Origin of the sequence: Litoribacillus peritrichatus, from assembly GCF_039537985.1 — a bacterium.
Classification (GTDB): Bacteria; Pseudomonadota; Gammaproteobacteria; order Pseudomonadales; family Litoribrevibacteraceae; genus Litoribacillus; species Litoribacillus peritrichatus.
Genome location: NZ_BAABBN010000004.1, coordinates 460,650 through 518,320 on the forward strand (window position 1 = coordinate 460,650; position 57,671 = coordinate 518,320).

General features: G+C 45.4%; 54 protein-coding genes (1 of these 54 only partly in view). 44 read left to right on the forward strand and 10 right to left on the reverse strand.

What is annotated here, in order from left to right; all coding sequences use genetic code 11:
* The 16 genes from flhA to ABD744_RS03325 all read left to right on the forward strand — a co-directional run.
* Window positions 1-832: the final stretch of a flagellar biosynthesis protein FlhA gene (flhA, locus tag ABD744_RS03250; protein ID WP_344795404.1), read on the forward strand. The gene continues 1,304 nt to the left of window position 1, outside the view; only the last 832 of its 2,136 coding nucleotides appear in the window; the start codon falls outside the window, past its left edge; its stop codon occupies window positions 830-832.
* A gap of 98 nt (window positions 833-930) precedes the next feature.
* Window positions 931-2,304 (forward strand): flagellar biosynthesis GTPase FlhF, encoded by a 1,374-nt coding sequence (flhF, locus tag ABD744_RS03255; protein WP_344795406.1) that lies wholly within the window; start codon window positions 931-933, stop codon window positions 2,302-2,304.
* A 61-nt stretch (window positions 2,305-2,365) separates the two neighbouring features.
* The gene (locus tag ABD744_RS03260; RefSeq protein ID WP_344795408.1) at window positions 2,366-3,184 is read left to right on the forward strand and encodes a MinD/ParA family protein; all 819 of its coding nucleotides are present in this window, start codon (window positions 2,366-2,368) and stop codon (window positions 3,182-3,184) included.
* A 54-nt stretch (window positions 3,185-3,238) separates the two neighbouring features.
* Window positions 3,239-3,982 (forward strand): RNA polymerase sigma factor FliA, encoded by a 744-nt coding sequence (locus ABD744_RS03265; RefSeq protein ID WP_425562114.1) that lies wholly within the window; start codon window positions 3,239-3,241, stop codon window positions 3,980-3,982.
* A 115-nt stretch (window positions 3,983-4,097) separates the two neighbouring features.
* Window positions 4,098-4,475: a chemotaxis response regulator CheY gene (locus tag ABD744_RS03270; RefSeq protein ID WP_425562115.1), complete on the forward strand. Its 378-nt coding sequence runs from the start codon at window positions 4,098-4,100 to the stop codon at window positions 4,473-4,475.
* Between the two features lie 32 nt (window positions 4,476-4,507).
* On the forward strand, window positions 4,508-5,290 hold the full coding sequence (locus ABD744_RS03275) for a protein phosphatase CheZ (protein WP_344795412.1): 783 nt from the start codon (window positions 4,508-4,510) through the stop codon (window positions 5,288-5,290).
* 10 nt (window positions 5,291-5,300) lie between these two features.
* Window positions 5,301-7,562: a chemotaxis protein CheA gene (locus tag ABD744_RS03280; RefSeq protein ID WP_344795414.1), complete on the forward strand. Its 2,262-nt coding sequence runs from the start codon at window positions 5,301-5,303 to the stop codon at window positions 7,560-7,562.
* A 21-nt stretch (window positions 7,563-7,583) separates the two neighbouring features.
* Window positions 7,584-8,759 (forward strand): protein-glutamate methylesterase/protein-glutamine glutaminase, encoded by a 1,176-nt coding sequence (locus tag ABD744_RS03285; protein ID WP_344795416.1) that lies wholly within the window; start codon window positions 7,584-7,586, stop codon window positions 8,757-8,759.
* Window positions 8,760-8,761: 2 nt separating this feature from the next.
* Window positions 8,762-9,505: a flagellar motor protein gene (locus tag ABD744_RS03290; protein WP_344795418.1), complete on the forward strand. Its 744-nt coding sequence runs from the start codon at window positions 8,762-8,764 to the stop codon at window positions 9,503-9,505.
* A 5-nt stretch (window positions 9,506-9,510) separates the two neighbouring features.
* On the forward strand, window positions 9,511-10,302 hold the full coding sequence (locus ABD744_RS03295; RefSeq protein WP_344795420.1) for a flagellar motor protein MotB: 792 nt from the start codon (window positions 9,511-9,513) through the stop codon (window positions 10,300-10,302).
* Window positions 10,303-10,372: 70 nt separating this feature from the next.
* Window positions 10,373-11,149 (forward strand): ParA family protein, encoded by a 777-nt coding sequence (locus ABD744_RS03300; protein WP_344795422.1) that lies wholly within the window; start codon window positions 10,373-10,375, stop codon window positions 11,147-11,149.
* 21 nt (window positions 11,150-11,170) lie between these two features.
* Window positions 11,171-11,491 carry a hypothetical protein gene (locus tag ABD744_RS03305; RefSeq protein WP_344795424.1) on the forward strand — a complete coding sequence of 107 codons (321 nt, stop codon included), beginning with the start codon at window positions 11,171-11,173 and terminating at the stop codon, window positions 11,489-11,491.
* 35 nt (window positions 11,492-11,526) lie between these two features.
* Window positions 11,527-12,645: a chemotaxis protein CheW gene (locus tag ABD744_RS03310; protein ID WP_344795426.1), complete on the forward strand. Its 1,119-nt coding sequence runs from the start codon at window positions 11,527-11,529 to the stop codon at window positions 12,643-12,645.
* A gap of 246 nt (window positions 12,646-12,891) precedes the next feature.
* Window positions 12,892-13,371 (forward strand): chemotaxis protein CheW, encoded by a 480-nt coding sequence (locus tag ABD744_RS03315; RefSeq protein ID WP_344795428.1) that lies wholly within the window; start codon window positions 12,892-12,894, stop codon window positions 13,369-13,371.
* A gap of 19 nt (window positions 13,372-13,390) precedes the next feature.
* Window positions 13,391-13,603 carry a hypothetical protein gene (locus ABD744_RS03320; protein WP_344795430.1) on the forward strand — a complete coding sequence of 71 codons (213 nt, stop codon included), beginning with the start codon at window positions 13,391-13,393 and terminating at the stop codon, window positions 13,601-13,603.
* A gap of 11 nt (window positions 13,604-13,614) precedes the next feature.
* Window positions 13,615-14,013: a DUF2802 domain-containing protein gene (locus tag ABD744_RS03325; protein WP_344795432.1), complete on the forward strand. Its 399-nt coding sequence runs from the start codon at window positions 13,615-13,617 to the stop codon at window positions 14,011-14,013.
* A 106-nt stretch (window positions 14,014-14,119) separates the two neighbouring features.
* Here the strand turns inward: ABD744_RS03325 and ABD744_RS03330 are convergent, their stop codons facing one another.
* Both ABD744_RS03330 and ABD744_RS03335 read right to left on the reverse strand, forming a co-directional pair.
* Window positions 14,120-14,422 (reverse strand): EscU/YscU/HrcU family type III secretion system export apparatus switch protein, encoded by a 303-nt coding sequence (locus ABD744_RS03330; RefSeq protein WP_344795434.1) that lies wholly within the window; start codon window positions 14,420-14,422, stop codon window positions 14,120-14,122.
* The gene (locus tag ABD744_RS03335; protein ID WP_344795436.1) at window positions 14,419-16,266 is read right to left on the reverse strand and encodes a hypothetical protein; all 1,848 of its coding nucleotides are present in this window, start codon (window positions 16,264-16,266) and stop codon (window positions 14,419-14,421) included. Before ABD744_RS03335 ends, ABD744_RS03330 begins: the two co-directional genes overlap by 4 nt.
* Window positions 16,267-16,357: 91 nt before the next feature.
* Here ABD744_RS03335 and ccmA point away from each other — a divergent pair, with 91 nt between their 5' ends.
* The 15 genes from ccmA to ABD744_RS03410 all read left to right on the forward strand — a co-directional run bounded on the left by ccmA (window position 16,358) and on the right by ABD744_RS03410 (window position 32,249).
* Complete coding sequence (ccmA, locus tag ABD744_RS03340) at window positions 16,358-17,002, forward strand: cytochrome c biogenesis heme-transporting ATPase CcmA (protein ID WP_344795438.1); 645 nt, start codon at window positions 16,358-16,360, stop codon at window positions 17,000-17,002.
* A complete protein-coding gene (ccmB, locus tag ABD744_RS03345) occupies window positions 16,968-17,672 on the forward strand; it encodes a heme exporter protein CcmB (RefSeq protein WP_344795440.1) in 705 nt (234 codons plus the stop codon). Before ccmA ends, ccmB begins: the two co-directional genes overlap by 35 nt.
* Window positions 17,669-18,424, forward strand: a complete 756-nt coding sequence (locus ABD744_RS03350) for a heme ABC transporter permease (protein ID WP_344795442.1) — start codon at window positions 17,669-17,671, stop codon at window positions 18,422-18,424. The genes ccmB and ABD744_RS03350 overlap by 4 nt, the downstream gene beginning before the upstream one ends.
* Window positions 18,425-18,469: 45 nt before the next feature.
* Entirely contained in the window at window positions 18,470-18,652 is a 183-nt protein-coding gene (gene ccmD / locus ABD744_RS03355) for a heme exporter protein CcmD (protein WP_344795444.1), read from the forward strand.
* Window positions 18,653-18,661: 9 nt separating this feature from the next.
* The gene (gene ccmE / locus ABD744_RS03360) at window positions 18,662-19,111 is read left to right on the forward strand and encodes a cytochrome c maturation protein CcmE (protein ID WP_344797705.1); all 450 of its coding nucleotides are present in this window, start codon (window positions 18,662-18,664) and stop codon (window positions 19,109-19,111) included.
* A 12-nt stretch (window positions 19,112-19,123) separates the two neighbouring features.
* Window positions 19,124-21,073 (forward strand): heme lyase CcmF/NrfE family subunit, encoded by a 1,950-nt coding sequence (locus ABD744_RS03365; RefSeq protein WP_344795446.1) that lies wholly within the window; start codon window positions 19,124-19,126, stop codon window positions 21,071-21,073.
* 1 nt (window position 21,074) lies between these two features.
* Window positions 21,075-21,599 carry a DsbE family thiol:disulfide interchange protein gene (locus tag ABD744_RS03370; protein WP_344795448.1) on the forward strand — a complete coding sequence of 175 codons (525 nt, stop codon included), beginning with the start codon at window positions 21,075-21,077 and terminating at the stop codon, window positions 21,597-21,599.
* The gene (locus ABD744_RS03375; RefSeq protein ID WP_344795450.1) at window positions 21,596-22,084 is read left to right on the forward strand and encodes a cytochrome c-type biogenesis protein; all 489 of its coding nucleotides are present in this window, start codon (window positions 21,596-21,598) and stop codon (window positions 22,082-22,084) included. The genes ABD744_RS03370 and ABD744_RS03375 overlap by 4 nt, the downstream gene beginning before the upstream one ends.
* Before the next feature lie 4 nt (window positions 22,085-22,088).
* Window positions 22,089-23,363 (forward strand): c-type cytochrome biogenesis protein CcmI, encoded by a 1,275-nt coding sequence (gene ccmI / locus ABD744_RS03380; RefSeq protein WP_344795452.1) that lies wholly within the window; start codon window positions 22,089-22,091, stop codon window positions 23,361-23,363.
* Window positions 23,364-23,567: 204 nt separating this feature from the next.
* Entirely contained in the window at window positions 23,568-24,224 is a 657-nt protein-coding gene (locus tag ABD744_RS03385; RefSeq protein ID WP_344795455.1) for a GntR family transcriptional regulator, read from the forward strand.
* A gap of 65 nt (window positions 24,225-24,289) precedes the next feature.
* A complete protein-coding gene (gene smc, locus ABD744_RS03390) occupies window positions 24,290-27,832 on the forward strand; it encodes a chromosome segregation protein SMC (RefSeq protein WP_344795457.1) in 3,543 nt (1,180 codons plus the stop codon).
* Window positions 27,833-28,035: 203 nt separating this feature from the next.
* A complete protein-coding gene (gene zipA / locus ABD744_RS03395; RefSeq protein ID WP_344795459.1) occupies window positions 28,036-29,052 on the forward strand; it encodes a cell division protein ZipA in 1,017 nt (338 codons plus the stop codon).
* Window positions 29,053-29,189: 137 nt separating this feature from the next.
* Window positions 29,190-31,277 carry an NAD-dependent DNA ligase LigA gene (gene ligA / locus ABD744_RS03400; RefSeq protein WP_344795461.1) on the forward strand — a complete coding sequence of 696 codons (2,088 nt, stop codon included), beginning with the start codon at window positions 29,190-29,192 and terminating at the stop codon, window positions 31,275-31,277.
* 58 nt (window positions 31,278-31,335) lie between these two features.
* Window positions 31,336-31,932: a transglycosylase SLT domain-containing protein gene (locus ABD744_RS03405; RefSeq protein WP_344795463.1), complete on the forward strand. Its 597-nt coding sequence runs from the start codon at window positions 31,336-31,338 to the stop codon at window positions 31,930-31,932.
* A gap of 53 nt (window positions 31,933-31,985) precedes the next feature.
* On the forward strand, window positions 31,986-32,249 hold the full coding sequence (locus tag ABD744_RS03410; RefSeq protein ID WP_344795465.1) for a YheU family protein: 264 nt from the start codon (window positions 31,986-31,988) through the stop codon (window positions 32,247-32,249).
* 21 nt (window positions 32,250-32,270) lie between these two features.
* On the opposite strand, the gene ABD744_RS03415 is transcribed toward ABD744_RS03410, so the two are convergent.
* Window positions 32,271-32,825 carry a thioesterase family protein gene (locus ABD744_RS03415; protein WP_344795467.1) on the reverse strand — a complete coding sequence of 185 codons (555 nt, stop codon included), beginning with the start codon at window positions 32,823-32,825 and terminating at the stop codon, window positions 32,271-32,273.
* Window positions 32,826-32,942: 117 nt separating this feature from the next.
* Between ABD744_RS03415 and ABD744_RS03420 the strand changes: the two genes are divergently transcribed.
* Window positions 32,943-33,989 (forward strand): hypothetical protein, encoded by a 1,047-nt coding sequence (locus ABD744_RS03420; RefSeq protein ID WP_344795469.1) that lies wholly within the window; start codon window positions 32,943-32,945, stop codon window positions 33,987-33,989.
* Here the strand turns inward: ABD744_RS03420 and ABD744_RS03425 are convergent.
* A complete protein-coding gene (locus tag ABD744_RS03425; protein WP_344795471.1) occupies window positions 33,957-34,220 on the reverse strand; it encodes a hypothetical protein in 264 nt (87 codons plus the stop codon). The genes ABD744_RS03420 and ABD744_RS03425 overlap by 33 nt on opposite strands.
* A 242-nt stretch (window positions 34,221-34,462) precedes the next feature.
* Here ABD744_RS03425 and ABD744_RS03430 point away from each other — a divergent pair, with 242 nt between their 5' ends.
* The 3 genes from ABD744_RS03430 to ABD744_RS03440 all read left to right on the forward strand — a co-directional run bounded on the left by ABD744_RS03430 (window position 34,463) and on the right by ABD744_RS03440 (window position 38,209).
* Window positions 34,463-36,388 (forward strand): sensor histidine kinase, encoded by a 1,926-nt coding sequence (locus ABD744_RS03430; protein ID WP_344795473.1) that lies wholly within the window; start codon window positions 34,463-34,465, stop codon window positions 36,386-36,388.
* Window positions 36,389-36,516: 128 nt separating this feature from the next.
* Window positions 36,517-37,155, forward strand: coding sequence for a TetR/AcrR family transcriptional regulator (locus ABD744_RS03435; RefSeq protein ID WP_344795475.1), 639 nt, complete (start codon window positions 36,517-36,519; stop codon window positions 37,153-37,155).
* A gap of 247 nt (window positions 37,156-37,402) precedes the next feature.
* Entirely contained in the window at window positions 37,403-38,209 is an 807-nt protein-coding gene (locus ABD744_RS03440; protein WP_344795477.1) for a substrate-binding periplasmic protein, read from the forward strand.
* Between the two features lie 20 nt (window positions 38,210-38,229).
* On the opposite strand, the gene ABD744_RS03445 is transcribed toward ABD744_RS03440, so the two are convergent.
* Window positions 38,230-39,762: a SulP family inorganic anion transporter gene (locus tag ABD744_RS03445; protein WP_344795479.1), complete on the reverse strand. Its 1,533-nt coding sequence runs from the start codon at window positions 39,760-39,762 to the stop codon at window positions 38,230-38,232.
* 559 nt (window positions 39,763-40,321) lie between these two features.
* On the opposite strand from ABD744_RS03445, the gene ABD744_RS03450 reads away from it, so the two are divergent.
* Window positions 40,322-43,108: a bifunctional aconitate hydratase 2/2-methylisocitrate dehydratase gene (locus ABD744_RS03450; RefSeq protein WP_344795481.1), complete on the forward strand. Its 2,787-nt coding sequence runs from the start codon at window positions 40,322-40,324 to the stop codon at window positions 43,106-43,108.
* 355 nt (window positions 43,109-43,463) lie between these two features.
* Here the strand turns inward: ABD744_RS03450 and ABD744_RS03455 are convergent, their stop codons facing one another.
* Window positions 43,464-44,075 carry a DUF4124 domain-containing protein gene (locus tag ABD744_RS03455; protein WP_344795483.1) on the reverse strand — a complete coding sequence of 204 codons (612 nt, stop codon included), beginning with the start codon at window positions 44,073-44,075 and terminating at the stop codon, window positions 43,464-43,466.
* On the opposite strand from ABD744_RS03455, the gene ABD744_RS03460 reads away from it, so the two are divergent.
* The 5 genes from ABD744_RS03460 (at window position 44,067) to ABD744_RS03480 (ending at window position 47,030) form a co-directional block, all read left to right on the forward strand.
* Complete coding sequence (locus tag ABD744_RS03460) at window positions 44,067-44,873, forward strand: DUF4124 domain-containing protein (protein WP_344795485.1); 807 nt, start codon at window positions 44,067-44,069, stop codon at window positions 44,871-44,873. The genes ABD744_RS03455 and ABD744_RS03460 overlap by 9 nt on opposite strands.
* Window positions 44,874-44,878: 5 nt before the next feature.
* Window positions 44,879-45,727: a DUF4124 domain-containing protein gene (locus ABD744_RS03465; RefSeq protein WP_344795487.1), complete on the forward strand. Its 849-nt coding sequence runs from the start codon at window positions 44,879-44,881 to the stop codon at window positions 45,725-45,727.
* A 348-nt stretch (window positions 45,728-46,075) separates the two neighbouring features.
* Complete coding sequence (locus ABD744_RS03470) at window positions 46,076-46,348, forward strand: CopG family ribbon-helix-helix protein (RefSeq protein WP_344795489.1); 273 nt, start codon at window positions 46,076-46,078, stop codon at window positions 46,346-46,348.
* 156 nt (window positions 46,349-46,504) lie between these two features.
* Window positions 46,505-46,753 carry a CopG family ribbon-helix-helix protein gene (locus ABD744_RS03475; protein WP_344795491.1) on the forward strand — a complete coding sequence of 83 codons (249 nt, stop codon included), beginning with the start codon at window positions 46,505-46,507 and terminating at the stop codon, window positions 46,751-46,753.
* Window positions 46,734-47,030 (forward strand): type II toxin-antitoxin system RelE/ParE family toxin, encoded by a 297-nt coding sequence (locus tag ABD744_RS03480; RefSeq protein WP_344795493.1) that lies wholly within the window; start codon window positions 46,734-46,736, stop codon window positions 47,028-47,030. The genes ABD744_RS03475 and ABD744_RS03480 overlap by 20 nt, the downstream gene beginning before the upstream one ends.
* A gap of 10 nt (window positions 47,031-47,040) precedes the next feature.
* On the opposite strand, the gene ABD744_RS03485 is transcribed toward ABD744_RS03480, so the two are convergent.
* Complete coding sequence (locus tag ABD744_RS03485) at window positions 47,041-48,054, reverse strand: Fic family protein (RefSeq protein WP_344795495.1); 1,014 nt, start codon at window positions 48,052-48,054, stop codon at window positions 47,041-47,043.
* Window positions 48,055-48,258: 204 nt separating this feature from the next.
* On the opposite strand from ABD744_RS03485, the gene ABD744_RS03490 reads away from it, so the two are divergent.
* Complete coding sequence (locus tag ABD744_RS03490; RefSeq protein ID WP_344795497.1) at window positions 48,259-48,783, forward strand: hypothetical protein; 525 nt, start codon at window positions 48,259-48,261, stop codon at window positions 48,781-48,783.
* Between the two features lie 113 nt (window positions 48,784-48,896).
* Here the strand turns inward: ABD744_RS03490 and acnB are convergent, their stop codons facing one another.
* The gene (acnB, locus tag ABD744_RS03495; RefSeq protein ID WP_344795499.1) at window positions 48,897-51,485 is read right to left on the reverse strand and encodes a bifunctional aconitate hydratase 2/2-methylisocitrate dehydratase; all 2,589 of its coding nucleotides are present in this window, start codon (window positions 51,483-51,485) and stop codon (window positions 48,897-48,899) included.
* Window positions 51,486-51,901: 416 nt separating this feature from the next.
* Between acnB and ABD744_RS03500 the strand changes: the two genes are divergently transcribed.
* Window positions 51,902-52,813: a lipase family protein gene (locus tag ABD744_RS03500; RefSeq protein ID WP_344795501.1), complete on the forward strand. Its 912-nt coding sequence runs from the start codon at window positions 51,902-51,904 to the stop codon at window positions 52,811-52,813.
* On the opposite strand, the gene ABD744_RS03505 is transcribed toward ABD744_RS03500, so the two are convergent.
* Window positions 52,746-53,930: an aminopeptidase gene (locus tag ABD744_RS03505; protein ID WP_344795503.1), complete on the reverse strand. Its 1,185-nt coding sequence runs from the start codon at window positions 53,928-53,930 to the stop codon at window positions 52,746-52,748. The two genes, ABD744_RS03500 and ABD744_RS03505, sit on opposite strands and share 68 nt — an antisense overlap.
* A gap of 107 nt (window positions 53,931-54,037) precedes the next feature.
* Between ABD744_RS03505 and ABD744_RS03510 the strand changes: the two genes are divergently transcribed.
* Window positions 54,038-55,510: an SDR family oxidoreductase gene (locus ABD744_RS03510; protein WP_344795505.1), complete on the forward strand. Its 1,473-nt coding sequence runs from the start codon at window positions 54,038-54,040 to the stop codon at window positions 55,508-55,510.
* A gap of 59 nt (window positions 55,511-55,569) precedes the next feature.
* Here the strand turns inward: ABD744_RS03510 and ABD744_RS03515 are convergent, their stop codons facing one another.
* Window positions 55,570-57,288: a hypothetical protein gene (locus ABD744_RS03515; protein WP_344795507.1), complete on the reverse strand. Its 1,719-nt coding sequence runs from the start codon at window positions 57,286-57,288 to the stop codon at window positions 55,570-55,572.
* Window positions 57,289-57,671 lie beyond the last annotated feature (383 nt).

Consider the following 57,671-nt stretch of genomic DNA (forward strand, 5'->3'; position numbering starts at 1 on the left):
TGTTGTGGGTGAGGCAGAAATTCACCCCGACCGTGATTTGGCCATTAACCCAGGTCAGGTTTTTGGCGAAGTAAACGGTATTGCTGCCAAAGACCCGGCGTTCGGCTTGGATGCTTTTTGGATTGAACCAAGCCTGAAAGATAAGGCGCAAACTTTAGGCTATACCGTGGTTGATGCAAGTACCGTGGTCGCAACGCATCTAAATCAGCTGTTGTTTAAACACGCGGATGAGTTGATTGGTCATGAAGAAGTTCAACAGTTGTTGGACCTTCTGAGTAAGAAGTCGCCAAAACTGTCGGAAGAATTGGTACCAAATACTCTGACGTTGAGTGGTTTGTTGAAGGTTCTGCAAAACCTGCTTTCTGAACAAGTGCCTATTCGTGATATGAGAACGATTGCCGAGGCCATTGTGGAGGCTGCGGCGCGTTCTAAAGACCCTGATTCATTAACGGAAGCGGTTCGGTTGGCGCTTTCCCGAATGATTGTTCAAAACATAATCGGTTCTGAGGATGAGTTACCTGTTATTACATTAGAACCGAGTCTTGAAAACATTTTGTTACAGTCTGTACAACAAGCGAAACAGGCGGGGCAGGTTGGCGGTGATAATATTGTGTTAGAACCCTCTCTTGCAGAACGTTTGCAATCTTCCGTAAGTGAAGCTGCGCAACGTCAGGAACTGGCAGGAAAATCAGCGGTATTGCTGGTGTCTCCGGCCATACGAAATGCGGTGGCAAAGTTTGTGAAAAATGCGTCCGAGACATTGGCCGTCTTATCTTACAACGAAGTCCCCGATAATAAGCAGATTACGATCGTCGCTGCAGTAGGAAGTTAACGTTAATGAATGAACTGGCATCAATTTCGCATTTATAAAATTAACGTCAATTTATTGCTGAAAACATTTCAGGCAGAATTTGTAAGAGTGGCTAAGCTATGAAAGCTAAAAAGTTTTTTGCTCCAACAATGCAACAAGCATTAAAAAAAGTATCAGAACAAATGGGCCCTGATGCGGTAGTTTTGGCAAATCGCAAAGTGCAAGGCGGGGTGGAAGTTATTACTGCGCTGGATTATGACCCAAGACACGATGGGAAAGTGGATTTTGATTACTTTGATAAAGCGGACGCCTCTCTTGGAAAAAATAAATACGTGAACCCGGATTTAGAAGCCGCGCTGAACAACGCATCGAATGCGGTTTCCAGAAATCAGTGGGGCGGTGTTTCCGATGAGTTGGTCGGCTTGAATGAGCGGCTAGAAAATTCCTCATTGGAGTCTGCAGGTAAAAGATCTGGAGAACAGCCGTTTAAAAAGAAAGCCTCTATTTTAAGATCCAAATTCAGTAAGCCAGCTTCAAGTGCACGTCCAAGTGAAGATTTAAGTTCTATGAAGCAGGAGCTTCAGGGGTTGAAGCAGCTGTTGAGACAACAGCTTGAAGACCGGGAGATGGCGGATTATGCCAACTATCATCCATTGCACGCGGCAGCCTTAAAGCGTCTGAATCAAATGGGCATCAGCAACGGTGTCGCTCGCTCCATTGTTGATCGCATTACCGAAATGCACGATGAACAGGGTATTTGGCGAGAAGCGTTAACTTTGTTGGCGGATGACCTTCCTATTGCTAAGAGTGACTTATTGGAGCGTGGAGGGGTATACGCATTTTTTGGTCCGTCTGGCTCTGGTAAGACAACAACCATGGCTAAGTTAACCGCTAAATTTGCATTGAAGCACGGAAGTGAAGGGGTTGTGCTAATCTCTACTGACAGTCAACGAATTGGCGCTCATGATCAAATGCGGACTTTGGGACGGATTTTGAATGTTCCTGTTCGCGTGGTGGATAAAAAGCATTCTCTTGAGCAGCTTTTGAATACAGTCAGAAATAAGTCGTTGGTCATTATTGATACGCCGGGGGTTGATCCTTCGACATCTTCAATACATCAACAGCTTCGAATGGTTAAGCAGAACTCAAGTAATTTTAAGGCTTTTTTGACCTTACCATGCACATTACATAAGTCTGTTGTTACGAAAGTACTTGATACATATCAAGACTTTAGCTTGAATGGTTGTATTCTAAGTAAAATCGATGAAGCGGGTTCATTGGGTGAAATCATTGATGTTCTGATTGAGCGGGTCATGCCAGTGGCTTATGTGACTAACGGCGCAAGAATTCCTGATGACATTGAAAATGCCAACGCCGGTAATTTAGTCAGTAAAGCCGTTTATATGTATCAGCAGCTTAATGGTGGAGTTTCTGCTTTTGCGGATGAGTTAAAACAGGCAGAACAAGCATTTTCAAAAAGAATAGCGAGTTAATAAAAAGCATAAATTCAAATTTTTCTTTATGCTGATTTAGAAGAGTGCCACAGGAGTAGGTATGAGTAGTAGTCCAGTACAAGTAATTGCTGTCACAGGAGGAAAAGGCGGCGTTGGCAAGAGCAACGTTGCTTTAAACCTAGGGATTGCTTTGTGCGAAAAGGGGCGTCGGACGGTCTTGCTGGACGCGGATTTAGGATTGGCCAATATCGATATTCTGTTGGGGATTTCTTCCACTAAAACGCTTGAGCATGTTTTAAGCGGTGAATGCACTCTTTCAGAAATTATGGTGCCAGGGCCGATGGGGCTGAAAATAGTTCCCGCCTCCTCGGGAACGAAGCACATGGTGAATCTTTCTTCACAGCAGCACGCCGGACTTATTCATGCGTTCAGTGAAGTGTCGCATCAAATGGACGTACTGATCGTGGATACCGCAGCGGGTATCGCGGATGATGTGATCAGTTTTGTTCGTGCTTCCAATGAAGTGCTGGTGGTAGTAACGGACGAACCGACCTCTATCACAGATGCGTATGCACTCATCAAACTTTTAAACCGGGACTACGGTATGTATCGTTTCCGGGTTGTAGCAAATATGGTTAAAACGCAACAAGATGGGCGTAATTTGTTTGCTAAACTCACTAAGGTAACTGACAGGTTTTTAGATGTCGCACTGCAATATGTAGGGTCGGTGCCTTTTGATGAACAGGTAAAGAAATCGGTACAAAGACAAAAAGCGGTGCTGGAGGCTTATCCAAGATCCAAGGCTTCCATCGCGATCAGAGCTCTGGCGCAAAAGGCAGATGCCTGGCCGTTACCGACGTCGTCGAAAGGTCATTTGGAGTTTTTTGCAGAGCAATTAGTTCAATATAACGTAGGTTAGTTGTGTTGAAAGTTAATATTCAGAGTCAGACTGAAAGAAATGTAGGGTGTTGCTATGGCTGCAGTTAGTGGGGTTGTTATGTATTCGGAGACTGATCCTAAAGGGGCTCACAACCTTGTTCAGAAGTATGCCGGCCTGGTAAAGAAAATTGCGACTCATCTAATGGGGCGCTTGCCGCCAAGTGTTCAGCTGGACGATTTGATTCAGTCTGGGATGATTGGTTTGCTGGAGGCGGCTAAAAAGTACGATGCTTCCAAAGGTGCCAGCTTTGAAACATATGCGGGTATTCGAATTCGGGGTGCTATGCTGGATGAGATACGCCGTGGTGATTGGGCACCAAGGTCGGTGCACAGAAACGGCCGAAGAGTGATGGACGCCATCAAACAGGTGGAAGGCCAGACGGGCCGAGATGCGCAAGATAATGAAGTTGCTAAAGAATTAGGTGTGTCAGTCGATGAATACCATAGTTATCTCCAGGATTCGGTCGGCAGTAAGCTATTTAGCTTCGAAGAATTGATTGCAGAAGGTGAGTATCAGAAAGATGACTTTCATGGTACAACACCGGGACCTTTTGATGACGTTGCCAAGCAAAGATTTCGCAGAAAGCTTACAGAGGCGATTACGCGCTTGCCGGAACGTGAACGGTTAACGTTGGCTCTTTATTATAATGAAGAGCTAAACTTAAAAGAGATAGGTGAGATATTGGGAGTGAGTGAGTCTCGAGTAAGTCAGATTCACAGCCAGGCTGCGCATAGATTGAAAGCACGATTGTTGGAGTGGAATGACGAAAGTGCTTAAAAACTGCATAATTACTGGATAGTCTAAATCTAATGACTACACTTACTTTACAACCATATTCGAATGGAAATTCTATTTTCCATCAAGGTCTTGGGAGGTTATCTTGGACAAGAATATGAAAATTCTGATAGTTGACGATTTTTCAACTATGAGACGAATCATTAAGAATTTACTAAAAGACTTGGGGTTCACAAATACCCATGAAGCGGATGACGGCAGTACGGGATTACCTATGCTTAAAACGGGTGATTTTGACTTCCTGATTACTGACTGGAACATGCCAGGCATGACGGGCATTGACTTGTTACGCGCTGTACGTGCAGACGAAGCCTTGGCTCATACGCCAGTGCTTATGGTTACCGCCGAAGCGAAACGCGAGCAGATTGTTGCTGCTGCGCAAGCGGGTGTGAATGGCTATGTTGTAAAACCGTTTACCGCTCAGGCACTCAAAGAAAAGATCGAAAAGATCTTTGAGCGTGTGGATGCAAGTTAACCTTTAGTGACCGTTCTCGAAAGGGGAACCAAATGGCTGATAGTAAATCGGGCGGTCACCTGGAAGATATTCAGGATTCGATCCGAGAACATACAAAGTCGCTTGTAGATGCAGTGGAAGCTGGAGATTTTACAAGTGCTATTCAACATGTACAAAACCTATCTGATGTAAGGGATCAAAGTTTATATCGTGAAATTGGCCGTTTAACGCGGGGATTACACGACTCGATCAAGAACTTTGAGATCGATATATCCAGCAGTGAACAAGAAACCGATGAATCTAAAATGGCAGATGCGTCGGATCGTCTTGGTTACGTGATCCAATCAACCAACAACGCAGCAAACAAGACAATGGATCTTGTGGAGGAAACCATTCCTGTTGTGGATGACTTAAAAGCGGAAGCGGCTGAGTTATCGGTTGAGTGGGGGAAGTTACTAAGAAGAGAACTGGAAGTCTCCGATTTCCGGCAACTTTATAAAAAAATAGATGTGTTCCTGAAAAAGGTGGATGGCTCCGGTTCTACGATGTCCTCCAACCTCTCTAACATTCTATTGGCGCAAGACTACCAAGATTTAACCGGTCAGGTAATCCAAAAGGTTATCAAGCTGGTTAAAGGGGTCGAAACGGATCTTGTTGAGCTTGTTAAAATGGCCGGTTTGGTTGAACGAATTACCGGCATTGAAAAAACTCAAGAAGTTACCGAGGCGGCCGATGAACTGTTAGCAGAGGGTCCTATAGTCGACGCTGAAGAACGCGAGAATGTAGTGACCAGTCAGGATGAGGTGGATGACTTGTTGTCCAGCCTTGGATTCTAAGGAGTCATGAATGAGTTTCGAGGCCGATGAAGAAATCCTCCAGGATTTCCTGGTAGAGTCAGGGGAAATTTTGGAGCTGCTTCAAGAGCAGTTGGTCGAACTGGAGCAAAAGCCGGACGACATGGATTTATTAAACGCCATTTTCCGTGGTTTTCACACGGTAAAAGGCGGCGCAGGTTTTTTACAGTTAACTAATTTAGTTGATTGTTGCCATGTTGCAGAAAACGTCTTTGATATTTTACGAAATGGTCAAAGATCAGTAGATTCCGAGCTAATGGACGTTGTATTACAAGCGCTTGATGCTGTAAATGAAATGTTCTCCTGTGTTCGTAATGGTGAAGAATTGCCTGCAGCTGATCCGCAACTACTCGCAAGCCTCGAACAACTCGCCAGACCTGAAAGTGCCGATGAGGCAGCGCCAGCTGCTGAACCGGTGGCGGACAACTCCGCTGGAGATCAGGCTGACGCCGAATTTGATCAGATGGTGGCATCTGCTGATTCAGGATCTGAATCTTCTAATGTTGAACTGTTTGATACTGATACACCCGCTGCACCTGCCAGTGCCGCTGGCGGTGATGAGATCACCGAAGAAGAATTTGAAGCGTTATTGAATGAATTACACGGTGAAGGGGGCTCCCCTACGGGTGGGGCTTCTGCACCGGCACCTTCTCCTGCTGTCAGTACGCCTGCTCCGGCAGCCAGTGCGGCAGGGGGTGAAGAAATTTCCGAAGATGAATTTGATGCATTATTGGATCAATTACACGGTGCAGGCAAAGGACCAGGGGTAGGTAAAGCACCTGCTCCAGAGCCCGCGCCTGCTGCACCTGCAGCGTCAGGTAATAGCGATGTAATTTCTGATGATGAATTCGAAAACCTGTTAGATGAACTGCATGGGGCAGGTAAAGGGCCTACTGTAGTTGCTGAAACAGGTACTTCGAATCCTGCGCCTGAGCCATCGGCTGTCGCACCTAAGAAAGAGGCTGCGCCGGCAGCGAACCCAACACCAACGCCTCCAGCGGCTGCTAAACCCGCGCCTGCGCCAGCTAAATCTGCGCCGCCTAAGCCGCCTGCGAAAGACTCGGCACCTACAGAAACAACCGTTCGAGTTGATACAAAGCGCCTTGATGACATCATGAACATGGTTGGCGAACTGGTATTAGTTCGTAACCGTTTGGTTCGTTTGGGGATGGCGAGCTCAGACGAAGATGTTTCCAAAGCCGTGTCGAATCTTGACGTGGTAACTGCGGATCTTCAAACGTCTGTTATGAAAACCCGAATGCAACCGATTAAGAAAGTTTTCGGGCGTTTTCCACGAGTTGTACGAGATCTTGCAAGAACACTGAAAAAAGAAGTGAATCTTGAGTTGGTGGGTGAAGAAACCGACTTGGATAAGAACTTGGTGGAGGCGTTGGCCGATCCACTGGTTCACTTGGTTCGAAATGCGGTGGATCATGGTGTTGAAACACCGGAAGTTCGTGAAGAAAATAAGAAAGCGCGTACCGGTAAGGTTGTGCTGTCTGCTGAGCAAGAGGGCGATCATATCTTGCTGAGTATTCAGGATGACGGCGGTGGTATGAACCCTGACGTATTGCGTCAAAAAGCGGTAGAAAAAGGGGTATATGATCAGGATGCTGCGGATCGTCTCAGCGATAAAGAAGCATTCAACCTGATTTTTCACCCTGGCTTTTCGACCAAAGAAGTGATTTCGGATGTGTCCGGTCGTGGTGTCGGCATGGATGTTGTGAAAACCAAAATTTCACAGCTGAACGGCACCATTGATGTGGATTCTGAGATTAATAAGGGGACAAGAATATCCATCAAAGTGCCTCTGACTTTGGCCATCATGCCGACCTTGATGGTGATGCTGGATAGTCAGGCCTTTGCTTTCCCGTTGGTCAGTGTGAATGAGATTTTCCATTTGGATATTTCGCAGACCAACGTGGTAGATGGTCAGGAAGTGATTGTCGTTCGTGAAAAAGTTTATCCCTTGTTTCACCTGAAACGATGGTTAGTGAAAAAGACCCTATCCGATGACGAAGAAAGCTCTGCTCATGTTGTCATCGTTTCAGTTGGCACTCAGCGCGTTGGTTTCGTAGTGGATCAGTTGATCGGCCAAGAAGAGGTAGTCATTAAACCACTTGGAAAAATGCTCCACGGAACGCCTGGTATGTCTGGTGCTACAATCACCGGAGATGGTCGTATTGCGTTGATTCTTGATGTGCCTAGTATGCTTAACAATTATGCTTCGAAGGCCATGAATAATTATAATTAACCTTGAGTTTTTGGAGTACTAATGACGGTTAAAGTGCTTGTTGTAGATGATTCAGGCTTTTTCAGACGTCGTATCAGCGACATACTAAATGCAGCCAGAAACATAGAAGTTGTTGGTACTGGGTCGAATGGCGCTGAGGCAGTTGAGCTGGTTAAAAAGTTGAAGCCAGACGTTGTTACCATGGACTTTGAAATGCCCGTCATGGATGGTATTACTGCGGTTCGCAACATCATGGCCACTCACCCCACGCCTGTTATTATGTGCTCGTCGCTTACGTTTGATGGTGCTCGGGTGACACTGGATGCGCTGGAAGCGGGGGCGGTGGATTTTCTGCCGAAAAACTTTGAAGATATTTCCAAAGATCCGGGCAAAGTACAAAAACTGCTGGCGGAAAAAATTCGTGAAGTAGCGGGCTCAAAAAGCTCAAATAGCTTATTGCAGTTTAAGTCGACGGGCGATAAAAAAGCCGATATGAAAGCTAAGCGAGAGGCCATTCGCGAAGCACTTAAATCGTCCACTCATAAAGAGCAGCCCGAAATGACGGCTTCGAGGCCTAAGCCCGCAGTGGAGCCACAAGTTCAGCCGAAACCGGCAGCTTCGGCGAGGCCAGGCCGTTCAATAAGATCTCAGGATGTGAAGTTGGTTGCTATCGGCACATCGACCGGTGGCCCTGTTGCACTTCAGAAAATACTGACGGCTTTGCCGGCTAATTTCTCCAAACCGATTGTCTTGGTTCAGCATATGCCTGCTAACTTTACGGCTGCGTTTGCTGAGCGACTGAATCAAATTTGTAAGATTAAAGTCAAACAGGCTGAAGAAGGTGATACCTTGCAACCAGGCGTTGCTCTTTTGGCTCCTGGCGGCAAACAGATGATGATTGACCGTCGTAATGGAGGTTCTATCCGTATCATAGAGAGTGATCAGCGCTTGAATTATAAGCCTTGTGTTGATGTTACTTTTGGTTCTGCTGCGAATGTATTTAATAGCGGTGTATTGGGGATCGTATTAACGGGGATGGGCGCCGACGGAAAAGATGGTTCCGCGCTTCTCAAAAAGAATGGCAGTGCTGTTTGGGCGCAAGATAAAGAAAGTTGTGTTATTTATGGAATGCCGATGTCGGTGATTAACGCGAATCTTGCTGATGAAATTCTTAACTTGGATCAGATCTCGCGAAAGTTGATTGATGAGGTTTCATAAACATGGATGTACTCAGCCTGATCGGGCTTATTCTCGGTATAGGCGCAATTCTATTTGGTAATTTTCTGGATGGTGGCCATATTTCCATGCTTGGAAATGTGGCGGCTTTTATCATCGTGATCGGAGGCACTCTGGGGGCGATGCTCCTTCAGACAACCCCTCAAGCTTTCAAGCACTCAATGTCACTCACTAAATGGATTTTTATTCCTCCGTTGTTTGATTTTGAGCGCGGTATTGAGCAAATCATGTTTTGGAGTACCACCGCCAGAAAAGAAGGCCTTTTGGGGCTGGAAGGTATGGCTGAAGCCGAAGCGGACCCGTTTGCACGGAAAGGCTTGCAGTTGTTAGTCGATGGTGCCGAGCCAGACAGTATTCGCCACACGATGGAAATGGTGATTGATTTAGAAGAACACCGTGACATGAGTGCAGGATTATTCTGGGAAGGCTTAGGGGGCTATGCTCCGACCATCGGGATTATTGGTGCTGTACTGGGGTTGATTCATGTGATGACCAATTTGGGTGAACCTGAGTTATTAGGGCAGGGCATAGCAACGGCCTTCGTAGCCACCATTTACGGTGTGGGCTCTGCGAACTTGTTGTTTCTTCCGATTGGAGGAAAGATTAAGAGTGTGGTTATGACCCAAACAGAATACAAACAAATGATTGTTGAAGGCTTAGTGGGTATCTCTGAGGGTGAAAACCCCAAAGCTATTGCTTCTCGTTTAAATAGCTTCATCGAAGAGTAAACCTTATGGCAAGAAAACGAGTAAAAATCAAAGGCCCCAGTCATGAGCGGTGGCTGATTTCATACGCCGACTTCATGACGTTGATGTTTGCTCTGTTTGTTGTTTTGTATGGTATTTCCTCCGTCAATGAAGGTAAGTATAAAATCCTGGCATCCAGCCTGATCGGTGTGTTTAAGGCACCTCCAACGTCCAGTGACCCGATTCAGATTGGTGATGTTGCCCGTCAGTTGCCGATTACCGAGAAGCGGGTAATTATTAAACCGAGTGACATTGCCACGCAGGAAACCTCGGACTCACTGAAAGAAGAAGTGAGTATGAAAAAGATTAAGGATCAGTTGGCGGAAGGCTTTGAAGGGCTGTTAAAGCAAGGCGTTATGTCTTTAGAGGGGAGTGAAGACTGGCTTCAGATTACCTTGGGGTCAGAAGTGCTATTCTCTAAGGGAAGTTCAAGTCCTACCAGAGCGGCAGAAAATATCATCGCGGACGTTGCTATGGTACTGGGAAATTATAACAACCCGATTCAGATTGAAGGCCATACGGATAATGTCCCGATTTTTAACAAAGAATTTCGCAGTAACTGGGAGTTATCTGCTGCGAGAGCGGCAAGTGTTGTCCGGCAACTACAGGACGAAGGCTTAGATCCAAAGCGGTTAGCGGCAGTGGGTTATGGAGAATTCCAACCGTTGTACGATAACCGGGGAGCAGACAGAGAGAAGAACAGGCGTGTGGTGCTCCTGATATCCCGATCTGCGTTGACTCGAGAAGCGTTAAATAATGTTCGTAGTCAACAGCCTTAGTAGCGACTGGCTTTTGGCATAAGGCTTGCTTTACTCTCCTGAGACTGATTAATTATAGGTGGAGTCTGCAATGCGAGTTTGGGCGGTTGCAAATCAAAAAGGCGGTGTGGGTAAGACGACCACCGCTGTGAGTTTAGCTGGATTATTAGCAGACCAGGGAAAGCGTGTTTTACTTGTTGATCTGGACCCTCATGGGTCGATGACAAGTTATTTTGGATACGACCCCGACAGTCTTGAGCATTCTTGTTTTGACCTTTTTCAAGCGCCTGGGGCTATACCACCGGAGCTGCCTAGCCAACTGTTGCTAGATACCAGTCATGATCATCTTCAGTTATTACCTTCTTCAACCGCATTGGCGACGCTTGAGCGCAGTATGGTGGGTAAAGATGGCATGGGGTTAGTGATTTCCCGATCTTTGGCGACACTGTGGGACGATTTTGATTACGCTGTTATTGATAGTCCGCCGATTCTTGGGGTATTGATGATTAATGCCCTGGCGGCCTGCTCCCGTTTAATGATTCCGGTTCAGTGTGAGTTTCTGGCTTTGAAAGGCTTGGAGAGAATGGTGCACACCTTAAATATGGTCACCCGATCGCGTCCTACGCCTTTGCCATATCATATTGTACCGACCATGTTTGATCGAAGAACGAATGCTTCCTTGCAAAGTGTCAAAGAAATGCGAGTGACTTATCCGGATCATATTTGGGAATATACGATCCCAGTCGATACTCAATTCAGAGATGCATCTAAAGCTGGCTTAATTCCGAGCCGATATGACTCTGAAGGGCGTGGGATTCGAGGCTACGCAAAATTGCTGAAACATTTACTATCTTCTGAAGCTAGCTGATACTTAATATAAGGTTGTTTTATGGTTCCTACACAGCAGGATGTGGTTGCTGACTATCTTTGCTCCATGTTGGGTGGCGAAGGCATGTTGCTGGATGAGACCGCCGAAACACATGGGAACATTACTGAAGAAATTCAGGGCAACTTGCAGGAAATAGGTTATCAGGTCGCTGATGATCGGCAGCTGATGAACCTGATCAACTTGGCAATTACGCCAATGAGTGAGTTAAGTCGCGGTCAGAAGAGTCTGGTTATGATTGATTTGTTGATGTTGCTTAGGACGATGCCTGAGTCGAAATTAAAGCGTTTGATGCAAATGCAGTTTGAGCAGGTTGCAGGTTAAAGTAACGGTATGTTGGATTTATTAGGTTTGCAGTTATGAGTGACGATCAAAAGTCATCAAAAACCAAAGTTAAATCAGCGCCTGTCAAACCGATGGCTGCGTTGCAGGGCTATCTCGATGATATGCTCTCAGTCGCTACTGCATTTGAAGAAGCGCCGACGGCATTGAAGCCCGAGCCGGTCACTGAGCCTGTGGTTGAAACAAAGGTTGAAGTAAAGACAGAGCCTGAACCTAACATTGAAGTAACAACCGAACACAAGGCCGAATTAAAAACAGAAGTAAAGCCCAAGGTAACTACCAAACAGGCAACATCAACAGCCATTGACGTTCCGGTCTCTAAGCCTGTTCAAACCAATGTGTCTGCGCAACCGAAACCCCCCGAACCAAAAAAAGTATCCGCACTTAAAATCGCCTCTCAAGAACAAGTGGTTGCAGAGCCTTTGGTGGTGTCAGTGGCAGAAGTTCCCGACCCGGTTTCTCCTCCGCCGGTTGTGACTAAACCAGAAATTGCCAAGTCAGAAACTGTACGCTCAGAGCCAGAACCTGCTAAGCCTGTCACTGTTAAGCCCGTTGAGTCCCGATCTGTTGAAGAAAAAACAGCAGAGGCCAAATCCGTTACTCAAACGGTTAGCCATACAGCGAGCCAGACCCCTGCGGCCTTCGATCCGGTTGAAAAGCGCAAACCTTACCCGGATTGGGCAGCAGCAGGGTTTGAGTGTTTGTTGTTTTATGTGGGCGGCATTAAATTGGCGGTGCCTTTGGTGTTGCTGGGTGGCATACACCGGATTGACACGGACTTAACCCCACTGTTCGGGCAGCCGGATTGGTTTTTGGGGTTGTACCCAAGAACGACAATGGACGGTCAGCAGAACATTCGGGTGGTGCATACCAGTCGTTGGGTTATGCCAGAGAAAGTTACGGAAGACATTGACCCGGTAAATCATTATGTCATTTCATTAGACGACAGCGAGTGGGGATTATTGAGCCATCAGTTGTCTGATTCTATTCGGCTCATGCCTGATCAGGTGAAGTGGCGGACGTCGACCGGTAAGCGTCCATGGCTGGCCGGGACAGTGATTGATCATATGTGTGCCATCCTCGATGTAACCAACCTGATCGACATGCTCCAAAAGAACTCAAAACGAATTAAGTGATTTGTTTTTCTCTCGTTCAATAATTCATCTCTGTTTTATCTCACTTTGGCACGTTAGGTGCTTCTTGTAGTCTGTACATCAATATTTTGACGTCGTTTCGGGTTTATAACGGACAAATGGCGGTTTTTGCTAAGGAAATTTTTCTCGCAGCCGACAAAGAATTCAGTAAACTGCTCTAAACTGAATGTAAGTGTGTAAGACGTTATGATCTTACGGGTTATTAATATTGGTGTTACGAGGTAGAAGATGGCAGCGCATTCATCTCAGGCTGGCGAAGATCCTATTCTGCAATGGGTTACATTTCGATTAGACGATGAAACCTATGGCATTAATGTAATGCAAGTTCGTGAAGTATTACGTTATACGGAGATTGCGCCAGTTCCGGGGGCTCCACCATATGTTTTGGGAATCATTAATTTACGTGGCAGTGTTGTCACTGTTATTGATACCCGTACACGGTTTGGATTGACCTCAGCGGACACAACGGATAATACCCGTATTGTGATCATTGAAGTTGAAAACCAGGTTGTCGGTATTTTGGTTGATGCAGTGGCAGAAGTGGTTTATCTGCGTCAATCCGAGATTGAAACTGCTCCGAATGTGGGTACTGAAGAAAGTGCCAAATTCATTCAGGGTGTGTGTCACAAGAACAATGAATTATTGATTCTTGTGGATCTTGAAAAACTGATGACTGAAGAAGAGTGGGCCGAAATGTCAGCTCTTTAGTGAACATCGGGTGGATGACATGTTGCCTCCAAGCATTGGGAAAGTGGATGGATTGACCCCAGTACCCAGGGTGAGAAAAATTCGTAAGTACCAGGATGAAAATAAGGAAGATACTGAATACTCAGAGCAAGACTCAACGTTAAACGAGGACTTGCCTGACCGTGCAGAAGAAGACGAAAAACCGTCGGATTCGGAAGACGATCAGTATCCCCATATTGATGACTATGTATAACTGGAGGGGTTATGGAATTCACTTGGATGGTAAGTTTTGGTCTGGTTACAGCGGCAAGCCTGATTGCGGTTGTTGTGTCGTTTATGTGCTATAAAAAAAGTGAGCTGGCTCGGCAGAGTATGTCTGAAGAGTTGTCTGTGGTGTTACGCGAGTTCAGCGCTTTTAGAAGCAGCAGTATCGGTGTCGGTAAAAAAGTCATGGGCATTGAGAAAGAGCTGGCTGAGACCGTAGAAAAGCAGCAAGACCTCGAATTCCAGGACCCAAATGCCTTACCGTATAACCAGGCTTCTCGTTTGATACAGATGGGTGCCGATGCTGAAGATATTGTTAACAGCTGTGGTTTATCCAGCGCAGAAGCTGAGTTGTTGATGCTGGTTAATCGTCAGCCATTAGGGGCTTCCGCGCATTAAAAGCAAAGGTTTAATGGCACGATTGCAAACGTTCTGTTTGGGGTAGGCCTAAGTCATAAATGCAGGTCATACATTCAGGCTGTAAGTGTAAGTTATAAGTTTTAGGTCATAAGTCATCTTGCTCAGGTGGCGTGAAGCCCTCCGGGACACGCCCCTGAAGTTGATAAGCGAATGCAATGATCTCAGCAATGGTTCTGTATAACTCTTCCGGAATCTCACTTCCCAAGTCCATCCTTGATAAAGTCCGCGCCAGTTTTTCGTCGTGGTAAAGCGGGATTCCGTGTTCTTCAGCGATTTCTACGATTTGACGAGCTAACTCTTCTTCGCCTTTGGCGGTAATTGTAGGCGCTTGTTTGCCGTCGTACTGTAATGCAACAGCAGTGTCGATGGGCTTTTCGGTATTACTCATACGTTTACATTCACTTGGTGGTGCGTCTGTTTGATCAACGCCTCTCTTGGCATATCAATGATACCAAAGCGGGTGTTTACTTTAACGGTCGCTTTGCTCCGGTTTTTAAGACTTTCTTCCAGACCCGCCAGGTTTTTGTTGAGAAACGCCAGCGTTTCCTTATGGTTGGTGAAAAAGTTGGCCGTTAGTGTGCTCTGAGACGGGTCGAACCGTATTTGCCCAATGAAAGGCGCCAGAGGTGGCAGTTCGAATTTCAAGTGCACCAACCAGTGATTTTTCAGCTTTTTATCTCGATCGTTTTCCTGTTTTTCGTCGGGGTTGATTTGCTCCATGTCCATCTCAACGGAGGTTGGCCCGGAATTAGTCATCACAGGTAAATCAATATGGAGCAGGTTATTGCTGGATGTTTCTAATTGTGAGCTGGCGGAGGCCAGTCTCAGTGCAGACATTCTGCCCGCCAGTTCTTCCACGTTGACTAATAATTGCCTCAGGGTGTTGCTGATCTGAAGGTCGCTGGTACTTTGCAGCAGCGAATGCTTGATGTTGCCTGTAAACAGCTGGTGTTTTCGAAATTCGGCCAGCTTCAACCACTGGCTCGAATCAATGGCGGCTTGTGGTGTGCCGGCGGTTTGGTTGGGTGGCAGAGACTGAGTTGGTTTAGTCTCTTGGGCGGCTAACTTATCTAAAACGGATGCACTGACGTCTGTTTTAAGGCCGGAGCCTGAAATGCGTCGAATAGATTCCAGCATCCAGTCGAGCATATCGTTTTGTGAAGACGTAGCCGGCGTCATGAGTGACAGTATCTGAGTCCATTCGTGCAATATCGGAATGTGCGTATTCGTTGATGTTGCTTGGGTGGAGGTTACTGGGGTCGCAGTTATTTGTTGACTGCTTTGATTGGGCCCGCTGGTTGATGGTGGCGTCACCGCTTTGTTTAATGATTCCTGAATGGTGACCTGCAGTTTTAATAAAGCGCCAATTAACGTTTGTTTTCCCTGTGGTGCTAAATTGCCTGAATTCAGGTTTGCTGTTGCCACTGGCTGGCTGGTTTCTGTTTTGCTGTTGTTTGCCGGTGTGTTTTGCCAATGGATCAGTTCTTTGATGAGTGCGCTGACATTGTTTTTAAATTGTTGTTGGTTGGTATGAGGAAGTGTTTTGAAAATTTCTGCCTGAATGGCTTCTGAAACCGTTTTCAGAATGGTGCTTAAATGCTGTTGACTGCTTGTGAGGGGATGAATGCCGGGTTGTACTGGCGTTTGCTGAAAGGAAGGGAGGCTCTCTATGATTTTATTGGCTGCTTCCATGGTCAGGCTAAGGTCCAGCAACGCACCAATTGCCGGTCGGGACTGACTCAACCACATACGGATAACATGGTTTATCTGTTCGTTAGTGATTGGTTTTTGAGTCGCTTGATCTTTGGTTGCTGTAGCATTGGTCGCGGTATTGTTGATTTGAGCCGTTGCGCTTGTCGGTTCGGCCGTTTTAACGGAGGCGTTTTGTACTGCATCTCTTGATGTGGGTGACGCAGGAATGACTTTTTCTATGACTAACTGGTTTTTATTGGTGACTTTTAATTCCAGTTGATCCCCTTTATCTAGAGGGAATTGCGTTGTTAGTTCAAAGACTTTGCCTTGGATGACTACTTGGGCTTTGTATTGTGCAATGGATTGTTTTTGAGTGGAAATTTGTTCGAGTGTGGCTGTTAAGACTTCTGCTTTAATTTGTTGGCCGTTGCTGAGGCTGGCCAATTCCGCCGGGGAGATTGAACTCGATGAAGACGGAGAAATAACGGCTTGCCGAAATTGCCCTGTGGCCAACTGTCCTGTGTGTAGATTAGGCTGCATGTGAAAAATCCATGACACTGAGATACATCAGTTAATAATACAACGGTTTTGTAGTATATTCCTGACTTCTAAAGTAATTGGTGTTTTTGGCATGACAGACTACCTCTCGGTAGACCAACTTCTGATCGAACGGGACGACCGGCTTTTATTTAAAAACCTGAACTTTTCTGTTTCCGCAGGAAAGGTGGTTCAGTTAGTCGGCCGTAATGGTTCCGGCAAGACGTCTCTTATTCGTACGTTGTTGGGGTTGATGCCAGATTTTGAAGGTCAGCTCACCTGGAAAGGTAAACCCTTACATCAGGAGCGGGATGACTTCTTCAGTAATTTACTCTACATCGGACACAAAGCCTCGATTAAATCTGCGTTAACTGCTACTGAAAATTTGGAGTGGTTGACCGCACCTTATCGTAAAGTCACACAAGAAGAAATTGACGAGGCATTAGCAAAGGTCGGGTTGAAAGGATACGAGGATGTGGAATGTCACTCTATGTCGGCAGGTCAGAATCGTCGTGTTGCCTTGGCTCAGTTGTACTTACTCGACTTACCTGTATGGATTTTGGATGAGCCGTTTACTGCCATTGACCTGGCTGGTGTCGACCAGCTTGAAGCCAGGATCGCGGAGCATGCAGCGCAGGGCGGAGCCGTGTTGGTAACGACCCATCATGTGATGAACATCGACTCTTTAATGAAAGTAAATCTGGATGAATTTGCACCGAGAGGAAGACATGCCGGCTGATCTCGGATTTTTTGCATTATTATCACGTGACCTGAAACTTGCCTTCCGTCAGAAAAGTGACATCATCAATCCGCTGATGTTTTTTGTGATGGTCATAACCTTATTCCCTTTAGGTGTTTCCCCCGATCCAAATGAGTTGGCCAACATTGCACCCGGTATTATTTGGGTGGCAGCACTGCTCGCCTCCATGTTGTCGATGGAAAATATGTTTCGTACCGACTTCGAAGACGGCTCGTTAGAGCGCATGTTAGTTTCTCCGATGCCCGGCTTTTTGATCGCTATAGCCAAAGTTTTAACCCACTTTTTGGTAACAGGATTGCCTTTGGTGTTTATTGCCCCGGTATTAGCCTATATGCTTAACCTCCCAAGTGAGGCCTACGGGGTTATGGTGATCAGTCTTCTGCTTGGTTTACCAACATTAAGTCTGGTTGGGGCCATTGGTTCCGCTTTGACTGTGGGACTCAAAAGAGGGGCACTTTTATTACCTTTGCTGGTCATACCCTTTTTTATTCCGGTATTGATTTTCGGAACGGGGGCTTTGCAAGGGGTAATTATGGAACAACCTGTCACAGGTCAGTTAAGCCTTTTGGCAGCTTTGTTATTGTTTAGTTTGGCAAGCGCACCTTTTGCGTGTTCTGCGTCGTTGAAGATAAGTATGGGTAACGGATGAGTTTTAAAGCAAAGTTTAAGCGTTGGTTTCATAGCTGGGCTTCGCCAAAGTGGTTCTTTGAAAAAAGTGAACGTTGGTTGCCGTGGTTAGGTATTCCGGCGTTGATGTTATTGACTGTCGGCTTGATTTGGGGCCTGATATTTGCGCCCGAAGATTATCAGCAAGGCAACAGTTTCAGAATTATTTATCTGCATGTGCCATCCGCTATTTTGTCTCAGTCCATTTTTATGATGATGGCGGTTGCCGGAGCAATTAATTTAATCTGGCGCATTAAGCTTGCCGACATGGCGGCTAAACATTGTGCTCCGATAGGCGCTTCTTTTGCTTTTATCGCGCTCGCCACCGGCGCCATCTGGGGGAAGCCAACCTGGGGAACCTGGTGGGTGTGGGATGCGCGATTGACGTCCATGCTGATTCTTTTGTTCTTATATTTAGGGGTCATAGCCCTTTATTCCGCCATTGATAACCGTGAAACCGCAGGGCGTTCAACGGCCATTTTATCTTTGGTTGGGTTGGTTAATATACCCATCATCAAATATTCGGTTGAGCTATGGAATACTCTCCATCAGCCAGCCACGTTCAAGTTAACAGAAAAACCGGCCATGCCAGCAGAAATGTGGTTACCTCTTTTGCTGATGGTGATTGGTTTTTACCTCTTTTTTGGTTGGATTTTATTTAAAAGAATGCGTGCCGAAGTGATTGAACGTGAGTTCAAAGCGAAGTGGCTGCAAAAGAAATTAATTAAAAATTAATTCTTAAAGCGACAAAGATCGCTCTTTGGTGTGGAGTTGTAATACGTGGGTGAGTTTGAGTCATTTCAGGCCTTTATCGAAATGGGTGGTCATGGTTTGTACGTGTGGTTGGCGTATGCTGTGGGCGCTTTAGTAATAGGTTTAAATATTTGGTGGGTTGGGCGGATCAGGAAGTTAGCCGAACAAAGAGTGAAGAAGTATGTTCGACGACAAGAGCTTGAGGGGTAATTCATGGCTATGCATCCTAAACGGAAAAAACGTCTGATCGCAGTGTGTTTGATTGTGGTAGCTGCCAGTGCAGCGATTGCCCTAATTCTTTCGGCATTGTCTTCAAATATTAATTTATTTTTCTCTACGACTCAGATAGCTCAGGGGGAAGCGCCGATTGAACAGCGTATTCGTGCTGGCGGGATGGTTCTTGAGAACAGTGTGAAGCGCGATCCAAGCAGTCTGAAAGTGGAGTTTGTGTTAACGGATTATGCCAACGAAGTGACAGTGGAATATACGGGGATTCTTCCTGATTTGTTCCGTGAAGGTCAGGGTATTGTTGTAACCGGAAAATTAAATCAGTCCAAGGTGTTTGTGGCCAGTGAAGTTTTGGCAAAACACGATGAAAACTATATGCCGCCCGAAGTGGCTGATGCATTAGAAAAGTCCGGTCATTCTGACAAGATTGAACAGCAGTAGGAGTTGCCTTTTATGATCCCGGAAATAGGGCACTACGCCTTAATATTGGCCTTAGTAATGTCTGTTGCTTTGTCCATTTTACCTTTGTACGGCACTGCTCGTAATAACTTAGTGTTTCAGATATCAGCCAAACCTTTAACCTGGGGGGTCTTTTCCTTCCTGGTGATCAGTTTTGTGTGTTTGACCTTATCCTTTTTACAGGATGATTTCTCTGTTAAATACGTTGCGAACCATTCCAACACTATGTTGCCGTTTGGCTTTAAATTTTCAGCTGTGTGGAGTGCTCACGAAGGTTCCATGTTGCTTTGGGTTTTAATTTTAGGTGCTTGGGCATTTGCTGTTTCAATTTTCAGTAAAAGCTTACCTGCCGATGTACTTGCCCGTGTTTTAGCTGTGTTAGGTATGGTTTGTACCGGTTTTATTTTGTTCACACTGGTCACGTCGAACCCATTTGAACGCCTATTGCCTAATATTCCGGAAGACGGTGCTGATTTAAACCCACTGCTTCAGGATTTTGGCCTGATTGTTCATCCTCCTATGTTGTACATGGGGTATGTTGGCTTTGCGGTTTCGTTCGCATTTGCGATTGCAGCATTGATGACAGGAAAATTAGACGCTGCCTGGGCTAAGTGGTCTCGCCCTTGGACATTGATTGCCTGGATGTTCCTGACATTGGGTATTTCGCTGGGTAGTTGGTGGGCGTATTACGAACTTGGCTGGGGTGGCTGGTGGTTCTGGGACCCGGTAGAAAACGCTTCTTTCATGCCTTGGCTGGTGGGTACGGCTTTGATTCACTCGTTGGCAGTGACTGAAAAGCGTGGTGCTTTCAAAAGCTGGACTGTCTTGTTGGCCATCGTGGCGTTCTCGCTAAGTTTATTGGGTACTTTCTTGGTTCGTTCTGGCGTATTAACTTCGGTTCATGCGTTTGCGACTGATCCTACGCGTGGCTATTTTATTCTTGTGCTGTTAGCGATTACGTTTGGTGGTTCGTTATTGCTTTACGCATTAAAGGCACCAACAGTGCACTCCAAAGTTAAATATAAAGCGCTTTCTCGTGAAACTTTCTTGTTGATTAACAACATTATTCTGACCGTCGTAGCATCTGTGATTTTGCTGGGAACGCTTTATCCGCTGTTACTTGATGCGTTGGATCTGGGTAAGATTTCTGTAGGACCTCCGTACTTCAACGCAGTCTTTGTTCCTATGATGTGTTTGTTGGTTGTCTTTTTGGGTGTGGGGCCTTCCAGTCGTTGGAAAGCCACAAAGGCCCAATACCTGATTGGTAAATTAACCGCAGTCTTCATCATTGCCATAATAGCGGGCTTGATTGTGCCATTTGTTTACGATGGCGACTTTGATGGTGCTGTCTGGATGTCTATGACGTTGGCATTCTGGGTAATGGGCTCAATCATTGTGGATTTGAAAGACAAATCTAACGGTCGTACTCACTGGATGGATCGTCTGAAGAAGTTGCCTGCAAGCTACTATGGTATGCAATTTGCGCATCTGGGTGTGGTGGTTACCCTGATCGGCATATGCATGGTGGCGGTTTATGATCACCAGGAAGACCTGAGAATGTCTGCCGGTGATTCCATTCAGGTGGAAGAGTACCGCTTTGACTTCATGGGCACGAAAGGGGTGCGCGGGCCAAACTATGTCGCGGACGTAGGGGATTTCAGAGTTTATAAAAACGACGAGGAAATCAGCTCCATTCATCCTGAAAAGCGTAAATATAACGTCAGTCGTCAGATCATGACGGAAGCCGGAATTGATCCGGGTTTAACCCGGGATTTGTACGTGTCATTGGGTGAACCTTTGGGTGAGGGTCGTGCCTGGGCGGTTCGTGTCCATGTTAAACCTTTCATTCGTTGGATTTGGTTAGGTTCTATCCTGATGGCCATTGGTGGCATTCTTGCGGTAGCAGATAAGCGTTACCGCGCAAGAAATACGGGAGTGGCTTAAAATGAGACGATTAGCGCTATTTGTCCCTTTTATTATTTTTTTATTGTTAGGCTTCTTCTTGTTTCGGGGATTAAGTCTTGACCCGAAAGAGCTTCCTTCTGCGCTGATAGGGAAGCCATTCCCTGCATTTGCTGCCAGTACTCTGGATGGCAAACAGGTGTCAGAAGCGGATCTTAAAGGTGAGGTGGCACTTGTTAATATCTGGGCAACCTGGTGCCCGACCTGTAAACAAGAACATGCCTACCTTAATAAGTTAGCTCGCGAAGGCGTTAAAATCTTTGGTGTCAATTACAAAGATGAGACGGAAAAAGCGAAGGTTTGGCTGCAACAATTAGGCAACCCGTATGAGTTCAACGTTCAAGACGAAGACGGCATGATCGGCCTTGATCTTGGGGTGTACGGCGCGCCGGAGACGTACTTACTGGATAAAAACGGCGTTGTTCGTTTAAAGCATGTGGGTGATGTTAATGACCGGGTTTGGAAAGAAAAAATTCAGCCTGAATTTCAGAAGTGGTCCGAACTATGATTCACAGTGCTTTAAAACGCTTTGTTTGTTTGATCATTCTGTCGTTCAGTTGTTCGAGTTTTGCCGTAATCGAACTACTGGAGTTTGATACTGAAGTCGAAAAAGAACGCTATCAAACGTTAATTGATGAACTTCGTTGTCCAAAATGCCAGAACCAAAACCTGGCCGACTCGGATTCGCAAATCGCCATTGATTTGCGCCAAAAAGTCCGGGATCTGATGGATCAGGGCAAGAACGATGAGGAAATCAAGTCGCACCTGGTCGCCCGGTACGGGGATTTCGTATTGTATCGTCCTGAAGTTAAAGAGGTTACTTATTTACTTTGGTATGGCCCGGCCGTGTTTTTATTCATTGGGTTTATTGTGGTGGTGGTTGTGCTTCGCCGAAATAAACAGGATTCCAGTGATGATAAAGAGGCGAGCCTCTCGGAAGAAGAGCGTCAGGAACGAATTCGTCAATTAATGAATAAGAACTCGGAGAAATAACAGAATGACATTATTGTGGCTGGTAATTGCACTAATGACTGCTGTCATGTTGTTGCTCTTTTTAATGCCGCTTCGAATGGCCAAGTCCTTTGAAGTGGAACCGCACGTGAAAGATCAATCGGTACTTAATACTCAGGTATTTAAAGAGCATGTGAATCAACTGGAACAGGATTTGGCTGAAGGCCTGTTCGATCAGGCTTCGTTTGATGAACAAAAGCGAGAGCTGGAAGATCGCTACTTGTTGGATATGCAGTCGGTTGGTTCTGAGTCGGCGGCGTCGGCGAATCATTCCGTGTCATCTAAATCGTTTGTTGTTCTGGCGGCGATTGGTTTGATTTGTTCGGTCGGAGCCTTGGCAACTTATAACAAGATGGGCGTCTCACCGGACAGTCTGGAAATGGCTGAAAGTCTTAAACAGGTTTCTGACTTATCTGAAGAAGAGTTGTTGGTTCGGCTGGAGCAGCAGCTTGAGGAAAATCCGGATCGTTTGGATGGTCAGTTGTTGTTAGCGCGGACGTATTTGACTCTGGGTCGAACAGCGGACGCGATCAAACCATTAAGAGTGGCGGTTGAGTTATCAAAGGGTAAGCCGGGTGAAGCTATGGTGCTTGCGAATTTGGCTCAGGCGGTTTATTTCTCAGACCCATCGACCATAACGCAGGAAGCGGAAGACTTGATAGCTCAGGCATTAACGCTTGACCCGCAAGAACCGACGGCGCTTGGTTTGGCCGGTATCTTTGCTTTTGAAAAAGAGGATTATCAAACTGCGATCGATCAATGGCAGAAGATTTTAGGCATGGTCGAAGACGGGCCAAATGCAGAGTCTCTTCGTCAGGGTATTGCTAATGCCCGTAAGCGATTGGAAGAAAAAACCGGGGTGAGTTCAGCGCCTGCAGAAGCTCAGGTTTCTGATGCAGTGGCTGCAGAAGTGTCGGATTTTTCAGGCTTAACCGTCGCTGTTGGTGTAACGGACGACGTTCGTTCTCAGTTTGCAGAACAAACCAAAGTCTTTGTGTATGCCCGGCACGTGAACGGTCCTCGTATGCCTTTGTCGATTCAGACAACGTCGTTAAGTGAGTTGCCGCTTCAATTGACTTTGGATGATTCAACTTCCATGGCCGGGATGGCAAAACTGTCGGATGCAGAGCAAGTTGAAGTGGTGGCCAGAATATCCATTACAGGCACCGCAATGCCTTCCGAAGGGGATGTTGAAGTAGTCAGTAAGCCGGTTGTTGTGGCGGAGTCTGCAAAGCCCATCGTTTTAGAGTTAACTCAATAGCTGAAATTGCTTATCCAGGTTTCTGATCAGGAGCCTGGTTCTTTTGTACTGTTTATTTCACCCCGGCATCCCCTGATCCAGAGTTCTTTTTAGGTCTCGCTTGGTATAACATTAGCGGGTTATTGTTGCAGGAAAATCTGTGTTTGGTTACGTTGCGATTTCTTTGCTGCCGCCATACGCAATATAAGGGAATAAACACCTCATATGTCATTTAAAGTCGTTGAAAGTCTTTCAGAGCAAATTGCTACCCATTTAGCTTCTAAGATCATTCGTGGTGAAATAAAGCCGGGGGAGAGAATTCAGGAATTGCGCATCGCTGGCGAACTGGATGTCAGTCGGGGGTCGGTCAGAGAAGCATTATTAATTCTGGAGCGTCGGCATTTGGTGGATATTATTCCTCGCCGAGGTGCGGTTGTGACTGAAATAACGCGTTCTCACGTTGAAAACCTGTATGAAGTGTACGGCGAACTGTTGGAACTGTTGGCGGTTAAAGTAACCGAGAACTGGTCAGGCGCTGACCTTGATCCGCTGATTAAAAAGTTTGAAGTGATGCGTGCGGCTAAAATTGGCGGTGAACACTTGGAGCGAATTTTTGAACTTGGGTTTGAAATCATGGAGCAAGCCTATTCAATAGCGAAAAACGTGTATCTGATGGAGGTGCTCATCAATTTCAAACCCGTCGTCCAACGGACTTATTATTTAGCGCTAAAGAGTAAGGGCGGAGATTTTCAGGATAATGTGGCTTTTTTCGAGGGAATCATGGAATCCGTGGTGACGCGAAATAAAGAAAAAAGTGCACAGCTGGTTCGCAGCTACGTTGACACTCAAAAGCTAGAAGTTCTGAAAACCTTAGACGACTAATTAAGTATTACTACAGATTACTATCCCATAAGACTGGCTGACCGAATTCACGAGATCTCCATTGTATGAGACTTAAATGCATTAAACTGGCGGGCTTCAAATCCTTTGTTGATCCGACCACCATTCCTTTCCCTAGTAATATGTGTGGCATTGTCGGGCCGAATGGTTGCGGAAAGTCGAATACCATTGATGCGGTGAAGTGGGTTATGGGGGAGTCATCGGCGAAAAACCTTCGTGGTGACTCGATGACGGACGTTATTTTTAATGGTTCTAACTCGAGAAAGCCGGTCAATCAGGCTTTCATTGAACTGGTGTTTGATAATTCAGATGGCACTTTGTTGGGTGAGTACGCCGGTTACGCTGAAATATCAGTGAAACGACGTGTTACCCGCGATGGTCAGTCTCAGTATTTCTTAAACGGGACTAAGTGCCGTCGTCGTGATATTACCGACTTATTTATGGGCACGGGCCTGGGGCCAAGAAGTTATGCCATTATTGAGCAGGGCATGATTTCTCGTTTTGTTGAGGCCAAACCGGAAGAATTAAGAACCTTTATTGAAGAGGCGGCGGGTATTTCGCGGTATAAAGACCGGCGTCGTGATACTGAAAACCGGATGCGCCGAACGCATGAAAACCTGGAACGATTAACCGATTTACGCGATGAATTAGAGCGCCAGCTGGAACACTTGAAGAAGCAGGCGGAATCGGCAGAGAAATACAAAAACCTGAAATCTGAAGAACGTAAAACCAAGACGGAACTGTTAACGCTCCGCTGGCAAGACCTTGATAATCAGGTGAAAGAAAAAGAAAAACTGATTCAGGATTTAGAGGTTCGGTTTGAAGCCGCACTGGCGGGTCAGCGCTCATTTGATGCGGACATTGAAGAAAAACGCCTGGCCCACACCGAGGCATCTGATCAGTTTAATGAAGTTCAAGGCCTCTTCTACCAGTTAGGCTCTCAAATTGCCCGTACCGAGCAATCCATTGAGCATCAGAACGAAAGAGCGGTGAAGCTCGAACGGGATTTAAACGATGTTAAGCTTCAGTTGGCGGAAGGGCTACGTGAACTGGAGCAGGAAAAAGAACAAAGGGCGATTCTTCAGGATGAGCTGGACGAAATTGAGCCGGAACTGGAAATGCTTTCCCAAGAACGAGAAGAAAGCTCGTTGATGCTGGAAGAGGCTGAAGAAGCACGGCAACAATGGCAGCAGCGTTGGGATCAATATATGGCTGAAGCCTCTCAGCCTGAAAAAGAAGCCGAAGTTCAGCAAACCAAAATTCGTCAGTTCGAAGAAAACATCGACCGTCATATCAGGAAGCAGAAACGCCTGCAAGAAGAGCAGGACAGCCTGGTCATAGGCAGTGCCGAGGCGGAGATTGAATCACTCAAAGACGACTTGTTGATTCAGGAAGATAAAATTGAACAGCAGCAAATGTCCATTCAGGCTGCAAACGAAGAAATTTCCTCGCAGCAAGAATCCATTGAACAAAAGCGGAAGCAGGTGGCGAATTTTCAGGCGGAACTGCAAAGTGCAAAAGGGCGCTTTGCTTCACTGGAAGCGCTACAGCAATCTGCGCTGGGCGATGGTAACGAAGTTATTGATCGATGGTTAAAAAATAATGGTTTGTTTGATCGGCCCAGATTAGCCAAATGTTTGACCGTGCATGGCGGCTGGGATCTGGCGGTTGAAACCGTACTTGGCGATTTTTTGCAAGCGGTGACGACTGCCCAACAAACCGTAAATCAACAAATCGCATCTTTCTTTGAGCAAGGTTGCGAAGACGGTGCGTTATCAATCATTACTCAAGGCACAACGGCCGGTTCGAATTCATCAGCTCCGTCGGCGCTTTCGGCGCTCATTCCAATTCAGTCCGTGGTGGAGGTTGAAGGTTCTATTGATTTGGGCGGGTTGTTGGATCAAGTTTATTTAGCAGAAAATTTAGCCCAGGCTTTGCCTTTGCAGGCGTCGTTACCGGCGGGGCACTCTATTGTTACCAAAGATGGCGTTTGGTTGGGTGCGAATTGGTTGCGTGTTTCCGGTAATGATGCTGGTAAAAGTGGCATTATTGGTCGCCAAAAAGAACTGGAGTATTTGGAAGAACGTATTGATGAGCTGGATTTTTCTGTGGAAGACACAGAAATTGAGCTTGAAAGCACACGTTTACAGTTGAAGTCAAAAGAACAGAATAAAGATTTTGCGCAAAAAGAATTGATGCGCTTAGAGCGGCAATTAAGTGAACTTCAGTCGGAAATGAATGCCAAACGGGTTCGGGTTGAACAGGTTTTGGTTCGTAAAGAACGGATTGACGCTGAAATTGAAGAAGTCAGTGAGCAAATTGAATTTGATCGTGAGAGTTTGGCGGACGCCAAAATTCTTTGGCAAGAAGCGTTAGAGCTGGCCGAAAGTAACATTGTTGTACGTGAGCAACTGGAACGTGAAAAAGAGCAAACCCAACAGCAATTAGAAAGTGTTAGAAGCCGATCGCAATCGATCAGCGTGAAATATCAGGACATAAGACTAAAGGTTGAATCTTTAAGAACTCAAAACCAGTCTGTTCATACCGCCATTGGTCGAATGGAACAGCAGGTTGAGCGTTTACGAGAGCGTAATGAGCTGCTAAACGCAGAGCTGGAGGAAACGTCTGATCCGGGTGAAGAACTGCGTCTTCAGCTGGAAGAAATGATCGAGCAGCGATTGGACGTTGAAGCACAGCTGACTCAAGCAAGAAAGGTCATGGAGGAGTTGGATCATTCTGTGTCTGAGTTAGAGCGGTTGAGAAACGAAGCAGAGCATTCTTCCCAAGGGGTTCGGACTACTCTGGAAAATCACCGCATGGAATGGCAGGCATTGCAGGTTCGCCGTAATGGTTTAAAAGAGCAGCTTGATGAGCTAAAGGTGGATCTTGAAAATCAACTAACACTTTTGCCTGAAGGCATTAGCGAAGCAGGTTGGGAAGAGGAGTTGAGGCTGATTCAGGCGCGGATTCAGCGCTTAGGTGCGATTAACCTTGCTGCGATTGATGAATATCAGAGTCAATCGGAAAGAAAGCGCTATCTGGATATGCAAAATGAGGACTTAACGACGGCTCTTGAAACGCTTGAAAGTGCCATTCGTAAAATTGATCGTGAGACAAAAGCCAGATTTAAAGATACCTTTGATAAGATTAATGCAGGCCTTGGTGAACTTTTTCCTAAGGTTTTTGGTGGCGGTCATGCTTACCTTGAACTGACGGATGATGACTTGTTAACCACCGGGGTGGCGATTATGGCAAGGCCGCCGGGTAAAAAGAACAGTACGATTCACTTATTATCGGGTGGAGAGAAAGCGTTGACTGCCATTGCGATGGTGTTTTCTATTTTCCAGTTGAATCCGGCACCTTTCTGTATGCTGGATGAGGTTGATGCGCCTTTGGACGATGCGAATGTGAGCCGATACGCTAATCTGGTAAAAGAGATGTCCAGTAAAGTACAGTTTATTTATATTACGCATAATAAGATTGCGATGGAAAAAGCAGAGCAATTATTAGGGGTGACTATGCAAGAACCGGGTTGTTCACGGCTTGTATCCGTTGATGTTGAAGCGGCAGCCGCTATGATAGACAGTTAAATTTATCCATCGTTAAAGTGTAACATCGGTAGCAAATGACGGATGTATGAGGGTACAATGTGCGACCTTTTTAGTATGCATATACTAAATTCGGTTGTTAGTTTTGGATGTTGGTTTCGGTCGCTATGGCAAGCGGGTTTCGGCCTGTTTTTTTAGTCATGGAATAGGTTAGACCGTCATATTATTTTTAGGGTAAAGGGTTCATGGATATCAGTTTACGTGAATGGTTGATTTTAGTGGGATTGCTTGTCGTCGCAGCAATCTTGGTTCATGGCTACTTGCATATGAGAAAACATAAGCAAGACGTCATGTCTGAGTTCAGTAATTTAAACGATAATGAAGATTGCAACGGTGAGTTGCCTAACGGTGGGGCCAGAGTCCGTGGTGATGACGAGCGCCATGAGCCAACCATCGGTCAAACGGTGGAAACGGAAGAAAACGCCGATAAAGCCGGTGTTCCTGTGTTAATGGACTCAGTGTCTGTGTCTGAAGAAACGCAGGACGATACCAGTCAGTCGAGCATGTCTTTTGAGTTTGCAGCAGAAGAGCCTGAACTGAATGTAACGGATACCAAAGAAGCTCAATCTTCTGATTCAGACAAAGAAACTCACTTGGCTGATCGCCCGATTGGCCTTTCTGAAATCAGTGAACAATCGGAAGATGTATTACTTCGGTCACCGGAAGAACTGAAAGCGCCGGCTGAACCAGAGATGAGTGATCGACGTAAGCAACTAGAGAAGTGTCGTTTGACGACAGATCACCTGGGACCGACCGAAGACCCGGAACGGGTTTTCATGCTGTACGTAGCAGCAAAAGATGAAACTGTCGGTTTTAACTGTGGCCGTTTGGTGGATGTGGCCGCAGCGTGTGGTTTACGACACGGAAAGATGGATATCTTTCATCGTCATCAGGAGGATAATGGTCAGGGCAATGTGCAGTTCAGCATGGTCAGCTCCGTTCAACCTGGCAGCTTTGACCTTGATAAAGTGGATGAGCAAACCACCCCTGGTGTCACCTTCTTTATGAGCCTGCCTGGGCCGGTTGATAACATTCAGGCCTTTGATTATATGTATGAGATGGCCAAAGTGATTGCTAAAAACATGGGTGGCGAGGTTAAAGACGAACAGCACAGCGTGATGACAGCACAAACTGCGGAGCATGTTCGTCAGGAAATTCGGGATTACGAACGCAAAAAACGTCTTTCCAGAACAGCAAATTAAGCTCGTTGGTTGAGCGAATGAAAGAGGCTCCTTAGGGAGCCTCTTTCAGTTTTAAATGACACTTTGAATTCAATACGATTTTTATCCGCTATTGGGTTTAAAGAAACACAGAGACATGAAGTCGGGATTAACAAGATATGTCAGAACAAATCGGATTATTCGCGGAAGGCAGTGCTTCAGACAAACCTGAAGTACAAGCAATAATCGAACGGGTGCAAACGCTTCATCAAACCCTCCATAAGTATAATTATCAGTATTATGTATTGGATGATCCGACCGTTCCTGACAGTGAATACGATGCGCTTTTTCATGAATTAAAAGCCATCGAAGTGAAACATCCTGAACTCATTACCCCGGATTCACCCACCCAAAGAGTGGGTGATAAACCGCTGACCGCTTTCCAGACCGTCGACCATGAAATGCCGATGTTGTCGCTGGATAATGTATTCAACGAAGAAGAAATGCGGGCTTTTGATGTTCGGGTGAAGAAAGTCCTGGATCAACCTGAAAGTGCTGATATTGAGTATGCTTGTGAGCCTAAGCTGGACGGCATTGCAGCCAGTTTGTTGTATGAAAACGGTTTGTTGGTGCGTGGTGCCACCCGAGGGGATGGTAACCGGGGCGAAGACATCACGATGAACTTAAGAACAGTGGCTTCGATTCCGCTGCGTTTGTCAGGAACTGGATACCCTGAGCGCCTTGAAGTACGAGGCGAAGTTTACATGCCGAAAAAAGGCTTTGAGAAACTGAATCAAAGCGCGCTTGAGTCCGGTGAAAAGCTGTTTGTAAATCCGAGAAACGCAGCGGCAGGCAGTTTGCGCCAACTTGATCCTAAGCTCACTGCCAAACGCCCGCTGGAGTTTTGTTGCTACTCAGTGGGGATCGTCGAAGGCGGCAGCATTCCGAACAGTCACTTTGATGTATTGAATCAACTGAAAGAATGGGGTTTTCTGACCAACCCTGAAATGGCTCGTGTGGATAACGTTGAACAATGCATCGCGTATTACCAATCCTTGTTGAATAAACGCGATACATTGCCTTATGAAATTGATGGCATTGTGTTCAAAGTGAATGACTTTGATCTGCAAGATCAATTAGGGTTTGTGTCGCGTGCCCCACGTTGGGCAATTGCCCATAAATTTCCCGCTCAGGAAAAAATCACCGTACTCCGCGATGTTGAGTTCCAGGTGGGCCGAACGGGTGCGATCACTCCGGTTGGTCGTTTAGACCCTGTGTTTGTGGGCGGAGTGACGGTATCCAACGTGACGCTGCACAACATGGATGAGGTCGAGCGTTTAGGGTTGATGATCGGCGATTCTGTGATTGTACGCCGCGCCGGTGATGTGATTCCTCAGGTGGTCAAGGTCGTTGAAGACCGTCGGCCTGAAGATGCTAAGCCTGTGATCATGCTGACTTCCTGCCCGGTGTGTGATTCCGAAGTAGAGCGAACGGAGGGTGAAGCCGTCGCCCGTTGTACGGGAGGCTTGGTGTGCGCTGCTCAAAGAAAAGAAGCCTTTGTTCATTTTGCTTCCCGTAAAGCGATGGAAATCGACGGGCTGGGTGAAAAGCTCATTAATGTGTTAGTGGATAAGGGACTCGTTACCCGTTTGGGTGACTTGTTCCGGCTTGAGGCAAAAACTTTGGCCTCGTTGGAGCGTATGGGTGAAAAATCCGCTGAAAAGCTGATAAACGCTTTGGAGCAGAGTAAACAAACCACCTTTGCCCGTTTTTTATATTCCTTGGGCATTCGAGAGGTGGGCGAAGCAACCGCTCAAAACCTGGCCAAAGCATTCGGTAATCTGGAGGCTTTAATGTCCGCTTCTGTCGAGCGATTGAATGAAGTTGAAGACATCGGGCCTATTGTCGCAGAGCACATTGTTTGTTTCTTTGAAAATGAATCCAACCGGGAGGCGATCACTGATTTAATAGCACAAGGCGTCCGATGGGAGAGTGTTGAGGTCAAAGATCCTTCGGAACTTCCGTTAGCGGGAACTACCTATGTATTGACCGGATCGTTAGAGCGGGTATCGCGAACGGAAGGCAAAGAGTTGCTACAAAGTTTAGGGGCCAAAGTGGCGGGCAGTGTTTCGAAGAAAACGAGCTGTGTCGTAGCTGGGCCGGGCGCTGGCTCTAAACTGGCGAAAGCGGAAGAACTGGGTGTTGAAGTTATCGATGAGGACGCGTTTATTGTGCTGTTGTCCGGTTACGGCATCGAGGTTGAATAACAACCCTTGTGTTTCATAAAATCGATGTTGTGTGAGCCTGATTAAAACTGGAGTTTAAATGCGTTGTTCTTTTCTGATCCTTATTTTAGGCTCGTTGTTGATGACCGGATGCTCATCCCAGCCGAGTAATATCAATAATGTTTGCACCATCTTTGATGAAAACTCCGACTGGTACGATGCGGCCAAAGACGTCCAAAAAAAATGGGGCGTGCCTTTGCATGTCACTATGGCGTTCATTCATCAGGAGTCCAAATTTGTCAGCGATGCCAAGCCTCCGAGAAGTACTTTTTTATGGATCTTTCCCGGCCCCAGACCTTCATCGGCCTACGGTTATGCACAAGTTCTCGATGAAACCTGGGATCATTACCTAAGCAAGACAAGAAATTACGGAGCTGACCGGGATGATTTCGAAGACGCTGTTGATTTCATCGGTTGGTACAATTACACCAGTCACAAACGTCTGGGTATTTCGAAATGGAATGCAAAGCAGCTGTATTTGGCTTACCACGAAGGGCATGGCGGTTACGAGCGAAAGACTTACCTGAAGAAAAAGTGGCTGCTGAAGGTTTCCAATAAAGTGCAGCGAAAAGCCAGTCAATATTTGAAACAGTACAAATCCTGCAAGGCAGACTTGGAACGAGGTTGGTTTTTTTAGATCATCCGAGGTTCATCAACGCATCTATTAAAGTAACATTGGAGTACCCTTTCATGGCGGTTGAAGTACCATGGAAAAGCCTTTCTGCAGATGCCCTTAATGGCATCATTGAATCCTTTGTCAGCCGAGAAGGCACTGACTATGGGGAGCAAGAACAAACCCTTGAAAACAAGTGTCAGCAACTTGCCCAGGCTGTGAAATCGGGACGGGTTATCATTGTCTTTGATGAAGACTCTGAGACTTGCAATTTACTGACCAAAGAAGAGTGGAACGGGCTTCAAAACCGTTCAGCGGAAGATGAGTACTTTGGCTGGTGAATGAAGGCCTGGCAGGTTCTGCTAAGAAGACTTAGTCTGTTTTTTCTGGTGATTTAACGTTTCTTTCCAGTGTTTAATGTGCTCGGGCATTTCGGGTGAGCCGTTTTGTGTCATTGCTGCGATGTCGGTCGGCCCTTGCTGTAACTCGTTGGCGTGAGCTAAGACGTCTTTAAAACTGATCAGCCCTTTTTTCGCGAGAAATAAACCTCGGCTGTAACAAACCGCGCTGGTTTTGCTCTGTTTGTTTCGGATTCGGTGTTCGATGTAGACAAAGCTCCGATCCCAGCAGATGATTTTTGAGGAAACCTTAAACGACTCAAACGGGGAGAGTTCCTTTAGAAAGCTGATGTTGCGGGCATTGATCATGGGCTTCCACTTCATTTGGGTGAGGGAACCCATGAACCCCATTTGTGAGAACAGCTGGATAATGCTCAGATCAAACAGGCTTACATAGCGCGTGTTGGTCATGTGGCCATTGAGGTCTAAATCCGTAGGCCATACTCGTGAGTTGAATTCTACGGTATCCTTGGATGAAAGCTTGCCGAGACGACGCAGTTTCAATAATAAAATCAACATTCTGAAATAAAGCTTCATACTTACAGGTACTATAGATAACAATGAGTATGCGAATTTATTCATAACAGAGCTTAAAAATAAAGATAAATCTTCATGGGATGAAACTAAGGAGTACTCTTGTCGGAACACATTCATCTGGAAAAATTTAAGCAAGGCAGTCAGGACGATCGCAGGTTTGTTACCTGGGATATCATCATGATGCTTGTTTTGTTTTCGAATCTGACGTTTTTGGTTGTCGATGCGTTGCTGACATGGGACGCCCTTGAAGGGTTTTGGATGTCGTTTCCGGGCCAAGGTTTAGATCTTTATTATGAATATGTAAGCCCTCACTTTTTATTGATTGATGGCGCATTTGTGGCCTTCTTCTTAACGGAGTTTTGTGTTCGTTGGGCCATCAGCCTGCACCGGAAAGAATATCCGGGCTGGTTCTTTTTTCCGTTGTTTCATTGGTATGATTTATTGGGGTGTATTCCGTTAGCCGAGTTCCGGTGGTTACGGCTATTGAGAATCGTATCCGTATTAATTCGCCTGCATCGTATGGGGGTGATTGATCTTAAAAACAATTTCTTTTATCGCAGGGTAAGCATTTATCATGACATCTTGGTGGAGGAAGTGTCCGATAAAGTGGTTTTGAACGTATTGAATGGTGTTCAGTCTGAGTTCGATAAGGATTACCCGCTGGGGAAGCGCATTGTTGATAATGTGTTTGCCCCTCATAAGACGGAGTTGATTCGTTGGATTGCCTCCGGTGTTGAAGGGTTTATCACGGAGCATTATCAGCTCAGCCGGGATAAAATTCAGGACGATATTCGCAAGCGAGTGGAGCTTGCCATTGAAAATCAAAGGGAAATGCAGACATTGGAGCGACTCCCCGTGATTGGCGATAAGATCAGTCAGGAAATTCAGAGGTTAGTCTCAGATGTTGCGTGGCAGGTTTTGGATGGTTTAATCAATGATATCGCGACCGATGGTAAGCAACCGGATATGGACTTGATCCTCGACGCACTGGTGTCTTCATTAGGGAATGAGAATCAGAAATTGCACGAACTGACACGCAACATGAGCATTCAGACCATAGAGGAAATTAAGCGGCAAGTGGCAATTAAAAACTGGAAAGCAGAGGTCCAGGCGTCAGTCGCTAACCCAGGGTTCGTTAAAGAATAGTGGGGCGCTGACTCGTATTTTATGGCTTCTCAGGTATTTTCCGTTCATGTAGTCTGCTATGCCGTTGATCACCGCCCGAGATTCTACATTCAGTCGAACCCAAACCACAGCGTCGTCATTGAATAGTTCGTTTTTGATGATGACATGTTTGACTCTGGGGCTATGATTGAACAAATCAAGGATCTCTTCTTCGGTTACATCGTTCGGAACCTGATCAATTCGTACAAACATTGTGGTATCCTTGTCACCTTTATTGGAACCGTGTTGGTTAGTCTAGATCATCCTAAGCGATAGAAGTTATTTTTAATCATCGAGTATAAGTTTAGTTGTTCACAAACTATGTTGATTACTTCTATACTAATCGCTTAAATCCAGATTTTTTTATCATTTTCAAAGACATATTCTCAAGGGACGAGTTAATGCCTAAAGCTGGCGACATATTTAAGAAATTTTTCTTGCCGGCAAGAAGCTTGATGAATCAATTGACGTATATTCAGAAGTTTATTCTCATCAGTGCGTTGTTCCTCCTGCCGGTTGTGTTACTCGGTTTTGGTTTGGTCGCTGAAATTCAGCGAAATCTGGCGATTACTCATGTTGAGCGCCAAGGTTTGCAAATGATGTCGAATGTCTTTCGCTTGATTCGGGAAGCGTCTGAGTATCGGGATCGCTCCATTATCCTTAGAGTGAATGACCAGAAGGAAATTCGGGATCAGTTGGATGTTCAGCGCAAGAAAGTTGAACACATGATCTCTGAAATCAACGAAATTGTTACGCTGTTTGGTGACGCTGAAATTGATCATCAGGTGAAACAGGTGCACGTCAGCTGGAAGCAACTTAACAGTTACTCCTCTGGTGCCCAAGGTGGGCCTCACATTCAGTTCAAGTATTACGACAGCTTTGTCAGAACCATTCAATCATTGGTTGATGTGATTGGTTATCGAACCAAACTTGCGCATGACCCGAACTTAAATACTTTCCTTTTGATCAATATGTTGTCTGATGACATGCCCATTGCGCTCAGAGAACTGGGGCGCAGCAGAGCTTATGGTGTTTATGCCCTGAATCAATTAAGTGTCGATCATGATACCTATCTGCAACTGGACGAAATTTACGATGATTTAACCGACAGCTTCCATTTGTTAAGTAACAACATGGGCTATGCGGTGGCGGAAAACCAGAAGTACAGAATACCGTTACAAAGAGGTGTCGATCGAATCATTACCGGGGTACTGCAAGGCCGGGATTTGATGTACGACGAAATCATTGAAGCGGATCGCCGTGAAATGGCTTGGCAAGAGTATTATGCGCATCTTTCTGATATTCATGCCGGTGTGTATGACTTTATTGATGAGCTGATCGGGATCGTGGTAAACCAGCTGGATGATCGTGCCGGTGAAGAACGTAAAAAGCTCAATGCGTTTATGGCATTAACCGGTGTGTTAATGCTGATCATTATTTATCTTTATGCTGGTATGTATCGATCAATTCACGATACGTTGAAAGTGTTCGTGGCGAGGGCAAGGTCTGTTTCCGGTGGTAACCTGGATGCGTCTATGCCTGTGGAAACTAAGGATGAAATGCGGGAATTAGCGGAGTCGTTCAACCAAATGGTTGGGCAGTTATCGCAGAACCAAAAAGATTTGGTAGAAGCTCGGAAGCTTGCATCCCTTGGTCACTTAGTGGCGGGTATTGCCCATGAAATGAATACCCCTCTGGGCGTGTCTCTCACCGCAATCAGTTATTTAGAGCAGCAATACCAACACGCTAAAACTTTATTTGATGACAATAAGTTGTCGACCAAAGACTTTCACGATTTGGTCGTCGCCAATGAAGAATCGATGAGTCTGATAAAAAGGAATTTAGGAAAAGCTTCCAATCTGGTGTCCACGTTTAAAATGTTGTCGGTTCAAAGTGAGCCGGAGAAATGGAACCGTCTGGAGCTGAAAGAATATTTATACGATCTTCCTTCCCGTTTGGATTTGGCCAAAGAGTTAGATGATCGCATTGTCATTTCATGTTCGGATAATATTTCTTTGTATGTGGATGAGGAGCGGTTAACGACGCTGTTTTCTGTGCTCATCAATAATGCCTTCACCCATGGTTACATGTCCGACGACAGTGGTGAGGTCATTATTACTGCAAAACTGGAGGGTGAAAAAGTATTTGTTTCCGTTGAAGATCATGGTCGAGGCGTTGATGAGCAGCTGGCTGAGCAGATCTTCGATCCATTTGTGACCACTACCCGTAATCAGGGCGCTGCTGGCCTTGGCTTACACATAGCTTACAACATTGTATCTCAGGCACTGTTTGGGCAAATCAAATGCGTTTCCAAGTTAGGTCGGTTCACTCGTTTCGAAATTACCATGCCGATTGATTTCAGAGAAACCGATTCAAAATAAATCAGAACTTTTTTATTGATTAGTTTGTCTATAGCTCCTTGTTACGATAAATTACTTGATTGAATGATCAATTAACTTAAATTGTTCATACTCTTTTTTAATATTTCACACATTAGAGCTCTCTAAACATGTCGAAATCCTCTGTTGGAAGACCTGCTGTATCTGACCAGAATGAAATCTCGGTCAGAGAAAGGCTATTGATGGCCGCGAAGAAATCGTTTCTGGAAGACAGCTATGAGAAGGTATCTACCCGACGAATTGCTACGATGGCAGACACCAGTATCGCAATGATCCGGTATTACTTCGGGAACAAAGAAGGCTTGTATCAGGAATTGATTCGTACTCAATTCATCCCCATTGCTGAGCGTTTGACGGCGCTTCAGAATTCAGATGACATTGACAGTCTGGAATCCTTCTTTGAAGTGTATTACAAAACCATGGTGCCTGATCAGCAGTTTCCGCTGCTGATGATGAGAACGCTTTCTTTGCAACAAGGCCCGAGTCGAAAGTACATTTTGGATAAAATAGTTGATCCAATGCGTCATGCGATTTACAAGATTATAAAGCGCCTTCAGTTTAAGGGAAAAATAGACGCTTCTTTGGATGCTGAGATGATTGGCATCAGTATGCTGAGTATGGCAGTGATGCCGATGCTGGCTAAAAGTGTGTTTGAGTACCATAAAGGGGTCGATTTAGGTCTGGATTTTTATCTGGAACTGGCGAAGCACAATGGCCAGATATTACAAACTGGCTTGAGAGGCCAATAAAGCCTCTCTCAGAATAACGGGGCTTATGGCGTTTTCATGGCGTCCTGAGCGACCATCTCCGGTAATGATAATTAAACAGGGAAGTTATGTTCCCTGCTTTTTGCATTTGGTATGCCTGTTCGATTTCAGTGCTCGAACGTGATCCGGCTTTCAGTCTACAATAGTTTCAGTGAGTGTCTGATTTTCGAGCTTTCGAGCTTTGGAATCTGTGGGTGCGAGGAGACTGATTTGAGGAGGGAAGGTTCAGTTGGGTAAAGCAAAGGTTTCCAGGAGGATGATGGACTTTGTGGTCGTGCTACTGGGCTGGCTTTGGCTGGCGGTGGTAAATGCAGAAACGATTGAAGACCCGATTTTATTGGTAACAGAAGCCTGGCCGCCTTATGTGTATGAAGTAAACGGGCAGTCTCAAGGTTTTGATTGGGAGACCAGTCAGCATCTTCTCAAAGTTATGGGTTATCAGCCGACACTGAAGTTTCTGCCTTGGAAACGAGCCGTGAAAATGGTTGAGGCCGGGAAGGCGGCTGCGTTATTGGGGGTGATTTACACGCCTGAGCGAGACGCTTTTATGATGTACCCTAAAGAACACCTTTCTTTGACCGAAAGTACGCTGTTTGTAAAATCCCGGGAACCGTTTATTTATGATTCGTTAGCGTCTTTGGCGGGGTTATCGATAGGAATTCAGTCCGGTTATGTATATTCCAAAGCGTTTTCTGAAAGCACTTTGTTTAAGCGTGAGCCGGCGGGCACGATGGCCAGAAATTTTCAGATGCTGAATCTTGGTCGAGTAGACTTGGTGATGGCAAATCGATATGTAGGCTTGCATACTCTGAAACAAATGGGATTAACCGGTATTGTTCCTTCTGAAGCGTCGGTCTCTTCGGGAAAAGTGTACATCGCGTTCAGTCGTGCTCATCGGGCGGTTGAACGTGTAGAGGAATTTGACCGACGGCTGAAAGCCTTTAAAACCAGCGAGGCTTATCAAGCCATTATGAAAAAGTACTTAGTTCAGGAGGAGGGCAGGGTTAACAAGTTATTGCCTGTTAACCCTGACTAGTTTCAACGACCTGCTGGATGTTAAGCCAGCTTGTCTGTGGCTACATGGTAATTCGGATCTTCCAGAACATTTGCTTCAACCATATCACCCGCTTTGCTAAGTAGAATCTTACATTCCGGACTTAAGTGGCGAAGGTGCAGTTTTTTGCCTGCTTTGATGTAACGTTCTGCCAGCGTGTCCAATGCTTCAATACCTGAGTGGTCTGAAACGCGGGAGTGCTGAAAATCAATGATGACATCATCCGGGTCTTTCTTTGGATCGAACAGTTCCAGGAAGTTAGCCACAGAACCGAAAAAGATAGGGCCGTGTAGCTTGTAGACTCGGCTGCCTTCCTGATCTTCTGTGTCCACATAAATGTGTTTGGCATGTTCCCACGCGAATACCAGTGCAGAAACAATCACGCCGACAATCACCGCGATGGCCAGGTCGGTGGCAACTGTTACGCCGGAAACCAGCACGATCACAAACGCATCCTGCTTAGGGATCTTACGCATGATGCGGAAGCTGGACCATTCAAATGTACCAATCACAACCATGAACATAACACCGATCAGAGCCGCAACCGGGATTTGTTCGATCAGATCGGACGCAACCAAAATGTAAAGTAAAAGGAATACAGCGCCGGTGATGCCTGACAGGCGGCCGCGACCCCCTGAGTTTACGTTGATCATGCTTTGGCCGATCATCGCACAACCGCCCATGCCACCGAAGAAGCCTGTAGTGACGTTTGCTGCACCTTGAGCGATACATTCTTTATTGCCTCGACCGCGAGTTTCGGTCAATTCATCAATCAAACTAAGCGTCAGCAGGCTTTCGATCAAACCAATAGCGGCAAGAATGAATGCGTACGGAAGAATGATGTACAGTGTTTCCAGGTTCAGCGGAACCATAGGAATATGGAACTCAGGCAGCCCACCACCAATAGAAGCAACATCGCCGACGGTTTTGGTGTTTAAATCCAGACCGATTACGGCTAAAGAAACTGCAATAATCGCAACCAGGGATGACGGTACAGCAGTCGTTAGCTTAGGCAGGAAATGGATGATGAACATGGTGATGGCAATCAAACCAAGCATCATGTAGAGCATACTGCCTTCCATCCATTCCATGTTGCCCGTGTCCGGGTTGGCAACCTGAAACTGTCCGAGTTGAGCAAGGAAGATAACGATCGCCAGGCCGTTCACAAAGCCGAGCATTACGGGGTGGGGAACCATGCGAATGAATTTGCCGAGCTTAAATATACCTGCTGCTACCTGAATTATTCCCATCAGAACGACGGTGGCAAACAAGTACTCTACGCCGTGCTGGCTTACAAGTGACACCATCACAACAGCAAGTGCACCGGTTGCACCAGAAATCATGCCAGGACGGCCACCAAAAACAGCGGTAATTAAACCGACGAAGAAAGCTGCGTACAGACCTACTAAAGGTTCTACGCCTGCAACAAAAGCGAATGCAACCGCTTCCGGTACAAGAGCAAGAGAAACGGTCAATCCCGAAAGAAAGTCGTTCTTTGCGTTGGCAGGGGTGAATTTATTAATCAGAGAAAACATTGTGTGCCTTTTGTGACATGAACCTATACCCGCTCAGTTGAGTTAACTGACTGACTATATTCGCCATGGTTTATTTGGTTAAAAATCGCGCGGTATTCTATCAAATTAATCCATTGTCAGACAGAGGCGAACCCTCTTTGGTGACAAGAAAAATCAGCCAATCAAGAAACTCCAACATGAATGAGGCAATACATTGAGTGATTCTTTCAAATAAACGCAATCTGAGGTCATGCATTGTGCTCAGTTTGGTAAAGACGGTAATCTTCCCCCTTTTTTAATAGCCAACGGGAAAGAAAACCCAAAACAGTGCAAATTGAAAGTCGCCAGATATCCTTGCCCTTTCTTTGTACACTTTTACCCATATTCATGAAATGAATAGCGAATATAATCAGGATTTCCTACATTTATAGCTAAAAATCCGTCGGCTTGCCTTTAACTTATAGGGGGACCTAACCTATAATTCGCCCGATAATTTTTTAGGGGAGCCCCGCGTGCTCCTGGCCAGTGACCGGAAAACATAATGGTCACGGAATAACTTGATGTTGAGTGAGATATTCAGATGAGCTTGTATTCAGATTACCTAGCAGAGATTGAGGTTCGTAAAGCGGATCTTGGCCTAAACCCGAAACCGATCGATAGCGCTGAATTGCTATCTGAAATCATTGCCCAGATCAAAGACACTGGCAATGCAGAGCGCGAAGCGTCTCTGAACTTCTTCATCTACAACACGCTACCTGGTACTACGCCAGCAGCGGGTGTTAAAGCGGCTTTCCTAAAAGACATCGTTCTAGGTAAAGAGACTGTTGCTGAAATCTCTCCTGAGTTCGCACTTGAGCAATTGTCTCACATGAAAGGCGGTCCTTCTGTTGAAGCACTTTTGGATATTGCGCTTTCTGACGACGCTAACTCTAAAGCGGCTGGCGAAGTTCTAAAAACTCAAGTATTCCTATACGACGCTGACACAGCTCGTCTAGCGGACGCTTTCAAAGCTGGCAACGCCATTGCTAAAGACATCCTGGAAAGCTATGCCAACGCTGAGTTCTTCACTAAGCTTGACGACATCCCTGAGAAAATCGAGGTTGTAACTTACATCGCTGCAGAAGGTGATATCTCTACTGACCTTCTTTCTCCAGGTAACCAGTCTCACTCTCGTGCAGACCGTGAATTGCACGGCCAGTGCATGATCACACCTGAAGCTCAACAAGAAATCGTTGAACTAGGTAAGAAACACCCGAACGCCAAAGTGATGCTAATCGCTGAAAAAGGCACCATGGGTGTAGGTTCTTCTCGTATGTCTGGTGTGAACAACGTTGCACTATGGGCGGGTGAGAAAACTTCTCCATACATTCCATTCGTAAACAACAAACCAGTTGTTGCGGGTACTAACGGTATCGCTCCTATCTTCCTAACCACAGTTGGTGTAACTGGTGGTATCGGTCTTGACCTTAAAAACTGGGTTAAGAAAGTAGACGCTGACGGTAACGTAGTAACTGACGCGAACGGCGACGCTGTACTAGAAGAGAAATTCTCTGTTGCTACTGGTACTGTTCTTACTATCGACACTAAAGCTAAGAAGCTTTACAACGGTAGCGAAGAGTTGACTGACATTGCAGACGCGTTCACTCCGCAAAAAGTTGAATTCATGAAAGCCGGCGGTTCTTACGCTGTAACTTTCGGTAAGAAACTACAAACGTTCGCTGCTGAAACGCTAGGTGTTACTGCGCCTGTTGTTTACGCTGCGTCCAAAGAGATTTCTCACGAAGGTCAAGGCCTAACTGCTGTTGAAAAAATCTTCAACCGTAATGCAGTGGGTGTTGCTTCTGAAACGCCTCTACACACTGGTTCTGACGTTCGCGTTAAAGTGAACATCGTTGGTTCTCAGGACACGACTGGTCCTATGACTTGTCAGGAACTGGAAGCTATGGCTGCTTCTACTATTTCTCCAAGTGTTGATGGTGCTTTCCAATCTGGTTGTCACACTGCATCTGTATGGGACAACAAAGCTAAGGCAAACACGCCTAAGCTAATGGCATTCATGAACGCATTCGGCGTAATCACTGCACGTGACCCGAAAGGCGTTTACCACTCAATGACAGACGTAATCCACAAAGTATTGAACGACATCACTGTTGATGATCGTGCAATCATCATTGGTGGTGACTCTCACACTCGTATGTCTAAAGGTGTAGCCTTCGGTGCTGACTCCGGTACAGTTGCAATCGCTCTAGCTACTGGTGAGTGTGCAATGCCAATCCCTGAGTCTGTAAAAGTTACTTTTAAAGGTAACATGAAGCCTCACATGGACTTCCGTGACATCGTACACGCGACTCAAGCTCAAATGCTTAACAAGTTCGGCGAGAACGTTTTCCAAGGTCGCGTAATTGAAGTACAAATCGGTACGCTATTGGCTGACCAAGCGTTCACCTTTACTGACTGGACTGCAGAAATGAAAGCGAAAGCTTCAATCTGTATCTCTACTGACGAAACTTTGATTCAGTCTCTAGAGCTTGCGAAATCTCGCATCCAGATCATGATCAACAAAGGCATGGAAAACGAAGCTGGCATGCTACAAGGTCTTATCGACCTAGCAGACAAGCGTATTGCTGAAGTTAAATCTGGCGAAGCGCCTGCGCTTGCTCCGGACGACAACGCTAAGTACTTTGCTGAGCTAGTTGTTGACCTAGACGCAATTGACGAGCCAATGATCGCTGACCCAGACGTAAACAACGAAGACGTTTCTAAGCGTTATACGCACGATGTGATCCGTCCAGCTTCTTACTACGATGGCCGTAAGGTTGACCTAGGCTTCGTTGGTTCTTGTATGGTTCACAAAGGTGACATGCAAATCATCGCTGCCATGCTACGTAACCTAGAGAAGAACGGTCCAATCACGTTCAACGCTCCTCTGGTTGTTGCACCACCAACGTACAACATCGTTGACGAGTTAAAAGCAGAAGGCGATTGGGATATCCTATCTAAATACGCTGGTTTCACTTTCGACGACGCGCATCCAAAAGAAGCAGCTCGTACTAAGTACGAAAACATTCTGTACCTAGAGCGCCCTGGATGTAACCTATGTATGGGTAACCAAGAAAAAGCAGAAGCAGGTGATACTGTTCTTGCTACTTCTACCCGTCTGTTCCAAGGCCGTGTTGTAGAAGACACTGCTGAGAAGAAAGGTGAGTCTCTACTAGGTTCTACGCCAATGGTTGTTCTTTCTACTATCCTAGGTCGTTTCCCGACTCTAGAAGAGTACAAAGCAGCGGTTGAAGGTATCCACCTAACTTCTTTCGCGCCGCCTGCTGAAGATCTAGCACGTCCACAGATTCCTCTGAAAGCTGTATAATATTGCTTTAGAGTCTGGCGTCGGTAACGACGTCTGAATCTGAAAAACAAAAGCCCAAACAATGAAAGTTGTTTGGGCTTTTTTGTGTTTGGCATTTATTGAGGCCTTGTTCTGGCTGAGACCTATTCTTTTGACCGATTTTCTAGTGATTCCCCGTATTTTCTGAGATTTAATGTAAAGTCTTGAGGATTGTGAGGTGATAGACTGGGTGCTTTCTTATGGTGACTGTTTGCTTTATTTTGGGTCCATTCCACAGAGCGTTCAAGAAGTGGGAGGGTTACGCTGGGGGATTATCGTAAAGGTTCAAAGCAATAATAAACAAGGGAGTCATTATGTGGCACTTCTTTATTATTGATTACAAATCTGAGGAGAACAGTTTTTTAAGTTTTTTAAATTCATTGGACGAGTTATTCTTTTCCCTGTTTGTCTTTTTATAGCAGTTCATCCAGTCTTGGGCTTCCTGGCCTGAAAGTGTTCCTTTTTCTTTGTTACAGTGTTGTTTTTTGTATGATGACGTACGGTTATTAATAGTGAGTAATTCTTTATATCTCTTCTTTAATTGATTAATTTCGTTCTCTTTTTTTCTTAGTTGAGACTTTGAGAAGTTAACAATGCACTTTAGCTCTTCTTCATAATCTGAATTCTTCGTTGTTTGGTTTGAATTGAGGTTCTCTTTTGCAACAAGTCCAGCTCTTTTTACTGAGATTAGATAGTCGATACTGGAAGATCTGTTCAACGATATGGGGGAGCTTCCGCAGTAATAGTAGCCATTTATCTTTCTTGCTCTGAATCGAGAACTGGAGTTGTAATCTAATTCCTGCGTTTGATTTTTTGGACTTTGATTAGAAGGAGGTGTTTGTGTGAAGTGTGTCACACCATTCTTATCTGTCCATTTATATAGCCCGGAGTAAGACTTTTCTGTTGTTATAATGCAAATCAAAACAAGGAGGTAGAATAAGTGTTTCATAACAAATTTTATAGGTTGGTTATTATTACGTTCTCGTTAATTATGTCGGCTGTTATATCACAAGGTGTGAATGCAGGTGTATATAAATGGGTTGATGAGAATGGAAAAGTTCATTATGGAAATGTACCAGGATCAGCTTCTGCAAAATCAGTGATGGTTCAAGAATCTAATAAAAAGAAAAGTTCAGGAGACCGTAATCAAAGAGTGAGCGGGCGTTGGTATGCTAAAAAGAACTCTTATGTCACTCTTAAGTATGTGTTTAATTACGACAAGTTCTTCCTATTTGAATATATTTCAAACGGAAGCAGTTACAGATCAAGAGAGATTGGCAAAGGAAAGCTGTCTCAAAGTAAAAATATTCTTGAATTGACCTACTTCGAACATTTCACAGATAAAGAGAAGCTGGATACTGTTGAGCGATATGAAATTGTCTCGAATTCCAATAATAGTTTGGTATTACTGTCTGAAAATTTTAAAGAAATGCATTTAAAGAGAACGTCAAGTCAGGGTAATCAGTCCCAAGATATTAAAGGAACGTGGCGTTTTGGCAATTTGCTCTATGAGTTCGAAGGTTCACAGTTTTTGGTTAAGAACAGCAGCAAGCTTATTCAGGTCGGAAGTTGGAAAATGCAGGATCCAAAAATGACTTTGGATTATGTAGCTGATTTTGTAAAACCAGTTGATCATAGGCAAGGAAAAACGAAAACCTGGATCAAGAAGTTTGTGAATTACAACTCAATGGGCTTTGTAAGTCAGGATACAGGTGAGACGTTAAACTTTGTTAGGGTTGCGGAGTAAGTGAAATGAAAGTTGTATTAATAAAGCTATGCATTGGATTAATCTGTGTTGTCTGTTTAAGTGGTTCAAAAGTTTTTAAATGGACAGATGAAAATGGTCAGGTTCATTTTGGTTCAGCTCCAACTCCTCAAAATATTAAATCTGCCAAAGAAACAAAGTACTCAACTAAATCAAACTCTTCTCAAAGTCTTGAGGACGTTATTTACGGTATTTGGTTCGGCTCCATTGGTGGTCAAACGATCAGATTTGAAGTTTTAGAAGAAGGCTATCAATGGACAAAAGGGCCGTTTGGTCTTGTTTCTCTTGGAGATATTATTCCTGTTTCTGGTAGTTGGAAAATAGAAAAAAACAGGCTGGAATTAATAGACAAAAAGTCCCCTTCATTGAATAAGTCTCTTTTGGTTAAGAAGGTTAAGCGATATCAGATGTCTTTTATCGATCTTAAGTCAAAACAAAAAGTCACTTTTTATAAAATGAAACCTTCGCGGGAAAATCTAACGGAACAGGAAGAACTCCTTAGGGGGAACTGGCGTCGAGTTAGAGGGCCAAAGAATGATAAAACCGTTGGGTACTGGAGTATTAAGGATGGGGAAATTTCCAGTTATTCCCAACCCCAAAATAATTATATGGGGCGTATGATTCATCTTAATCCAAATGATATTGAGACAAAAGGAAACTGGAAGATTAAAGGCGAGAATGTGATCATTAGTAATGTCGCCGGATTCAAGCATAAAACTCATAAAACTGGTAAAATCGAGATTTGGAAACTGGATTCACTGGATCACAGAAATGCTTTACTTATTAACCGTTCAAGTGGTGAACGTGTTTTTCTAAAACGAAAACGCACTAAATAGACGATCAAAAAAAGGGCTTCTATGTGAGACTGTGTAAAAACAGAGTTCAATAGGCTTTTAAAAGAACCTCGCTTTGGCGGGGTTTCTTGTTTAAGCGGTGCTATTTCTGTCAGCCAAAAAAAACCGCCAGCTTCGTATGGCGGTTTTTCATTTCAGATACTAATCAACTCAGGCAGAAATTAAACCTCAACAGAACCTGTTTCGGCTTTCGCTGCGTACGCTTCCATCTTGTTTGTTATGTTTTGATTTTGCATTGATAGGTTAATTTAGTGCTTACAATTTAAGCGACCATTAGCCCAACCTGTGTCAGAGTATTTAAAGGTACCTTTTATTCATGAGGCAAAATCAATGGCGACATCAGTAAAACTTGACGACAACTTGAAGAGTCGAGTTCAGAATTTGGCTGAAGCACGAAATCGCTCCGCACATTGGATCATGCGTGAAGCAATCCGTGATTATGTTGACCGTGAAGAAAAGCGAGAAGCGTTAAAACAAGATGCATTACATACTTGGGAGTCTTATCAACAAAATGGACTTCATTTGACGATGGAAGAAGCAGACGATTGGTTGGCTAAGCTTGAAGCTGGTGAAAATGTCGAGTTGTCTAAGTGTCATGTCTGATTTGCTCGAGTCATAATGAGAGGGTGTTTGCCAAAGTCGTGAACGTCGAAGATATAGGAATAGCGGAAGAGGGCTTGTTATTAGCCACAGAGGGTAATGACAGAGAAAACTGGATTGGCTATCATTGAGATTCTAAGAGAACCTCGGAGAACCGCTATGCCATTAAAAGCTACCTCAGTAAGATTGGATGATGAAACCTTAGCCCGAGTTGGTCAGATGGCTGAAGCGATGGACAGGCCTCGTGCATGGCTAATGGCTGAAGCTATTAAACAATATGTGGCTCGTGAAGAGTGGTTTATCCAAGAAGTGGAGAAGGGTGTGAAAGCCGCTGATGAAGGTCGCTTGATCGACCATTCAGATATTAAAGCCAAGTGGGAGGCTAAGCGTGCAGCTCAAATGGACTGACTTAGCTGACAATGACTTAGATAAGATCGAAGCCTACATCACCAAAGATAACAGCTCCATAGTTGCAATTGATGTTGTCATGAACATTATTGATAGCACCCACCTAATTCTCCCTGTGCACCCACGTGCTGGACGCCAAGGACGCGTAAAAAATACGCGAGAACTGGTGATTGACGGCTTACCGTTTATTGTGATTTATCGGGAGCATGTGTCGGCAAACTTCATTGAAGTATTACGTGTTTTACACGAAAATCAGCAATGGCCGACTGCGGATTAAAGCGTCGTGATCACTTTAGACGATACTTCTGTAAACGGCTATTGGGCTTATCAGGAATGGTCATTTCAATCAAATTAGCGTCTAAGGCTGGCTTTAGATAGCGTTCACGAAATGACTTACGATCTTTTAAACCTAAAAGTGTCTGTAACTCTTCTCGATTTAACGGTTGGGCACTATCTTTCAGTACTTTCAGCAATAGCTCCACTTGGGGGGTGACTTGAGGTGTGACTTGGGGGCTCACTTGAGAAAAGAGATCTTCCGAGCCGGTTAGGTTATCTTCTATCGCTGCCAAAATATTGTTCAACATAAACTCAATAAAAGGGGCCGAATCCGTAGCTTGTGTACTCCGATTGATTGCTTGATAGTACTCATCCTGCTGGGCATAGACCATACTCTCGACAGGGAGTTGAGCAAGTAGTGGGTTCCATTGACTTAATATCAGCGTCTGCCATAGCCGCCCCATACGGCCATTGCCATCTGAGAACGGATGGATAAATTCAAACTCATAGTGAAAAACAGAGCTGACAATCAATGGGTGATGATCGGTACTGGGTAACCAACTCAACAAATCTGCCATAAGGTTTTTAACCCGGTTAGAAGGTGGAGCCATATGAACCACTTGCTCGCCTTTCATCACACCTACATTGCCAGCACGATAGTATCCTGCATCATCAATCAAACCTGCCATTAGGGTCTCATGAGCTTTTAGTAAATCAGTCTCGCTCTCTGGCTGCCAGCTTTCAAATAACTCATAAGCTTTAATCGCATTCCGTGCTTCCTGTACCTCTTTGGGGGGCGCAATAACTCGCTTGCCTTCTATAATCGCCGTGATTTGCTCTTCACTTAACGTATTCCCCTCAATGGCCAATGATCCCTGAATAGTACGAATGCGGTTGATTCGACGCAGGCGTAAATCTAGTTGTTTTTCAGACACAGCCGCCAAATAGCCCAGCTTTTCGCTGATGTTTGAAATCTGGCGAATGATGGCTGGGGTGATAGAGAACGGGGGTTGATAAGCGCTCACTTTATAAGATCCGAGACTTTAAATATTTCTCTCATCAAAACTCTCTCCTGATTCTTGCTCTATCGAACGGCACATACTCTCCAACACTGGGTAGTGCTTCTAAACTACGTTTCAAATTTTGGGGGAGAGGTCAGGTGCGTTATTTCTATTGAGTGCATGATAGAATTCTACTTTAATTCAACCATATAGAATAAGGAAGAGAAGTTGATCAAGAGAAACTGCCAATTACTGATCTTTATATTTATAGTAATTTTAGCTCAGGGATGTGCAACAACAAAACCAAAATCTTTTGCAAGTGGTCGTGCAGCTCTACCTACTGAGGCAATTATTCTGGTGGGTGTTAAAGGCGATCAGTATGTTGAATACATACAATTCCTGAGGGACCGATTTCCGCCTGCATCGAATCATTACTTTGAGCCAATTAATAATGATGTAATAGCCTTGCCAATAGATATTGTTTCAAACGATCTCCATATTGCAGTGTTTGGAATTTCTGGAGTGGGAAGAGGATATGTTTCAAACTTTAGTTATGGCTATCAAACTGTTGAGAATTCATTTATCGATATCACAGAAGCAGAAGTGTATTATTTTGGTACTCTTACTACTGGAAATAGTAGTGATTCCCATACGTTTGATCACTCTTTAGATCAAGAAATGGTTGAGTTAGCTAAAGATAAGTATAAGAAATTGATAGGAAACAGAAAAATTATTTCTGTGAATATTGATTAGGTAGAGAACCAGAACAACTCATAGATTAAAAGCATAAAAAAAACCGCCAGCGTTCGCATGGCGGTTTTTATTTCTGATATTAATCCACTCAGATACTTATCAATTCAGATATATCAAACCTCAACAGAAGCCGTTTCAGCTTTTGCTGTGTACGCTTCCATCTGGTCGAAGTTCAGGTAGTTGTAAACTTCATCAGACTTAGCATCCAGAGATTTGGTGTACTCGAAGTACTCTGCCGGTGTAGGCAGCTTACCAAGGATCGCACCCACAGACGCGAGTTCCGCTGACGTTAGGTAAACGTTTGCGCCATCACCCAGACGGTTAGGGAAGTTACGCGTGGAGGTCGAAAGAACCGTGGTGTTTGGAGCAACTCGTGCCTGGTTACCCATACACAGAGAGCACCCAGGAACTTCAGTACGAACACCGGAAGTACCGAAGGTGTTGTAGTAACCTTCTTCCATTAACTGAGCTGCGTCCATCTTAGTCGGAGGCGTCATCCAGAAGCGTGTCTTAAGACCGCCTTTGTGTTGAGATAGAAGCTGACCAGCGGCACGGAAGTGACCGATGTTGGTCATACAAGAGCCGATGAATACTTCGTCTACAGTGTCGCCAGCCACTTCAGAAAGTAGTTTCGCGTCATCAGGGTCGTTCGGGCAGCACACGATTGGTTCTTTGATTTCGTTAAGGTCGATCTCTAGAACGTGCTTGTACTCAGCGTCGGTATCCGCTTCCATAAGCTCTGGGTTAGCCAGCCAAGCTTCCATCGCCTGAGCACGACGCTCAAGAGAACGTGGGTCGCCGTAACCTTCAGCGATCATCCAGCGTAGCATAGTGATGTTAGACGTTAGATATTCTTTAACCGCTTCTTCAGATAGCTTAATCGTACAGCCCGCTGCAGAACGCTCCGCAGATGCATCAGACAGTTCGAACGCCTGTTCAACCGTAAGGTTATCAAGGCCTTCAATTTCCAGTACACGACCAGAGAATTCGTTGATCTTACCGGCTTTTTCTACCGTCAATAGGCCTTCTTTAATGCCGTAGTAAGGAATCGCGTGTACCAGGTCACGTAGAGTGATGCCTGGCTGCATTTCACCTTTGAAGCGAACCATAACAGACTCAGGCATGTCCAGCGGCATAACACCGGTTGCCGCTGCGAATGCAACCAAACCAGAACCCGCAGGGAAAGAGATACCCATTGGGAAACGAGTATGAGAGTCACCACCCGTGCCTACTGTGTCTGGAAGTAGCATACGGTTCAACCAAGAGTGGATGACACCGTCACCTGGGCGAAGTGCTACACCACCACGCGTTTGGATGAAGTCTGGCATGGTGTGCTGCATTTCAACGTCAATTGGCTTAGGGTAAGCGGCAGTGTGACAGAAAGACTGCATCACAAGATCCGCAGAGAAACCAAGACAAGCCAGGTCTTTCAGTTCGTCTCGCGTCATGGGGCCCGTGGTGTCCTGAGAGCCAACCGTCGTCATCTTAGGCTCACAGTATTGACCAGGGCGAACACCCTCAACACCACACGCATTACCCACCATCTTCTGAGCAAGGGTGAAGCCCTTAGTGCCTGCTTCCGGGTCAACTGGTTTGCGGAAAACGTCAGAAGCTTCTAGGCCAAGTGCTTGACGTGCTTTGTCAGTCAAACCACGACCAATGATGAGAGGAATACGACCGCCAGCCTGAACTTCGTCCAGAATTACGTCGGATTTGAAGGCGAACTCAGAGATCGTTTCTCCGTTCTGGTTAATGATTTTACCTTCGTATGGACGGATGTCGATCACGTCGCCCATGTTCATTTTGTCTACAGGCGCTTCGAATACGAGTGCGCCAGCGTCTTCCATGGTGTTGAAGAAGATAGGCGCCACTTTAGAACCGATACAAACACCGCCCGTACGTTTATTAGGTACACCTGGTATGTCGTCACCGAAGAACCAAAGTATAGAGTTAGTCGCAGACTTACGAGAAGAGCCTGTACCAACCACGTCACCAACGAATGCTACGGGAAGACCTTTCGCTTTGATCTCCTCTATCTGAGACATAGGGCCGGTTACACCGTGCTCTTCAGGCGTCAAACCGTCACGAGTCATTTTGTAGGCTGCGCGAGCGTGAACAGGGATGTCAGGGCGAGACCATGCGTCTGGTGCTGGAGAAAGGTCGTCGGTGTTGGTTTCACCCGTAACCTTGAATACCGTCATTTTGATGCTTTCAGCAACCTTGTTTTTCTTGGTGAACCATTCAGCGTTTGCCCAAGATTCAACAACTGCTTTAGCTACTGCGTTACCTGCGTCCATTTTTTCTTTAACGTCGTTGAACGCATCGAACATCAACAGAGTGTTTTTAAGTTGCTCACCTGCCAGTTCTGCAAGGTCGGCATCGTCAAGGAGCTCTACCAAAGTAGCGATGTTGTAACCACCTTGCATCATGCCCAGAAGTTGAACTGCTTTTTCTTTAGATACCAGCGGAGACTCAGCTTCGCCCTTAGTGATTGCCGTCAGAAAACCAGCTTTAACGTAAGCCGCTTCATCAACACCCGGTGGGATACGGTTTTCAAGAAGGTCAACCAGCGTTGTTTCTTCACCCGCTGGTGGATTTTTGAGTAGTTCCACTAGACCCGCTGTTTGTTCTGCATTTAATGGCTTTGGTGGAACGCCTTGTTCAGCACGTTCTGCGACGTGTGCGCGATAAGCTTCTAACACGGTTTGTAACCCTCATCAGTTGAGTTTCATATGAGTTCTTTCTTATAAAAAGAAATCATAGACGGTCGACTTTGTTCCAGCGACCTTCAATTTGGTGTAAGAATTTTATTGAAAAACTTTCTAAAAGATGAGCGGATTGTAGACAAAATTGAGATATTGTCAACAATAGGTATTTAAGTATGATGATTTATGGGGATGATGGAATTAAAATTAATATATTGTCGACAATGTTCTTTTGGACACAAAAAGCCGAAATCACCATTTCAATAAATCCAGCTTTAAAGCATCTAAATCGAATACAATTACTTATGCAGTTCCTTAAGAAAAACGCCATATTTGGTGGTTAAAGTAAAGTATGGCTTATTAAGCGTATAAAATGCGTTAATGTTCATGGATAGAAGTGAGAAACTGCCGTTTTGAAATTTGATCACTCTTGGCAAGCTTTATTGAGACCGGATGTTAGCTCGTACTATTTTCCTAACTTTCAGCGGTGGCGTTTTGATCCCGGAAAAACCTCATACGACCCGGTGAATGCACTTTGGTTGAGCGAGCTGTCTCGCTGGGTATATCGCTCAGATCGTGATCAATATCGTTCAGCCTATAATGCCAGCATGGTTCACCCCGAGCTTGAGATGATCAACCTACGTGAAATGTACTTCATTGCAGAACAGGGGATGCAGGCCAGTCTTTTGGTGTCTTCCACCAAACCGCGCTGGGCGGTGTTGGCCTTTAGGGGCTCTTCTGAGCCAACCAATTGGGTTCACAATTTTAATACCGGGTTATCCCCCTGGTTTGGTGGGGGCTTGGTGCATCAAGGTTTTTTAGAAGCCTTAATGAAAATTTGGGAACCCGTCAGGCATCGCCTCAGGCGGCTTAGAATGCCGGTCTTCTTCGCAGGGCACAGCTTGGGGGGCGCGTTAGCAACGTTAGCTGCGGCGGATTATTCACCCACAGCGCTTTATTTATACGGTGCGCCCCGAGTCGGGGATGGTGATTTTGCTTCCAGCTTATCCGGTGTGCCGGTTTATCGAATGGTGAATCACACAGATATGGTTTGCTGGTTACCGCCGGCAACATCGCCATTCCGGTTCCGGCACGTTGGTGAACTTCATTATTATTCTTACTCAGGCAACAAATACGTGAATCCGGACGATGAGTTCATTGAGTATGACCGGAGAATACGGGTTGGCAGTACCCGAGCAGAGATGCACACCAAGAGCTGGACGGACCCGCCCAAACGATTATCGGACCACTCACCGATTAACTATTCGGCGAATATTTACAGGGAAGTGATTCAGCATCCTTTGTATAAGAATCAGCTTGATTAAGTGGATGGGAGGCGTATTTTTTTGCGTAATTCTCTAATACTTGCTGACGGCGCTCTTTCGGTTGCTCCGAGAGTTCTGTCGCGGCCTGATAAAAAGCAGGGTAGTCGTATTCACAAATTTCTATCCAGTTTTTGAACGCAGGCACCCATTGGCTGTAGGTATTGACCAGTGCTAAACGGGCATTGTTGATTGGTTTATTAAACCAACCGTCGTAACCTGCGTACCCTGACCACTGATTCTCTTTCAATTGTTGGTAGTTTTCTTTCAATGTTTGGATGATCGTTGCTTTGGCTTTCAGCTTTTCTGAACGCGATAAATCGCTGTTGTATAGGGTTTCTAATTCGGATTGGGTCGACTTTAATAATCGAATGAAATCGCTTGATCGTTTTCTGCGTTGTTCGTAAATCTTGATTTTATCGGTCTGACCTTTCAGCCACAGTTCAACGGCACTTTCTTCGACGGCGCTGGCGAAACTCTCGTTAAAGGTGCTGTCTCCCTTCAGATATAACACCTGGTGCGCGAGTTCATGAAAGAGCAGGGCGTGGAGACCAACCTCATCTCTCCTGAAAAAGGTTGATAACACCGGATCATTAAACCAGCCGAGTGTGGAGTAGGCGTCAGCGCCGCCTACGTGCACATCCATATTGCCTTCTTCAAAAATCTGTTGTGCGTAATCCTTCGCATCCTGCTGTGCATAATAACCACGATAGGACGCGCATCCTACAAAGGGGTAACACCATTGTCTGGGCGCGAGTGAGTCATCGGGCGTTGCCACTACACTCCATATCGGGTACTTGCCTTCCAGCTGAACGAACTTACGGTAGTTGGTTTGTGCTTGAGGCATACCGAGATTTTGCTCTGCGAAATCCAATGCCGAGATGACTTCTTTCATGCGTTTTTTGGTTTTTTCGTTGGTGTTTGGATCGTTGATTAACGCTTCGATGTATTCTTGGTTGGCCATGATGGATAAATGACCGGAAATGGCCTGGCTGTAATAGCCTATTTGTTCGCACCCTTGAAGTAGGCCGACCAATAACAAAGCCAATGAATGAGTAATTACTCTAAATGCCAACGGGGTTAGAAAAGTAAAACTTTTTAAGCATTTCGTCTGATTCATGTGTTGGCTCGGTTCATCCGTGGTGTATGGTTACGTCTAATGATTTATTATGAATAAAAATCATTGTATACAAAGCAGTTTAATAAAAATAATAAAGGAGTTGCGACATGAGCAGCCCGTCCTATTTATCCGTTCAGCAAGAACTCGCAGGAAAAAACATCCTTATTACCGGAACAACCGGCTTTTTGGGCAAGGTTGTTTTGGAAAAACTACTCAGAAAAGTCCCGGATGTCTATCAAATCACGCTGTTGGCTCGTAAAGGCAATCAATATTCATCGGCCAAAGAACGAGTGTATCAAGACGTCATTGCCAGCTCTGTGTTTGATCGCATGCGCTCTGAAATGGGTGATATGTTTGAGTCGTTTTTGGACAGCAAAATGACTGTGGTGGAAGGTGAGTTAACCCAAACAGCATTTGGTATGGCGGCGGATGAGTTTTGTTCTCTTGCGGAAGACATCGACCTTGTCATTAATTGTGCGGCCAGTGTTAACTTTCGGGAAGCACTCGATCAGGCCATTCGCATCAATGCACTTTCTGTAGAGAACCTGGTTGAACTTGTTAAGGCGGCGGGTGGCGTGCCTATGATTCAGGTCTCAACCTGCTATGTGAACGGTCTTAATCAAGGGTGCATAAAAGAGCGTATTTATGCTCCGAAATTCCACCGGTTGAAAGAATTTGAAGATGGCAGCTTTCACGTTCGGCCTTTGATTGAAAAGTGTCTTGAAGAGTGCGAGCTTGTGGATGAAGCATCTGCCTCACCGGAAGAATCGGAACATCAACGTATACGTTTAGGTGGAAAAATTGCCCGGGAATATGGCTGGAACGATACTTATACATTCACAAAATGGATGGGCGAGCAGCTTTTAATTCAGCAATTAAAAGGCTCTGGCATCTCTATTGTAAGACCGTCTATCATCGAAAGCACGCTCAGGGAACCCGTTGCCGGCTGGATTGAAGGCATCAAAGTCGCTGATGCTTTGATTTTTGCCTATGCTCGGGGCAAATTAAGTTTTTTTCCCGGCGATGATAAGGGCATTCTGGATGTGATACCGGCAGACCTTGTTGCCAACAGCATAATTCTCGCATCTGCTGAACAGGTGGCGTCGCCTAAGAACTATCGTGTTTATCAAAGCTGCAGCAGTACTGATAACCCGATTCAGCTCAAAGATTTTATCCAATACGTCATGAAAGAATCGCAGGGGAATTATAAAAACTACCCTAAGCTCTTCAAAAAGAAGCCTTCGGCCAAATTTAAAACCGTCAGTGATTTCACCTTTCAAAGCGTCATGCGAGGACTTCAGTTTGCTGCGTTCGGCCGGGGACTGTTCCAGCCAAAGCTGCGTCGTAAGCTGGTGGACAAAGTGACCACCTCCAAAGAATTAGCCAAGATTTATTCGTTTTATACTGCGCCTCGTTACCAGTTTGATAACACCAAGCTGAAAAGCCTGTGGCGACAGTTTAATTTGGATGATCAGAAAGATTACACAGTCAGTGCAAGTTGTTATGACTGGCAAGAATACATCGCAGAAGTACATATAGCTGGTTTGCACAAATTCGTGCTGGAAGAGCGGGTGGCTTGAAAGTAACAAACCCGATCAGTGACCGGGTTTGTTTTGCATCCGACTTTGTTTACAGGGGATTACTTGTAACTTGGCTTGATGCTCTGGTTAGTTTTAGGTTCCAGTGCTCGAGTATTGGCGGGAGTAGCGAAGGCTTCGAAATTTTCTTCTATAAGTCCTTCCTCTATAGGACCTTCTTCTAAACCATCTTCGACCCAGCCTTCAACAAACTCTTGTACAGGGACTATGGTTGGGTTCAGGTTTGCGTCTACTTCAATGTTGAACACTGCCCACTCTTCGGTAAGTGGGTTTGTGGCTTCACTGGGTGAAAAGAAAATTTCTTGCTCTCCGATGGTTAGTTTCACGCGGGCAGGGGAGCTAACAATGTCTGACTCATTAGAGAATTGATGTACGAGATACTGATAGGTGCCAGGGTATGGGAAACGGGGAATTGAAATAACTTCAGGGCCAAAGCTGCTGGTGTCGTCAACATCAAGGTCCATGACCACTTCGTTAACTATCACGGGATGATTGCCGTAATACACATGGAATTGTTCGGTACCATCTGCGTTGGCAGGGCCGAATAAATGGGAATCCAGGTCGTCAGGTGCTTCTCCCCAGGTTAGCGAGATATTCACCGCATCTGGAGAAAGGACAAGACAGTTGTTTGTTAAATCAACGTCAGTATTATCTGTGTCAACTTCCAGGGTATTGCTGACCGCGCCATTACGGGCGCTGATCAGTACATCAGAATTGAAACGCGCAGGCAGTGAAAATAATCCGGCGTCATTGCTGGTGGTATTGGCACTTCCGATATAGTCTCTGCCTTGCGAAGTGACGTCGGCATTTGCAACGGGCTCACCGGTTTCATCAACGACACAGCCGTTAATATTAATTGTTTCATACACTTTGTCGGCATTCCAAACCGTGAAGTGGCTGACAGTGCCTTCGTAGACATAGGTATTATTTGCAAGCTGCGTTAATGTCGCAATGCCTTCTTCCACCCAATATCCGGTGGTTTCGTCGAAGTAGAACAGCGGGATCGTAGCATCCGCAGTATTAGGATTAATACCAGAAGCCAATGGAATGCGAATAGTTGCCGTTTGGTTTTCCGCTAAGTTAAGTTCTTCGCCGTTGCTGTCTTCAAATACAGCACTGATGGCTCCGAAAGATTCGATTAGGCTGACATCGCCTTGGTTGTCGATGGTTTGGTAATTGCCTGGCATTAAGGACGGGTCGGCGCTTGGATCAATAATGGTTAACCGGCCACTTACGTCTCCTTCCGGAGTATTGCCGTTATTGTCCACCAGTGAATTTGCGGCTAACTCGATAACAGGTGTAGTACCCAGTTCTATGGTGCTGTCCGTTTCCGGGTCAAACACAGCGTTTACATCGACAGGCTGAAGAGCCAAGTTCGCAGCTGTAACTCTGCTTTCCTGATCTTCGTTCAGAACAATGATGGAATATTCACCGAATTCGTCGTTTTGACCACTAATGACTAAACGAGTCGGGACGTTGTCATAAGACAAGGAGAACCGGCCACTGTTATCCGTTGTTGTTTCGCCTAACTCAGTGTGAACACCATTTATATCGCCAGCGATACTGATCGAGGCATTATCAACGTGTTCCCCGGTGTAAAAGTTTACTGCCGTACCTGATACGGTAAATGCAGCTGCATCGCTCTCGCCAGGTGTATTATCAGAATCAGAATTGCTACAACCAACGAGAGCGGTTGACGAGATGACTGCGGTAAACAGTAGCGATTGGCTAAAACGGGTTCCTTGGGTAAATGATTTCATAGACGCTCCTTATGTCCATATTTTTTGTATGGCGGAGACTACACAATGAATGTGTACAGTGGAATTACATTTGTTTTCCAAGAAGCGATTTTGTTAATAAATATCACTAAAATCGCAGGTGGTGTGCATGTTATTTACTACTTTGTCATTAGCGAGTAAGAGAGACATAAACCGTTTGGTGACGAATGGGGCGTCCACATATGTTCATTATTTTAGCAATGACATAGGCGATTTCAGTGGGTTTTATATGAGTATTAAACCCAACAAAAAGTATGTTATCGTTTTCCTCGTGCTGATCTTCACTTATAGCCGCCGAAAACTATATTATGGCTCTGACATTACTAACCCTCGCATTGAAGGTCAGCTCTCGTGGTGGAGTCAAT

What these genes read in the sequence shown, in the direction of transcription:
- flhF (WP_344795406.1), top strand. Translation starts at nt 931, where the DNA reads ATGAAAGCTAAAAAGTTTTTTGCTCCAACAATGCAACAAGCATTAAAA.
- ABD744_RS03260 (WP_344795408.1), top strand. Translation starts at nt 2,366, where the DNA reads ATGAGTAGTAGTCCAGTACAAGTAATTGCTGTCACAGGAGGAAAAGGC.
- ABD744_RS03265 (WP_425562114.1), top strand. Translation starts at nt 3,239, where the DNA reads ATGGCTGCAGTTAGTGGGGTTGTTATGTATTCGGAGACTGATCCTAAA.
- ABD744_RS03270 (WP_425562115.1), top strand. Translation starts at nt 4,098, where the DNA reads ATGAAAATTCTGATAGTTGACGATTTTTCAACTATGAGACGAATCATT.
- ABD744_RS03275 (WP_344795412.1), top strand. Translation starts at nt 4,508, where the DNA reads ATGGCTGATAGTAAATCGGGCGGTCACCTGGAAGATATTCAGGATTCG.
- ABD744_RS03280 (WP_344795414.1), top strand. Translation starts at nt 5,301, where the DNA reads ATGAGTTTCGAGGCCGATGAAGAAATCCTCCAGGATTTCCTGGTAGAG.
- ABD744_RS03285 (WP_344795416.1), top strand. Translation starts at nt 7,584, where the DNA reads ATGACGGTTAAAGTGCTTGTTGTAGATGATTCAGGCTTTTTCAGACGT.
- ABD744_RS03290 (WP_344795418.1), top strand. Translation starts at nt 8,762, where the DNA reads ATGGATGTACTCAGCCTGATCGGGCTTATTCTCGGTATAGGCGCAATT.
- ABD744_RS03295 (WP_344795420.1), top strand. Translation starts at nt 9,511, where the DNA reads ATGGCAAGAAAACGAGTAAAAATCAAAGGCCCCAGTCATGAGCGGTGG.
- ABD744_RS03300 (WP_344795422.1), top strand. Translation starts at nt 10,373, where the DNA reads ATGCGAGTTTGGGCGGTTGCAAATCAAAAAGGCGGTGTGGGTAAGACG.
- ABD744_RS03305 (WP_344795424.1), top strand. Translation starts at nt 11,171, where the DNA reads ATGGTTCCTACACAGCAGGATGTGGTTGCTGACTATCTTTGCTCCATG.
- ABD744_RS03310 (WP_344795426.1), top strand. Translation starts at nt 11,527, where the DNA reads ATGAGTGACGATCAAAAGTCATCAAAAACCAAAGTTAAATCAGCGCCT.
- ABD744_RS03315 (WP_344795428.1), top strand. Translation starts at nt 12,892, where the DNA reads ATGGCAGCGCATTCATCTCAGGCTGGCGAAGATCCTATTCTGCAATGG.
- ABD744_RS03320 (WP_344795430.1), top strand. Translation starts at nt 13,391, where the DNA reads ATGTTGCCTCCAAGCATTGGGAAAGTGGATGGATTGACCCCAGTACCC.
- ABD744_RS03325 (WP_344795432.1), top strand. Translation starts at nt 13,615, where the DNA reads ATGGAATTCACTTGGATGGTAAGTTTTGGTCTGGTTACAGCGGCAAGC.
- ABD744_RS03330 (WP_344795434.1), bottom strand. Translation starts at nt 14,422, where the DNA reads ATGAGTAATACCGAAAAGCCCATCGACACTGCTGTTGCATTACAGTAC.
- ABD744_RS03335 (WP_344795436.1), bottom strand. Translation starts at nt 16,266, where the DNA reads ATGCAGCCTAATCTACACACAGGACAGTTGGCCACAGGGCAATTTCGG.
- ccmA (WP_344795438.1), top strand. Translation starts at nt 16,358, where the DNA reads ATGACAGACTACCTCTCGGTAGACCAACTTCTGATCGAACGGGACGAC.
- ccmB (WP_344795440.1), top strand. Translation starts at nt 16,968, where the DNA reads ATGAATTTGCACCGAGAGGAAGACATGCCGGCTGATCTCGGATTTTTT.
- ABD744_RS03350 (WP_344795442.1), top strand. Translation starts at nt 17,669, where the DNA reads ATGAGTTTTAAAGCAAAGTTTAAGCGTTGGTTTCATAGCTGGGCTTCG.
- ccmE (WP_344797705.1), top strand. Translation starts at nt 18,662, where the DNA reads ATGCATCCTAAACGGAAAAAACGTCTGATCGCAGTGTGTTTGATTGTG.
- ABD744_RS03365 (WP_344795446.1), top strand. Translation starts at nt 19,124, where the DNA reads ATGATCCCGGAAATAGGGCACTACGCCTTAATATTGGCCTTAGTAATG.
- ABD744_RS03370 (WP_344795448.1), top strand. Translation starts at nt 21,075, where the DNA reads ATGAGACGATTAGCGCTATTTGTCCCTTTTATTATTTTTTTATTGTTA.
- ABD744_RS03375 (WP_344795450.1), top strand. Translation starts at nt 21,596, where the DNA reads ATGATTCACAGTGCTTTAAAACGCTTTGTTTGTTTGATCATTCTGTCG.
- ccmI (WP_344795452.1), top strand. Translation starts at nt 22,089, where the DNA reads ATGACATTATTGTGGCTGGTAATTGCACTAATGACTGCTGTCATGTTG.
- ABD744_RS03385 (WP_344795455.1), top strand. Translation starts at nt 23,568, where the DNA reads ATGTCATTTAAAGTCGTTGAAAGTCTTTCAGAGCAAATTGCTACCCAT.
- smc (WP_344795457.1), top strand. Translation starts at nt 24,290, where the DNA reads ATGAGACTTAAATGCATTAAACTGGCGGGCTTCAAATCCTTTGTTGAT.
- zipA (WP_344795459.1), top strand. Translation starts at nt 28,036, where the DNA reads ATGGATATCAGTTTACGTGAATGGTTGATTTTAGTGGGATTGCTTGTC.
- ligA (WP_344795461.1), top strand. Translation starts at nt 29,190, where the DNA reads ATGTCAGAACAAATCGGATTATTCGCGGAAGGCAGTGCTTCAGACAAA.
- ABD744_RS03405 (WP_344795463.1), top strand. Translation starts at nt 31,336, where the DNA reads ATGCGTTGTTCTTTTCTGATCCTTATTTTAGGCTCGTTGTTGATGACC.
- ABD744_RS03410 (WP_344795465.1), top strand. Translation starts at nt 31,986, where the DNA reads ATGGCGGTTGAAGTACCATGGAAAAGCCTTTCTGCAGATGCCCTTAAT.
- ABD744_RS03415 (WP_344795467.1), bottom strand. Translation starts at nt 32,825, where the DNA reads ATGTTGATTTTATTATTGAAACTGCGTCGTCTCGGCAAGCTTTCATCC.
- ABD744_RS03425 (WP_344795471.1), bottom strand. Translation starts at nt 34,220, where the DNA reads ATGTTTGTACGAATTGATCAGGTTCCGAACGATGTAACCGAAGAAGAG.
- ABD744_RS03430 (WP_344795473.1), top strand. Translation starts at nt 34,463, where the DNA reads ATGAATCAATTGACGTATATTCAGAAGTTTATTCTCATCAGTGCGTTG.
- ABD744_RS03435 (WP_344795475.1), top strand. Translation starts at nt 36,517, where the DNA reads ATGTCGAAATCCTCTGTTGGAAGACCTGCTGTATCTGACCAGAATGAA.
- ABD744_RS03445 (WP_344795479.1), bottom strand. Translation starts at nt 39,762, where the DNA reads ATGTTTTCTCTGATTAATAAATTCACCCCTGCCAACGCAAAGAACGAC.
- ABD744_RS03450 (WP_344795481.1), top strand. Translation starts at nt 40,322, where the DNA reads ATGAGCTTGTATTCAGATTACCTAGCAGAGATTGAGGTTCGTAAAGCG.
- ABD744_RS03455 (WP_344795483.1), bottom strand. Translation starts at nt 44,075, where the DNA reads ATGAAACACTTATTCTACCTCCTTGTTTTGATTTGCATTATAACAACA.
- ABD744_RS03465 (WP_344795487.1), top strand. Translation starts at nt 44,879, where the DNA reads ATGAAAGTTGTATTAATAAAGCTATGCATTGGATTAATCTGTGTTGTC.
- ABD744_RS03470 (WP_344795489.1), top strand. Translation starts at nt 46,076, where the DNA reads ATGGCGACATCAGTAAAACTTGACGACAACTTGAAGAGTCGAGTTCAG.
- ABD744_RS03475 (WP_344795491.1), top strand. Translation starts at nt 46,505, where the DNA reads ATGCCATTAAAAGCTACCTCAGTAAGATTGGATGATGAAACCTTAGCC.
- ABD744_RS03505 (WP_344795503.1), bottom strand. Translation starts at nt 53,930, where the DNA reads ATGAATCAGACGAAATGCTTAAAAAGTTTTACTTTTCTAACCCCGTTG.
- ABD744_RS03510 (WP_344795505.1), top strand. Translation starts at nt 54,038, where the DNA reads ATGAGCAGCCCGTCCTATTTATCCGTTCAGCAAGAACTCGCAGGAAAA.
- ABD744_RS03515 (WP_344795507.1), bottom strand. Translation starts at nt 57,288, where the DNA reads ATGAAATCATTTACCCAAGGAACCCGTTTTAGCCAATCGCTACTGTTT.